General features: G+C 68.1%; 55 protein-coding genes (1 of these 55 running past the window's edge). 19 read left to right on the forward strand and 36 right to left on the reverse strand.

Annotated elements, in window-relative coordinates:
* Positions 1-1,155, reverse strand: a 1,155-nt coding sequence (wecC, locus tag ACWPMZ_RS11515) for a UDP-N-acetyl-D-mannosamine dehydrogenase (protein ID WP_455704205.1), incomplete at its 3' end; no start/stop codon positions are given.
* Between the two features lie 90 nt (positions 1,156-1,245).
* On the opposite strand from wecC, the gene ACWPMZ_RS11520 reads away from it, so the two are divergent.
* On the forward strand, positions 1,246-2,247 hold the full coding sequence (locus tag ACWPMZ_RS11520; RefSeq protein ID WP_455704206.1) for an NAD-dependent epimerase/dehydratase family protein: 1,002 nt from the start codon (positions 1,246-1,248) through the stop codon (positions 2,245-2,247).
* Positions 2,248-2,250: 3 nt separating this feature from the next.
* Here the strand turns inward: ACWPMZ_RS11520 and wecB are convergent, their stop codons facing one another.
* The 12 genes from wecB to ACWPMZ_RS11580 all read right to left on the reverse strand — a co-directional run bounded on the left by wecB (position 2,251) and on the right by ACWPMZ_RS11580 (position 12,811).
* Positions 2,251-3,372 (reverse strand): non-hydrolyzing UDP-N-acetylglucosamine 2-epimerase, encoded by a 1,122-nt coding sequence (wecB, locus tag ACWPMZ_RS11525; protein WP_455704207.1) that lies wholly within the window; start codon positions 3,370-3,372, stop codon positions 2,251-2,253.
* A gap of 45 nt (positions 3,373-3,417) precedes the next feature.
* On the reverse strand, positions 3,418-3,960 hold the full coding sequence (locus tag ACWPMZ_RS11530; protein WP_455704208.1) for a hypothetical protein: 543 nt from the start codon (positions 3,958-3,960) through the stop codon (positions 3,418-3,420).
* A 106-nt stretch (positions 3,961-4,066) separates the two neighbouring features.
* Positions 4,067-4,582, reverse strand: coding sequence for a demethoxyubiquinone hydroxylase family protein (locus ACWPMZ_RS11535; protein WP_455704209.1), 516 nt, complete (start codon positions 4,580-4,582; stop codon positions 4,067-4,069).
* Entirely contained in the window at positions 4,579-5,046 is a 468-nt protein-coding gene (locus ACWPMZ_RS11540; protein ID WP_455704210.1) for a disulfide bond formation protein B, read from the reverse strand. The genes ACWPMZ_RS11535 and ACWPMZ_RS11540 overlap by 4 nt, the downstream gene beginning before the upstream one ends.
* Positions 5,047-5,066: 20 nt before the next feature.
* Positions 5,067-6,401 (reverse strand): S41 family peptidase, encoded by a 1,335-nt coding sequence (locus ACWPMZ_RS11545; RefSeq protein WP_455704211.1) that lies wholly within the window; start codon positions 6,399-6,401, stop codon positions 5,067-5,069.
* Between the two features lie 93 nt (positions 6,402-6,494).
* Positions 6,495-7,721 carry a murein hydrolase activator EnvC family protein gene (locus ACWPMZ_RS11550; RefSeq protein WP_455704212.1) on the reverse strand — a complete coding sequence of 409 codons (1,227 nt, stop codon included), beginning with the start codon at positions 7,719-7,721 and terminating at the stop codon, positions 6,495-6,497.
* Between the two features lie 4 nt (positions 7,722-7,725).
* Positions 7,726-8,148 (reverse strand): 23S rRNA (pseudouridine(1915)-N(3))-methyltransferase RlmH, encoded by a 423-nt coding sequence (locus ACWPMZ_RS11555; RefSeq protein WP_455704213.1) that lies wholly within the window; start codon positions 8,146-8,148, stop codon positions 7,726-7,728.
* 91 nt (positions 8,149-8,239) lie between these two features.
* The gene (gene rsfS / locus ACWPMZ_RS11560) at positions 8,240-8,671 is read right to left on the reverse strand and encodes a ribosome silencing factor (RefSeq protein WP_455704214.1); all 432 of its coding nucleotides are present in this window, start codon (positions 8,669-8,671) and stop codon (positions 8,240-8,242) included.
* 54 nt (positions 8,672-8,725) lie between these two features.
* Positions 8,726-9,391 (reverse strand): nicotinate-nucleotide adenylyltransferase, encoded by a 666-nt coding sequence (locus ACWPMZ_RS11565; RefSeq protein ID WP_455704215.1) that lies wholly within the window; start codon positions 9,389-9,391, stop codon positions 8,726-8,728.
* Complete coding sequence (locus ACWPMZ_RS11570) at positions 9,388-10,428, reverse strand: aldo/keto reductase (protein WP_455704216.1); 1,041 nt, start codon at positions 10,426-10,428, stop codon at positions 9,388-9,390. Before ACWPMZ_RS11570 ends, ACWPMZ_RS11565 begins: the two co-directional genes overlap by 4 nt.
* Before the next feature lie 8 nt (positions 10,429-10,436).
* Positions 10,437-11,489: an aldo/keto reductase gene (locus ACWPMZ_RS11575; protein WP_455704217.1), complete on the reverse strand. Its 1,053-nt coding sequence runs from the start codon at positions 11,487-11,489 to the stop codon at positions 10,437-10,439.
* Positions 11,490-11,536: 47 nt separating this feature from the next.
* A complete protein-coding gene (locus ACWPMZ_RS11580; RefSeq protein ID WP_455704218.1) occupies positions 11,537-12,811 on the reverse strand; it encodes a glutamate-5-semialdehyde dehydrogenase in 1,275 nt (424 codons plus the stop codon).
* A gap of 217 nt (positions 12,812-13,028) precedes the next feature.
* Here ACWPMZ_RS11580 and ACWPMZ_RS11585 point away from each other — a divergent pair, with 217 nt between their 5' ends.
* Both ACWPMZ_RS11585 and ACWPMZ_RS11590 read left to right on the forward strand, forming a co-directional pair.
* On the forward strand, positions 13,029-14,189 hold the full coding sequence (locus ACWPMZ_RS11585; RefSeq protein WP_455704219.1) for a M23 family metallopeptidase: 1,161 nt from the start codon (positions 13,029-13,031) through the stop codon (positions 14,187-14,189).
* On the forward strand, positions 14,182-14,583 hold the full coding sequence (locus ACWPMZ_RS11590; RefSeq protein WP_455704220.1) for a bactofilin family protein: 402 nt from the start codon (positions 14,182-14,184) through the stop codon (positions 14,581-14,583). The genes ACWPMZ_RS11585 and ACWPMZ_RS11590 overlap by 8 nt, the downstream gene beginning before the upstream one ends.
* Before the next feature lie 99 nt (positions 14,584-14,682).
* On the opposite strand, the gene ACWPMZ_RS11595 is transcribed toward ACWPMZ_RS11590, so the two are convergent.
* From ACWPMZ_RS11595 to ACWPMZ_RS11620, 6 genes are all read right to left on the reverse strand, one after another.
* Positions 14,683-15,387: a cell cycle transcriptional regulator TrcR gene (locus tag ACWPMZ_RS11595; RefSeq protein WP_455704221.1), complete on the reverse strand. Its 705-nt coding sequence runs from the start codon at positions 15,385-15,387 to the stop codon at positions 14,683-14,685.
* Between the two features lie 68 nt (positions 15,388-15,455).
* On the reverse strand, positions 15,456-16,499 hold the full coding sequence (locus tag ACWPMZ_RS11600; RefSeq protein ID WP_455704222.1) for a glycosyltransferase family 4 protein: 1,044 nt from the start codon (positions 16,497-16,499) through the stop codon (positions 15,456-15,458).
* Positions 16,499-17,407, reverse strand: a complete 909-nt coding sequence (locus tag ACWPMZ_RS11605; RefSeq protein ID WP_455704223.1) for a UDP-2,3-diacylglucosamine diphosphatase — start codon at positions 17,405-17,407, stop codon at positions 16,499-16,501. The genes ACWPMZ_RS11600 and ACWPMZ_RS11605 overlap by 1 nt, the downstream gene beginning before the upstream one ends.
* 116 nt (positions 17,408-17,523) lie before the next feature.
* Positions 17,524-18,555: an LLM class flavin-dependent oxidoreductase gene (locus ACWPMZ_RS11610; protein ID WP_455704224.1), complete on the reverse strand. Its 1,032-nt coding sequence runs from the start codon at positions 18,553-18,555 to the stop codon at positions 17,524-17,526.
* On the reverse strand, positions 18,552-19,463 hold the full coding sequence (locus tag ACWPMZ_RS11615) for a hypothetical protein (protein ID WP_455704225.1): 912 nt from the start codon (positions 19,461-19,463) through the stop codon (positions 18,552-18,554). The genes ACWPMZ_RS11610 and ACWPMZ_RS11615 overlap by 4 nt, the downstream gene beginning before the upstream one ends.
* Before the next feature lie 2 nt (positions 19,464-19,465).
* Positions 19,466-20,467: an NAD(P)H-quinone oxidoreductase gene (locus tag ACWPMZ_RS11620; RefSeq protein WP_455705139.1), complete on the reverse strand. Its 1,002-nt coding sequence runs from the start codon at positions 20,465-20,467 to the stop codon at positions 19,466-19,468.
* A 119-nt stretch (positions 20,468-20,586) separates the two neighbouring features.
* Between ACWPMZ_RS11620 and ACWPMZ_RS11625 the strand changes: the two genes are divergently transcribed.
* The 5 genes from ACWPMZ_RS11625 to ACWPMZ_RS11645 all read left to right on the forward strand — a co-directional run bounded on the left by ACWPMZ_RS11625 (position 20,587) and on the right by ACWPMZ_RS11645 (position 27,716).
* On the forward strand, positions 20,587-20,793 hold the full coding sequence (locus ACWPMZ_RS11625; protein ID WP_455704226.1) for a DUF1192 family protein: 207 nt from the start codon (positions 20,587-20,589) through the stop codon (positions 20,791-20,793).
* Between the two features lie 137 nt (positions 20,794-20,930).
* A complete protein-coding gene (gene clpA / locus ACWPMZ_RS11630; protein ID WP_455704227.1) occupies positions 20,931-23,300 on the forward strand; it encodes an ATP-dependent Clp protease ATP-binding subunit ClpA in 2,370 nt (789 codons plus the stop codon).
* 18 nt (positions 23,301-23,318) lie between these two features.
* The gene (locus ACWPMZ_RS11635) at positions 23,319-25,037 is read left to right on the forward strand and encodes a M1 family metallopeptidase (RefSeq protein WP_455704228.1); all 1,719 of its coding nucleotides are present in this window, start codon (positions 23,319-23,321) and stop codon (positions 25,035-25,037) included.
* A 41-nt stretch (positions 25,038-25,078) separates the two neighbouring features.
* Complete coding sequence (locus ACWPMZ_RS11640) at positions 25,079-26,083, forward strand: ligase-associated DNA damage response exonuclease (protein WP_455704229.1); 1,005 nt, start codon at positions 25,079-25,081, stop codon at positions 26,081-26,083.
* A 16-nt stretch (positions 26,084-26,099) separates the two neighbouring features.
* Complete coding sequence (locus ACWPMZ_RS11645) at positions 26,100-27,716, forward strand: cisplatin damage response ATP-dependent DNA ligase (RefSeq protein WP_455704230.1); 1,617 nt, start codon at positions 26,100-26,102, stop codon at positions 27,714-27,716.
* 5 nt (positions 27,717-27,721) lie between these two features.
* Here the strand turns inward: ACWPMZ_RS11645 and ACWPMZ_RS11650 are convergent, their stop codons facing one another.
* From ACWPMZ_RS11650 to ACWPMZ_RS11675, 6 genes are all read right to left on the reverse strand, one after another.
* A complete protein-coding gene (locus ACWPMZ_RS11650; RefSeq protein ID WP_455704231.1) occupies positions 27,722-28,522 on the reverse strand; it encodes a phytanoyl-CoA dioxygenase family protein in 801 nt (266 codons plus the stop codon).
* Positions 28,523-28,714: 192 nt separating this feature from the next.
* Positions 28,715-29,302 carry a gamma carbonic anhydrase family protein gene (locus tag ACWPMZ_RS11655; protein ID WP_455704232.1) on the reverse strand — a complete coding sequence of 196 codons (588 nt, stop codon included), beginning with the start codon at positions 29,300-29,302 and terminating at the stop codon, positions 28,715-28,717.
* A complete protein-coding gene (locus tag ACWPMZ_RS11660) occupies positions 29,299-29,835 on the reverse strand; it encodes a GNAT family N-acetyltransferase (RefSeq protein ID WP_455704233.1) in 537 nt (178 codons plus the stop codon). The genes ACWPMZ_RS11655 and ACWPMZ_RS11660 overlap by 4 nt, the downstream gene beginning before the upstream one ends.
* Positions 29,832-30,983: a GNAT family N-acetyltransferase gene (locus ACWPMZ_RS11665; RefSeq protein WP_455704234.1), complete on the reverse strand. Its 1,152-nt coding sequence runs from the start codon at positions 30,981-30,983 to the stop codon at positions 29,832-29,834. Before ACWPMZ_RS11665 ends, ACWPMZ_RS11660 begins: the two co-directional genes overlap by 4 nt.
* The gene (gene hemB, locus ACWPMZ_RS11670; protein WP_455704235.1) at positions 30,976-31,971 is read right to left on the reverse strand and encodes a porphobilinogen synthase; all 996 of its coding nucleotides are present in this window, start codon (positions 31,969-31,971) and stop codon (positions 30,976-30,978) included. The genes ACWPMZ_RS11665 and hemB overlap by 8 nt, the downstream gene beginning before the upstream one ends.
* A gap of 59 nt (positions 31,972-32,030) precedes the next feature.
* Positions 32,031-33,629 carry a M23 family metallopeptidase gene (locus ACWPMZ_RS11675; RefSeq protein WP_455704236.1) on the reverse strand — a complete coding sequence of 533 codons (1,599 nt, stop codon included), beginning with the start codon at positions 33,627-33,629 and terminating at the stop codon, positions 32,031-32,033.
* Positions 33,630-33,796: 167 nt separating this feature from the next.
* Here ACWPMZ_RS11675 and ACWPMZ_RS11680 point away from each other — a divergent pair, with 167 nt between their 5' ends.
* The 8 genes from ACWPMZ_RS11680 to ACWPMZ_RS11715 all read left to right on the forward strand — a co-directional run bounded on the left by ACWPMZ_RS11680 (position 33,797) and on the right by ACWPMZ_RS11715 (position 40,757).
* Positions 33,797-36,367 (forward strand): helicase-related protein, encoded by a 2,571-nt coding sequence (locus ACWPMZ_RS11680; RefSeq protein WP_455705140.1) that lies wholly within the window; start codon positions 33,797-33,799, stop codon positions 36,365-36,367.
* Positions 36,368-36,676: a S4 domain-containing protein gene (locus ACWPMZ_RS11685; protein WP_455704237.1), complete on the forward strand. Its 309-nt coding sequence runs from the start codon at positions 36,368-36,370 to the stop codon at positions 36,674-36,676.
* A complete protein-coding gene (gene fdxA / locus ACWPMZ_RS11690) occupies positions 36,673-37,011 on the forward strand; it encodes a ferredoxin FdxA (RefSeq protein WP_455704238.1) in 339 nt (112 codons plus the stop codon). Before ACWPMZ_RS11685 ends, fdxA begins: the two co-directional genes overlap by 4 nt.
* Before the next feature lie 255 nt (positions 37,012-37,266).
* Complete coding sequence (locus tag ACWPMZ_RS11695; RefSeq protein WP_455704239.1) at positions 37,267-37,800, forward strand: CarD family transcriptional regulator; 534 nt, start codon at positions 37,267-37,269, stop codon at positions 37,798-37,800.
* Between the two features lie 129 nt (positions 37,801-37,929).
* On the forward strand, positions 37,930-38,643 hold the full coding sequence (locus tag ACWPMZ_RS11700) for a head GIN domain-containing protein (protein ID WP_455704240.1): 714 nt from the start codon (positions 37,930-37,932) through the stop codon (positions 38,641-38,643).
* Between the two features lie 96 nt (positions 38,644-38,739).
* Complete coding sequence (locus ACWPMZ_RS11705) at positions 38,740-39,489, forward strand: head GIN domain-containing protein (protein WP_455704241.1); 750 nt, start codon at positions 38,740-38,742, stop codon at positions 39,487-39,489.
* A gap of 57 nt (positions 39,490-39,546) precedes the next feature.
* Positions 39,547-40,344 (forward strand): head GIN domain-containing protein, encoded by a 798-nt coding sequence (locus tag ACWPMZ_RS11710; protein WP_455704242.1) that lies wholly within the window; start codon positions 39,547-39,549, stop codon positions 40,342-40,344.
* A gap of 80 nt (positions 40,345-40,424) precedes the next feature.
* The gene (locus ACWPMZ_RS11715) at positions 40,425-40,757 is read left to right on the forward strand and encodes a hypothetical protein (RefSeq protein ID WP_455704243.1); all 333 of its coding nucleotides are present in this window, start codon (positions 40,425-40,427) and stop codon (positions 40,755-40,757) included.
* A gap of 2 nt (positions 40,758-40,759) precedes the next feature.
* Here the strand turns inward: ACWPMZ_RS11715 and ACWPMZ_RS11720 are convergent, their stop codons facing one another.
* Entirely contained in the window at positions 40,760-41,701 is a 942-nt protein-coding gene (locus tag ACWPMZ_RS11720) for an L-threonylcarbamoyladenylate synthase (protein WP_455704244.1), read from the reverse strand.
* A gap of 127 nt (positions 41,702-41,828) precedes the next feature.
* Between ACWPMZ_RS11720 and ACWPMZ_RS11725 the strand changes: the two genes are divergently transcribed.
* Complete coding sequence (locus ACWPMZ_RS11725) at positions 41,829-42,647, forward strand: ATP-binding protein (RefSeq protein ID WP_455705141.1); 819 nt, start codon at positions 41,829-41,831, stop codon at positions 42,645-42,647.
* 9 nt (positions 42,648-42,656) lie between these two features.
* Here the strand turns inward: ACWPMZ_RS11725 and ACWPMZ_RS11730 are convergent, their stop codons facing one another.
* A complete protein-coding gene (locus ACWPMZ_RS11730; protein ID WP_455704245.1) occupies positions 42,657-44,093 on the reverse strand; it encodes a PQQ-dependent sugar dehydrogenase in 1,437 nt (478 codons plus the stop codon).
* A gap of 63 nt (positions 44,094-44,156) precedes the next feature.
* Here ACWPMZ_RS11730 and ACWPMZ_RS11735 point away from each other — a divergent pair, with 63 nt between their 5' ends.
* A complete protein-coding gene (locus ACWPMZ_RS11735) occupies positions 44,157-44,639 on the forward strand; it encodes a GAF domain-containing protein (protein WP_455704246.1) in 483 nt (160 codons plus the stop codon).
* 112 nt (positions 44,640-44,751) lie between these two features.
* Entirely contained in the window at positions 44,752-45,654 is a 903-nt protein-coding gene (locus ACWPMZ_RS11740; protein WP_455704247.1) for a hypothetical protein, read from the forward strand.
* A gap of 55 nt (positions 45,655-45,709) precedes the next feature.
* On the opposite strand, the gene ACWPMZ_RS11745 is transcribed toward ACWPMZ_RS11740, so the two are convergent.
* The 9 genes from ACWPMZ_RS11745 to mnmE all read right to left on the reverse strand — a co-directional run.
* Complete coding sequence (locus ACWPMZ_RS11745) at positions 45,710-48,139, reverse strand: hypothetical protein (RefSeq protein WP_455704248.1); 2,430 nt, start codon at positions 48,137-48,139, stop codon at positions 45,710-45,712.
* Entirely contained in the window at positions 48,111-48,881 is a 771-nt protein-coding gene (locus ACWPMZ_RS11750) for a fimbrial biogenesis chaperone (RefSeq protein WP_455704249.1), read from the reverse strand. The genes ACWPMZ_RS11745 and ACWPMZ_RS11750 overlap by 29 nt, the downstream gene beginning before the upstream one ends.
* Before the next feature lie 16 nt (positions 48,882-48,897).
* Positions 48,898-49,389, reverse strand: coding sequence for a Csu type fimbrial protein (locus ACWPMZ_RS11755; protein WP_455704250.1), 492 nt, complete (start codon positions 49,387-49,389; stop codon positions 48,898-48,900).
* Between the two features lie 199 nt (positions 49,390-49,588).
* Positions 49,589-50,083, reverse strand: a complete 495-nt coding sequence (locus ACWPMZ_RS11760) for a Csu type fimbrial protein (RefSeq protein WP_455704251.1) — start codon at positions 50,081-50,083, stop codon at positions 49,589-49,591.
* A 101-nt stretch (positions 50,084-50,184) separates the two neighbouring features.
* Positions 50,185-51,171, reverse strand: coding sequence for a ParB/RepB/Spo0J family partition protein (locus ACWPMZ_RS11765; protein ID WP_455704252.1), 987 nt, complete (start codon positions 51,169-51,171; stop codon positions 50,185-50,187).
* Positions 51,168-51,944 carry a ParA family protein gene (locus tag ACWPMZ_RS11770; protein ID WP_455704253.1) on the reverse strand — a complete coding sequence of 259 codons (777 nt, stop codon included), beginning with the start codon at positions 51,942-51,944 and terminating at the stop codon, positions 51,168-51,170. Before ACWPMZ_RS11770 ends, ACWPMZ_RS11765 begins: the two co-directional genes overlap by 4 nt.
* Positions 51,941-52,570, reverse strand: coding sequence for a 16S rRNA (guanine(527)-N(7))-methyltransferase RsmG (gene rsmG, locus ACWPMZ_RS11775; protein WP_455704254.1), 630 nt, complete (start codon positions 52,568-52,570; stop codon positions 51,941-51,943). Before rsmG ends, ACWPMZ_RS11770 begins: the two co-directional genes overlap by 4 nt.
* On the reverse strand, positions 52,567-54,399 hold the full coding sequence (mnmG, locus tag ACWPMZ_RS11780) for a tRNA uridine-5-carboxymethylaminomethyl(34) synthesis enzyme MnmG (protein WP_455704255.1): 1,833 nt from the start codon (positions 54,397-54,399) through the stop codon (positions 52,567-52,569). The genes rsmG and mnmG overlap by 4 nt, the downstream gene beginning before the upstream one ends.
* 67 nt (positions 54,400-54,466) lie before the next feature.
* A protein-coding gene (gene mnmE / locus ACWPMZ_RS11785; protein ID WP_455704256.1) for a tRNA uridine-5-carboxymethylaminomethyl(34) synthesis GTPase MnmE crosses the window boundary here: on the reverse strand, positions 54,467-55,121 show its 3' portion. It continues 620 nt past the right edge of the window; only the last 655 of its 1,275 coding nucleotides appear in the window; the start codon falls outside the window, past its right edge; it ends in the stop codon at positions 54,467-54,469.

Raw genomic sequence — 55,121 nt, forward strand, 5'->3', positions numbered from 1 at the left:
GCACTCTTCGAGCGCGGTATCGATGTCCACCTGCTCGGCGCCGGTACCCTCGAACTCGCGCGGCAGCTCCAGCGCATAGGGCTCCACCACCCGGACGCGGCTGCCGAAGCGGCGCGCGAGCGTGGCGGCCACGAGCCGGGCCGGGCTTTCGCGGAAGTCATCGATGTTGGCCTTGAAGGCGAGGCCGAGGCAGGCGACCTTCGCGGCCGGATTGGCCTCGACCAGCGCGGCGGCGCGGGCGATCACGTGGTGGATCTTCCCGTCGTTCACGCCCCTGGCGGTACGGATCAACGGCGTCTCGTTCGGCGCGCCATGGACGATGAACCAGGGGTCGACCGCGATGCAGTGCCCGCCCACGCCCGGGCCCGGTGAAAGGATGTTCACCCGCGGGTGGCGGTTGGCCAGGCGTATCACCTCCCACACGTCGAGCCCCATCGCATCGGAGACGACCGACAGCTCGTTGGCGAAGGCGATGTTGACGTCGCGATAAGCGTTCTCGACCAGCTTGGTCATCTCGGCGCTGCGGGCATCGGTCGTCACGCAGGTGCCGCGCACGAAGCGCTTGTAGAACGACAGCGCCTTGCGCGCGCAGCGCGGGGTGATCCCGCCGATCGAGCGATCGTTCTCGATCAGCTCCTTGAGGATATGGCCCGGCAGCACCCGCTCGGGGCAGTAGGCGATGGCGATGTCGGGCGTGCCCTGGCACAGGCCGGGCACGGCTAAGTCGGGCCGTTCGGCGGCAATCATGTCGCGCATGGCCTCGGTCGTGCCGACCGGCGAGGTGGATTCGAGGATCACCGTGTCGCCCGCCTTGATGACCCGCGCGACGTTGGCCGCCGCGGCAAGGACGTAGGTCAGGTCAGGCGTGTGCGCGCCGTCCTTGTGGAACGGCGTGGGCACGGCGATCACGAACACGTCGGCCGGGCGCACCTGGGTATCCGCGCGCAGCAGGCCGCGCTGGACCACGCCCTGCACCAGCCCGTCGAGATCGACCTCCTCGATATGGATTTCGCCGCGGTTGATCGTGTCGACCACCGCCTGGCTCACGTCCATCCCGTTGACCTGCATTCCCGCACGGGCGATGACCGCGGCGGTGGGCAGGCCGATGTAGCCGAGGCCGATAACGGAAACCTGTGGCTGGGATTCGCCGCGCATCGTTGTCTTTCCGGTGGATTGCTCTTCGCGCTGTCCCTAACCACCCGACGGTAAAGATACCGGTAACGCTGTGGCGCTAGGGGCGTGGGCATGAAGGTACTCATCACCGGGGCCGCGGGCTTCATCGGTTCCGCCGTTGCCGAGCGGCTGCTGGCGCGCGGCGACACGGTCGTCGGGATCGACAGCCTCAATGCCTATTACGACGTGGCGCTGAAGAAGGCGCGGATAGCGCGGGTGCGGGCGACCGATGGCGGCGAGCAGTTCGATTTCCGCCAGCTCGATTTCGCCGAAATGGCTGCGCTGAATGCGACGCTTTCCGGTGATGAATTCGACGCTGTCATCCATCTCGGCGCCCAGCCGGGTGTGCGCTACTCGCTGGAAAACCCGCATGCCTACGTCCAGTCGAACCTGGTCGGCCATCTGAACTTGCTCGAATTCGCGCGGCACCGGGCCATCGGGCACATGGTCTACGCCAGTTCGAGCTCGGTCTACGGCGGAAACGAGAAGGTGCCGTTCTCGGTCGAGGACCGGGTCGATCACCCTTACTCGCTCTACGCCGCGACCAAGAAGGCCGACGAGCTGATAAGCGAGACCTACGCCCATCTTTATCGCCTGCCGCTGACGGGCCTGCGGTTCTTCACCGTCTACGGACCGTGGGGGCGGCCCGACATGATGCCGTGGATCTTCACCTCCAAGATCCTGGCAGGCGAGCCGATCCCGGTGTTCAACAACGGCGACATGCGGCGCGATTTCACCTTCATCGACGATATCGTCAGCGGGGTCGTCGCCTGCCTCGACCGTCCGCCGGCCGACGACGGCACGGCCAAGCCGGGCGGCAGCAGGGCGCCGCACGCGCTGTACAACATCGGCAACAACCGGCCCGAGCAATTGATGAAGGTCATCCGCGTGATCGAGGAGGCCTGCGGCCGCGAGGCGCGGGTCGAATACCAGCCGATGCAGGCCGGCGACGTGCCGCAGACCTATGCCGATATCTCGGCGATCGCGCGCGATGTCGGCTATGCGCCCACGACGCCGGTGGAAGTCGGCTTTCCCGCGTTCGTGCACTGGTACAAGGCCTACCACGGCCTCTAGCTTTCAGCGGGCCAGCAGCTCCACGATCCGCGCCGCGCTGCCGCCGTCGCCGAACGGGTTGTGCGCCCGCGACATGGCGGCATAGGCCTCGGCATCGTCGAGCAGGCGCTCGGCCTCGGCCACGATGCGGTTGGCATCGGTCCCGACCAGCTTCGCGGTGCCGCCCGCCACGCCTTCGGGCCGCTCGGTCGTCTCGCGCATGACGAGGACCGGCTTGCCCAACGCGGGCGCTTCTTCCTGTACCCCGCCGCTGTCGGTCAGCATCAGGTCGGCGATCGCCAGCAGGCGGGCGAAATGGGGGTAATCCAGCGGTTCGATCAGCGCCACGTTGTCGAGCCCGCCGAGCCGTTCGTTCATCACCTTGCGGACGTTGGGATTGAGATGGACCGGGAAGATCAGCGCCACGTCGGGCCGCGCGGCGAGGCGCCGGATCGCCTCGGCGATGGCCTCCATCCCGTCGCCGAAATTCTCCCGCCGGTGGCTGGTCACCCCGACGATCCGCTTGCCGGCGAAGCGCGCCTCCAGATCCGCCAGGCCCGACGCAAGCGCAGGCTCGGCTTCGATCCGGGCCACGATCCACTTGAGCGCGTCGATCACCGTGTTGCCGGTGACGTGAATCGCCGCCGGGTCGACGTTCTCGCGCCGCAATGCCTCGGCCGAGGTTTCCGTCGGCGCGCAGTGCAACGCGGCCATCGTGCTCACCACGCGCCGGTTCACCTCTTCGGGGAAGGGATGGAAGATATTGCCGCTGCGCAGCCCGGCCTCGACATGGCAGACCGGGATCTTGCGGTAATAGGCGGCGAGCGCGCCGGCCATGACGGTGGCGGTATCGCCCTGCACCACGACCCAGTCGGGCCGTTCCTCGTCCATCACCTTACCGAGGCCCGTGATCAGCGCCGCGGTCAGCGCGTCGAGCGACTGGTCGGGACGCATGAGGTCGAGGTCGTGATGCGGCACGATCCCGGCGATGGCCAGGACCTGGTCGAGCATTTCGCGGTGCTGGGCGGACACGCAGACCCGGCTCTCGAACCGCGGATCGGCCTCGAGAGCGTGGATCAGCGGGAACAGCTTGATCGCCTCGGGCCGGGTGCCGAAGACGGACAGGATACGCTTGGGGCCGCTCATAAGGGGGCGCCCTAGCGCAAACGGGTTAATCCCGCGCTTACGCCGTCACTCGCCGTCGGGGGTCGGCTCGGACTGTCCGGCCGCCTGTTCGCGGGCGATGCGGGCGTCGTATTCGGCTTCGATGGCCTCGACCCGGCGCTGGGTGTCGGCGGCTTCCTCGTCGATCCCCGAAAGGCGTTCCTCGCGCGCCTTGGCGACCAGCTCGGTGAAACGCACCGTGCTGGAATTGGCTTTTTCCTCGTAGGCTTGCTGGATCATCGCCGCGGTGCAGCCGAGCTCGCCGCCCAAGCCAACGGCGCTGCACGAGAGGGGGCCGAAGTTGCCCACCGCCTCGAAACTGCGGACCCGTTCGGCCCAGGGCTTGTTGGCCGGGCTGTCGCTGCCGCGCAGCGCCTCGGGGATACGGAAACGCTCGTTCTCGTCCATCCGGGCGCAGACCGTGATCTCGCTGTCGGACGAGGCTGGGCATTCGTCATCCCCGTAGATTATCAGGGTGTTGACCCGGTCGCCGCCGGCATCCTGCGCCGCGGCGGGAGTAGCCAGCGCGGCCATCGCGGCGGCGGTCGAAAGGGCGAGAAGGCGGTGCATCGTTGGGTTTCCTGCTGTCTGCCCGCGACTAGGCGCGGGTGCGCGTGAACTGTCAATGAAGGGCTTGATTGGCCAGTTCCAAGCGCTCGAACCGCGCCTGCAGTTCCTAGATTCGTTCGGAGAGCCGGATCGCCGCCCGGCAGCCGAAGCGAATCGCCGCCGAGAGCAGCGGGTAGGCCGGCGCCCGCTCCGCCCCGGCGGCCAAGGCGGCAGCGTGGTGCTCGCGCTCGTCGGCGCGGAACTCGTCGATCATCGCGGCAAGCTCGGGATCGTCGCCGTCGCGTTCGAGCGCAGAGAGCTGGTGCGAATAATGCCGGTCGATCTCTTCCTCGATCGCGGCGGTGCAGGCCATCGCCGCTTCCGGACCGATCAGCGCGGTCGCCGCGCCCAGGGCATAGCCGGCGGCCGACCAGACCGGCTGCAGGGCCGTGGGCCGGGTGCCGCGCCGTGCCATCAGGGCGTTGAAGCGGGCAAGGTGGGCTGCCTCCTGGTCGGCCATGGCGCGGATTTCGGCCGAATGGGGCGCGCGGTCGCCCATCACGGCGAGCTGCCCTTCGTAGATCCGGGTCGCGCCGTATTCGCCCGCCTGGTCGACGCGGATCATCTGCGAACGGTCGGTCATCCCTTTTTCCTCAGCAATGCGAAGATCCACAGGGCCGACGCGGTCGAGACAAGGAAGTTCCAGCCCGCGAGCGAAATGCCGAGGAGCGACCACTGCACCTCGTCGCAGCGCACGAGCGGCGCGTTCATGATGGCGTCGAGCGGGTTGCCGCCTTCGGGCGTCACGGCGAAGTTGCTGCAGGCGGTGAAGCCTTCCCACCAGCCGTATTCGACGCCTGCATGAAAGGCGCCGGTCAGCCCGGCGACGAGGATCGCAAGCCCGGCCAGCCCGACGAGCACCCGCCTGGGCGCCACGACCGTGGAGAGCAGGGCCAGCGCGAGCGCTGCGAAATGGGCATAGCGCTGCCACCAGCACATCTCGCAGGGCCAGAGCCCGAAGGCATATTCGCCCACGTAGGCCCCGCCCAGCAGGAGCGCGGGAACGGCGAGCGCGAGCCGCTGCGCGAGGCGATCGGACGCCGTCATGCGGGTCGCCAACGCCAAGGTCAGCGGCGCGCGGTCTGCACGCCGGCGGTGCGCTTGAGCGTCTTGACCGCGTAGTCGAGCTGGAAGTCCTCGATGCCCTTGGCCTTGAGCTCGTCCACCGTCGCGGTGAACCGCGGATCCTGCCGCACGTCCGCCTCGAGCGCCTCGTCCTCCATGTCGACCTCGTTCACCAGGTGGCGGCGCAGGTCGCTCTCGCGATAGGCGTATTTTGCCTTCGCCGCGGCGTCCGGGTCCGAGAGCTGCGGGACGCGGATGTCGGGTTCGATCCCGCCTTCCTGCACCGAGCGGCCCGACGGGGTGTAGTAGCGCGCGGTCGTCAGCTTGAGCGCCGAATTGCGGGTCAGCGGCAGCAGCGACTGGACGCTGCCCTTGCCGAAGCTGCGCTCGCCCATCACCAGCGCGCGGTGCTGGTCCTGCAGTGCGCCCGCGACGATCTCGCTGGCCGAAGCGCTGCCCGCGTTGATCAGCACGATCATCGGCAGGCCCTGTGCGGCATCGCCGCGATAGACGCTCTCGGCGTCGTAATAGACGGTGTCGCGCCGGCCGCGCCCGCGCTGCGAGACGATCTGCCCCTCGGCAAGGAACAGGTCCGACAGGGCGACCGCCTCGTCGAGCGAGCCGCCCGGATTGCTGCGCAGGTCGAGCACGACGCCGCCCAGCCGCCCGCCGGCCGCGGTGCGCAGCGACTTCAGCGCGTTCGAAACGTCGGCGCCGACATCGCGGCTGAACTCGTTGACGCTGATGTAGCCGATGTTGCCCGCCTTGAGCTCGGAGGTCACCGGTTCGAGCTCGATCACGCCGCGGGTCACGGTCACGTCGAACGGGCCTTCACGCCCGGCGCGCAGGATCGAAAGGCGCACCGGGGTGCCGGCCACGCCGCGCATCTTCTCGACCGCTTCGTCGAGCTCGAGACCGTAGATCAGCTTGCCCTCGATGTGCGAGATGTAGTCGCCGGCCTTGAGCCCCGCCTTGTCGGCCGGGCTGCCCTTGAACGGGCTGACCACCTTCACCATCCCGTCTTCCATCTGCACCGAGATGCCCAGACCCTGGTAGTTGCCGTCGATCATCGTCGTCAGCCGTTCGAAGCTGGCGCCTTCGAGATAGGCCGAGTGCGGATCGAGCGAGGCGAGCATCCCGTCGATCGCGCCGCGGATCAGCGTCTCGTCGTCGACCTGCTCGACGTAGCTGGTCTTGATCCGCTGGTAGGTGGCGAAGAACTTGGCGAACTCGGGCGAGATCGCGCTGTCCACCTGGGCATAGCCGGCAGTGGCCGCGGGCAGCACGGCGACGGCCGTCAGCAGGGCGGCGGCGCGCAGGTGCGAAGCGAATTTCATGGTCCAGTCCTCGGATCGTGTCGTTGGCAGATGTATCGCGCCTGCCGGGTTAATGCCAGATGATGCACGCTGCCCCTCTGCCGATGGCACCGCTCAGCCGACGAACTGCAACGGATTGACCGGCTCCCCGCCGCGCCTCAATTCGAGCGACACGGTCGGGCGGCCCTGCCCCGCGACGCCGAGCGGCGCCCCGCCGACAAGCGCTTCGCCCACTTCGACGTCGGCCCGCGCGAGCCCGGTGACCAGGCTGGCCCAGCCGCCTTCGTGCTCGATGATGACGATGCGGCCATAGCCGCGGAACGGCCCGGCGAAGGCGACGCGCCCCGCCGCCGGGGCGACGACCTGGGCGCCCGCGCGCGGCGCCAGCGTGAGGCCACCTGACAGCCCGCTGCCGGTCGGGGTGCCGAAACCGATCACCGTACGGCCGGTGACCGGCAGGATGTACGGCGACGGCGGGGGCCCGCCGGCGGCGGCGGCGCGCGCGGCCGCCTGCTCGGATGCCGGTTCGGGGGCGCGGTCGGCCAGTTCGGGTTGCGGCGGGCGCAGGACCGGGCCGGGCAGCGCCGCCAGGCGCCGGCGCAGGCCGCCCGCGCGATCGAGCCGGCCGACCAGCGAATCGAGGTCGCGGGCCTCTTCGGCCAGCGCCAGCGCGCGCTCCGCCTCGCGCGCGGCGCTGCCGCTGGCTTCGCGCGAGGCGAGCCGCTGGCGGGTTTCGAGCGCGGCGAGCTGCTTGCTGCGGGTGCCGAAATTGGCCTGCTCCTCGCGCAGGACGCGCGCGGCGGCGATCGCCTGGCCGCGCAGCGCCCGGCCGCGGGCGAGCTGCCCGCGAACGCCCGCGGTGCGCGACTGGACGGCGGGGACGGCGGACGACAGCAGCGCGCGGGTGTAGACCACGTCGCGCACCGATCCGGGCCTCAGCACGGAGAGCGCCACCGGGCGGCGGGAGAACTGTTGCAGCGCGGCGGTAAGGCGCACGAGCGGGCCCTGCTCGCGGCCCAGTGCTTCGCGCAGCTTGGCCCGTTCGCGGTCGACCAGCGCGATGCGCGCCTCGGCCGCGGCGATCCCCGCCTCCGCCTGCTGGACCCGCGCGGCGAGCGCGGCGGCTTCGCGCCGGGTCCGTTCGGCCGCTTCGGTGGCGCGGGCCGCCTCGGCGTCGAGCCGCCGGCTGCGCGCCTCGGCGGCGGTGCGTTCGGCCAGCGCGGAGCGCAGCGCCTCGCGGGTCGCCGCCGGGTCGTCGAAGGCGGGCGCCACGGCGGCGCTGCCGGTCGCGCCGACGAGCAGCAGGGGCAGGAGGGCCAGGAGTGCAGGGGCGCGCTTCACCGCGCTACCCTGCCCGATGATAGGGATGCCCGGCAAGGATCGAGGTGGCGCGAAACAGTTGTTCGAGCAGCATCGCCCGGGCGAGCAGGTGGGGCCAGGTCGCCTTGCCGAAAGCCAGCAGCAGGTCGGCCGAGGCTCGCTCCTCGTCCGAGTGCCCGTCCGCCGCGCCGAGGACGAAGCGGCATTCGCGAATGCCCCCGTCGCGCCAGCTTTCGAGCTGGGCGGCGAGCTGTTCGGAGGAGAGGTCGCGGCCCTTCTCGTCGAGCAGGACGGTGCGGCAGGGGGTCAGCGGATCGGCCACCTTGCCGCCGGTCTCGGGCAGCTCGGTCAGCCTGACGGGCCAGGTCAGCCGCTTCTCGTAGCGCGCGACGAGCTCCGCCTCGGGCGAGCGGGCGATCTTTCCGCGGGCGATGACGTGAAGCAGCACGATGCCTCGTTACCGTGCAAAGGCGTCGGCGGCCAGCCGAGGGCTAAACGGCGCCGGAAATGTCCGCGCACAGGCGCGGACCTGAGTCAGGTTACGCCGTGCCGGCGGCGATCGGGGAGCCGTCTTCGCCGAAGCCCCACATCCGCTCGAGGTTGTAGAAGCTCCTGACCTCGGGGCGGAACAGGTGGACGACCACGTCGCCGGCGTCGATCAGCACCCAGTCGGCGGCAGGCAGGCCCTCGATGCGCGGGCTGCCCTGGCCTGCGTGCTTGAGCCGCTCGGCGAGCTTGGTGGCGATGGCCGCGACTTGCCGCGTCGAGCGCCCGGAGGCGACGATCATATGGTCGGCGATCGACGACTTTCCTTCGAGCGGAATGACCGCGATGTCCTGCGCCTGGTCGTCCTCGAGGCTGTCGAGGACCAGCTTGAGAAGGGTGCCGTCCGCCGGTGCGGATGTCGCGTCAGCCATGCGGACATGCTTGACGGTGCCGGCGGCTGCCGGCTGGGCCTGTGCAGGTGTCATCTGAGGAATATGGGCTCCTTGCCCGGAATGAAAAGCGCCTGAGGTCCGCCGGGCTCATGAAGCCGGAGGTTCCGCAAGGTCGGTGATGAGCGAGTGCGTGACCGCATCCCTCGGCGGTGGGCCGGCGTGCCGGCCTGCCCAGTCGGGATCCGCCTGGCGAAGCTGGGTCGCCGAACGCGGATCGGGATCGAAACGCAATGTGATCAGCGCCGGGGCGCTCCATTCCGTCCGGCTTTTCAAGCTGCTTGCGGCCAGCCGGTAACGCCGCAACCAGGCCATCGCGGGGCTCGCGAGTGCGGCATCGTCATAACCCGGACGGGCGATAACCGCAATCGGCATGGTGCGGGCGATGCCGCGCCAGTCCTTCCAGCGGTGGAACTGGGCCAGGTTGTCGGCCCCCATCAGCCAGACGAATCGCCGCCCGGGATAGCGCCTGGCGAGAGCGCGCAGCGTGTCGACGGTGTAGCGCGTGCCCAGCTCGCGCTCGATCGCGGTGACGCGGATCGGCGCCCGCCGCGCCTGCGCCCGGGCCGAGCGGACCCGCGTCGCGAGCGGGGCCATGCCCGCCCTGGGCTTCAGCGGGTTGCCGGGCGAGACCAGCCACCAGACCTCGTCCAGACCCAGCGCCCCGGCGGCGAACAGGCTGATTCGCCGGTGCCCGCCGTGGGCCGGGTTGAAGCTGCCCCCGAGCAGGCCGGTGACGGGCCCTGTTCGACTCACGATTTGGGCGGATCGCCGGCGCGCGCGCCTTCGCGATAGGAGGATTGCCGCTCGATCATCCAGCCGGGGTATTCGGGCCTGAGCGCGCTGGCGGCGTCGAGTCGCTCGATCTGCGCGGCGCTGAGCGAAACGTCGACCGCGCCAAGGTTGTCGGCCAGCTGGTCGGGCCGCTTGGCGCCGAAGATGACGGTCGAGACCGCCGGCTTGGCGAGCAGCCAGGCCAGCGCCACCTGCGCCACCGTGCAGCCCGCCTCGGCCGCGACGGCGCGCATGACATCGATCGTGTCGTAGGCGCTGTCCTTGTCGACAGGTGGGAAGTCGAAGCTGGCCCGCCGGCCCGCTTCGTCGCCGTCGCGGGTGTACTTGCCCGACAGGAACCCGCCGGCGAGCGGGCTCCAGACCATCAGGCCGACCCCCTCGGAGCGCAGCAGCGGCACGATCTCGCGCTCGATGTCGCGCCCCGCCAGCGAATAGTAGGCCTGCAGCGAAACCGGCCTGTCCAGCCCGAGCCGCTCGGCCACGCCCAGCGCCTTCATGATCTGCCACGCCGCCCAGTTGCTCACGCCGACGTAGCGCGCGCGGCCCGAGGCGACGATCGTGTCCAGCGCGCGCAGCGTGTGCTCGACCGGCGTCGCCGGATCCCAGCCGTGGATCTGGTAGAGATCGACATGGTCGAGTCCGAGACGGTCCAAGCTGGCGTCGATCTGGTGCAGCAGGTGATGCCGCGAGGCGCCGCGATCGTTGACGCCGTCGCCCATCGGCCCGAGCGCCTTGGTCGCCACGATGACGTCGGAGCGATTGACGCCGAGATCCTTCAGCGCCTGCCCGGTCATCCGTTCGGACAGGCCGTTCGAATAGACGTTGGCGGTGTCGATGAAGTTCACCCCGGCATCGAGCGCCGCCTTGACCAGCGCGGTCGCGCCGTCCTGCTCGACATCGGCGATCGCGGTCCACATGCCTTCCCCGCCGAAGGTCATCGTGCCCAGGCAGAGCTCCGAGACATAAAGCCCGGTGTTGCCGAAGTTGTTGTATTTCATATCGTTTCCTATTGCGCGAGGCGCCGCGGGGAGACGCGGAAACCGTGGCGCTGGTTCTGCGCGGCGATGGCCCAGCCGGGGTATTCCGGCTCCAGCGCTCCAATCGGTTCGAGCTGGGCGAGTTCCTCGGCAGTCAGCTCGATCTCGCTCGCGGCGAGGTTCTGCGCCAGCTGGTCGGCCCGCTTGGCGCCGACAATTACGGTCGAGACGACCGGCCGGTGGAGCAGCCAAGCGAGCGCGACGGCCGCGACCGACACCCCCCGTGCTTCCGCCATCGGGCGCATCGCATCGACCGCGGCGAAGCTGATATCCTTGTCGACGCGCGGGAAATCGAGCGTCTTGCGCCGCCCCTCCCCGCTCTGGTTGCCGGTATCGTCGCGCGCGTACTTGCCCGACAGCAGTCCGCCGGCGAGCGGGCTCCAGACCATCAGGCCGAGCCCTTCGCTTTCCAGGAGCGGCACCAGTTCGCGCTCCAGGTCGCGGCCGGAGACGGCGTAGAACGCCTGCAGCGATACGAAGCGGTCCCACCCGCGCTGCGCCTGGATGCCGAGCCCCTTGGCGATCTGCCACGCCGCCCAGTTCGACACCCCGACATAGCGCGCCCGGCCGGACCGGACGATGTCTTCCAGCGCGCGCAGGCCTTCCTCCATCGGCGCATGGGGGTCCCAGCCGTGAATCTGGTAAAGGTCGACGTGGTCGAGCTGCAGCCGTTCGAGGCTGGCATCGACCTGATGCAACAGGTGGTAGCGTGAATAACCCGAATCGTTCGGGCCGGAGCCCATCGGACCCATGCCCTTCGTCGCCACGATCACCCGGTCGCGCGCGATTCCGAGGTCCTTCAGCGCCCGGCCGGTGAATTCCTCCGATTGCCCTTCCGAATAGACGTTCGCGGTGTCGATGAAGTTGATCCCGCCGTCGAGCGCTTGCTTGACGAGCGCGGTCGAACCGGCCTGGTCGAGATCGTGCTGGAAGAAACCGCCCGACTTGTTGCCGAAGGTCATCGCCCCCAGGCACAGCTCCGATACGACGAGCCCCGTGCTGCCCAGCCGGTTGTAACGCATCGCTCTCTCTCCTTCCGCGTCAGCCTACGCAGGCGGGAGAGCGGATATCAAGGCCGCGTCTGCCCGGTGCCGCGCACCTGCCACTTGTAGGTCGTCAGCCCTTCGAGCGCGACCGGGCCGCGCGCGTGCAGCCGGCCGGTGGCAATGCCGATCTCGGCCCCCAGGCCGAACTCGCCGCCGTCGGCGAACTGGGTGCTGGCGTTGACCATCACGATGGCGCTGTCGACTTCCGCCAGGAAGCGCTCCGCGGCCGCTTCGTCCGACGTCACGATGGCATCGGTGTGGCCCGAGGAATGGCGCGCCACGTGATCGAGCGCGGCGTCCAGCCCGTCGACCACCGCGACCGAAAGGATCGCGTCGAGATACTCGCAGTCCCAGTCGTTGGCGCTGGCCGGCTTGATACGGCTGTCGATCGCTTGGGCGCGGGCGTCGCCGCGCAGTTCGCAGCCCGCGTCGAGCAGGGCCGCCACGACCTCGCCCGCAGCCGGGAAGCCGGTGTCGAGCAGCAGGGTTTCCATCGCCCCGCAGATTCCGGTGCGCCGCATCTTGGCATTGAGGGCGACCGACCGGGCCATCGCCGGGTCGGCGGCGGAATGGATGTAGGTGTGACAGATCCCGTCGAGGTGGGCGAGCACGGGCACGCGGGCATCGTTCTGCACCCGCTCGACCAGACTCTTGCCGCCGCGCGGCACGATCATGTCGATCAGCCCGGCGGCGCGCAGCATGGCGCCGACCGCCTCGCGGTCCTGCGTCGGCATCAGTTGCACCGCGTCGGCCGGGGCGCCCGCCTCGGCCAGCCCTTCGGCCAGCGCCGCGTGGATCGCGCGGTTGGAATGGATCGCTTCCGATCCACCGCGCAGCAGCGCCGCATTGCCCGAGCGGAAACACAGCGCCGCGGCATCGGCGGTCACGTTCGGGCGGCTTTCGTAGACGATGCCGATCAGGCCGATCGGGATGCGCACGCGCGACAGGTCGAGCCCGCTGGGGACCGTAGCGTGCGAGATGATCTCGCCCACCGGGTCGGGCAGCGCGGCCACCGCCTCGACTGCGGCAGCTATACCTTCGAGCCGCTGCTCGTCGAGCAGCAGGCGGTCGAGCAGCGCCTTCGACAGGCCGCGCGCCTCGCCCGCGGCGATGTCGCGGGCATTGGCGGCGAGGATCGTGGCGGCGTTGCGGCGCAGGGCGGTTGCCGCGGAGCGCAAGGCGGTTGCCTTCTCCGTATCGTTCATGCGGGCCAGCGCACGTTGCGCCCGGCGCCCCGAGCGCGCCAGATCGGCGACCAGCGAATCGCAGTCTGCGGCAGGTTCCGGTCTGGTCGACATGGCACTCTCCATCGGCTTTCGGCGACCCCTAGCGGCACGGGGATCGATTCGCCCGTTTTTCTTCTGTTCCGGGCCAAATCTGCATGGTTCCCGAGGTTTTGTTCGACTCGTCCCGATTCCCTTTCGACTCGCCCAAGAGTCGTGGGCATCGATTCGCCGCACATAACATTTCTTGATAGGCGCGCCGCGATCCAAAAAAACGGGACGTGGGGTCGACTTGAAAGATAATCGCGCCGGCGGGGTACGGGCCCGCCTGCGAAGCTGGTTTCCCGATCGCGAGTTCTTCATGCGATCGCGGGGGCAGGTCCGCTTCGTAACTCTTACTTCGAAAGTGCAGATGCTCGCCGCCGGCGGGGCCCTGGCGGCCGTGGTCGCCTGGGGCGGCTCGATGGCGGTCATGGGCGTGCTGCAGTACCAGGCCCAGTCCGCGCGCAATTCGCTGCTCACCCGCGAGGCGCAAGTCGCCACCGCGGCGAGCCGGGTCGATGCCTATCGCGCGGATCTCGACGAAGTGGCCGACGACCTGACCAAGCGGCAGGATTTCATCGAAAGCGTGATGCCGATGCTGCCCGACGACGTGCAGCCCGACGAAACGGTTTCGGACAGCAGCGACGAAGCGGCCAAGACGGTCGCCAAGGTCAGCGCATCGATCCCCGAGGCCGGCGCGCTGGCCCGGCTCGAGGCGCGCCAGCTGGCCTTCGTCGAGAACCTGACGCGCTATGCCGACCGCCGCGCCGCGGTGGCCGAAAAGGCCATTCGCCAGCTCGGGCTCGATCCGCGCACGATGGTCAATGCGGCCCGCTCCGCGATGGGCGGCCCCTTGCAGAGGCTTTCCACCAACCGCGACGGCACGACCGATCCGCGCTTCGCCCGCCTGGGCGCGAGCATGGAGCGGATGGACGCGCTCGAGCGTGGGCTCAAGGGCATCCCCCAGGTCATGCCGGCCGACATGCGCATGATCTCGTCCGGCTTCGGCTATCGCAGCGATCCCTTCACGGGCGGCGCGGCGATGCACTCCGGCCTCGACTTCCGCGGTCCGGTCGGCGCGCCGATCCATGCCGCGGCGGCCGGGCGGGTCTGTTTCGTCGGCCAGAAATCGGGTTACGGCAACGTGGTCGAAGTCTGCCACGGCAACGGCCTGACCACCCGCTATGCCCATATGTCGCGTTTCCGGTCCAAGGTCGGCCAGACTGTCGCCGCGGGCGACGTCATCGGCGCCATCGGCAACACCGGCCGATCGACCGGCCCGCACCTCCACTTCGAGGTGCGTGTCAACGACCGCGCGGTCAATCCGCGCCCCTTCCTGGAGTCAGCCCCCCATGTTCTCGAAGAAGCCCGAGGAACGCTCGCCGACGGGAGCGCCGCGGACAATGGCTAGCGGCTCGACCTTTTCCGTGTTCGGCACCGATGTCGTCGTCCGGGGCGATGTCGCCGCCAGCGCCGACCTGCACGTCGACGGCACCGTCGTGGGCGACATCACCTGCGCTTCGCTGGTGCAGGGCGAGAAGAGCGTGGTCGAAGGATCGATCACTGCCGAGACCGCGCGCCTGGCCGGGACGGTCAAGGGCACGATCACCGCGCGCGAGCTTGTCATCCTGAAGTCGGCGAAGATCGAGGGCGACGTGCATTACGACGCGCTGACGATCGAGCATGGCGCCACGGTGGACGGCCGCTTTGCGCACGACGCCGGCCGCCCGGCCGCTCCCGCCGCCAGCCCGCCGCGCGGCGAGAAGACCGACGATGGCGAACCCCGTTTGACGCTGGCCGGCTGAACTCCCCGGCCAGACCAAAGGAAAGGGCCGCTCCCGGCGAGGAAGCGGCCCTTTTCGTTGTCCGCCCCGTGCGTGGGGGCGTGGGGCGTGCGGCCGGGTTCAGGCCTGGGCCTCGCCCGCCTCCGCCGCGCGCTTGGCTTCGAGCCAGGCTTCGGCCTCGGCTTCCTGCGCGGCTTCGACCGCGACCTTGGCGGCGGCATCGCGTTCGGCGACCAGTTCCTCGATCAGCCTCGCACGATCGTCACGCGCTTCGACGACGGCCACCTCGGGCGCCTCGGTGCCGGCCTTCTTGGCCGCACGGGCGACCGCCGCGTCGAGCTCGCGCTGCGAGCACAGGCCGAGGGTGACCGGATCCTTCGCCTGGATGTTCTGGATGTTCCAGTGGCTGCGTTCGCGGATCGCGTTGATCGTGTTGCGCGTGGTGCCGATCAGCTTGCCGATCTGCGCATCGGAGATTTCCGGATGGTTGCGAATGATCCAGGCGATGCCGTCGGGCTTGTCCTGCCGCTTGGACACCGGCGTATAGCGCGGGCCCTTGGTGCGGCTGACGTCGACCGGGGCGCGCTGCATCTGCAGGCGATAGGCGGGATCCGCCTGCCCCTTCTCGATTTCGTCGTGCGAAAGCTCGCCCGAATGGACCGGATCGCGCCCGGTGTACTTCGAGCTGGCGAGGTCGTCGGCCATGGCCTGCACCTCGAGGATGTGGAGCCCGCAGAACTCGGCGATCTGTTCGAAGCTGAGCGCGGTATTGTCGACCAGCCAGGAGGCGGTCGCATGGGGCATGAGCGGGGTGGGCTGGGCCACTGGTTCTCTCCGATAAAATAGAAGGGCCGCCCCTCTCGGGACGGCCGCTTGCCCAAGGATGTAGGCCATCACGCAGCGCGCGGCAAGGATTCTCCGTCGTCGCGTGCCGAACCGCCGGGCTGGAGCGCGGCTAGAAACTGGTCGGTGCTCGCCTGCCAGGTGAATTGCGCTGCGTTTCGCAGGCAGTCGGCGCGGTCCAGGGCCAGCGCGGCGGCGATCGCGTCGTCGATTCGATCGGCCATGGCGCCCGAGCGGGCGTCGAGCACGTCGCACGGCCCGGTCACCGGATAGGCCGCGACCGGCGTGCCGCAGGCCATGGCCTCGAGCATGACCAGGCCGAAGGTATCGGTGCGGCTCGGGAAGACGAAGACGTCGGCGCCCGCATAGCACGAGGCCAGCGCCGCGCCCGACTTGCGGCCGAGGAAATGGGCGTCGGGAAATTCGCCGCGCAGCCGGGCGAGCGACGGGCCGTCGCCGACCAGGACCTTGGAGCCGGGATGGGTGCTGCGCAGGAACGCCTCGACGTTCTTTTCCGGCGCGATGCGACCGACGTAGAGCTGAATCGGGCGGGGCAGGCCGAGGAACAGGCCGGGCGGCGGCACGTCGGGCCGGAAGGTGGCCCTGTCGACGCCGCGGGTCCACGGGCGCAGATTGGTCAATCCCTGCCGTACCAGCTCCTCGCGCATGCTTCGCGTGGCCACCATGATGCCGGCCGACTGGCGGTGAAAGCGGCGGAACAGCGGCCAGAACAGCGACGCCGGCAGGTGGGTGCGGCGGGCGATGTAATCGGGAAACTGGGTGTGGAACGCGGTGGTGAAGACCCGGCCGACGCTCAGGCAATGGCGCCGCGCCGCATGCCCGAGCGGCCCCTCGGTGGCGATGTGCACCGCATCGGCCGAAAAGCCCTCGATCCGCTCGCCCAGCTCGCGCGCGCCGGCAAGCGCAAGCCGGATTTCGGGATAGGTCGGGCACGGGACCGTGCGAAACTGATCGGGGGCGAGAACGGCGACGGTATGCCCGCGTCGGGTGAGCTCGCCCACCGTTGCCGTCAGCGTGCGGACCACGCCGTTGACCTGCGGCAGCCATGCATCGGTGACGATCGCGATGCGCATCAGGCCGCCGCCGGAAGACGGACGATCGCGGCTTCGGCTGCCGCCTCCTCGCGCCGGGCCACTTCGGCGGGCCAGTGGAGCAGTTCCATCCGCCCGTCGAAATGCTCGACCAGCGCCGTGCACCCTTCGACCCAGTCGCCATCGTTGTAGTACTCGATGGAGCGGCCATCGTGCAGGAACTCGCGCATCTCCGCGGTGTGGATATGCCCGCAGACCACTCCGTCCACGCCGCGCGTTCCCGCCGCCCGCGCCACGACTTCCTCGAACTGGGAAATGAACGAGACCGCGTTCTTGACCTTGTGCTTGGCCGTCTTGCTGAGCGACCAGTAGGGCAGGCCGAGCGCGGCGCGCCCGGCGGCGACCCAGCGGTTAAGGCCCATCAGCAGCGTGTATGCCGCGTCCCCCACGAACGCGAGCCAGCGGTGGGCGAGCATGACCGCGTCGAATTCGTCGCCGTGGAGGACCAACAGCTTGCGGCCGTCCGCCGTTTCATGGATCGCGGCGCGCTGGATCTCGACGCCGCCGAAGTTCATGCCGGAGAACTGGCGGAACATCTCGTCGTGATTGCCCGGGACGTAGACGATCCGCGTGCCGCGCCTGGCCCGCTTGAGCACGCGCCAGACGATGTCGTTGTGCGCGGCCGGCCAATAAACCCGCTTCCGGAGCCTCCAGCCGTCGATGATGTCGCCCACCAGGTACATCGTCTCGCTGTCGGTATGGTCGAGGAAATCGATCAGCAGGTCGGCGTTGCACCCCTTGGTGCCCAGGTGGACGTCGCTGATCCAGATCGTGCGGAAGCGCCGCCGCCCCTCGATCTCCGGCTCGGGCGTGCCGGGCGCCGAACGGCCCGGAAAGGCGAAGATCCCGCGATTGTTGCCGACGTATCCGTCTTCGTAACTCTGCAGCATGGCCGCCGAACCCTTTGCGGTTGTCCGGAACCTGCCAATGCGCGGAAAATGTTACATGCGAATCACGGAACGGCGACGGTTCCGCGACACTGTGACAGGCCCATGACCCGCAACGGCTAGGCGAATGGGGGCATGACCTCTTCGGCAAACAGCGTGGCGGTCTGGGCGATTTCCTCTTCGGCAAGATCGCCGAAGCCGATTTCCAGCGCCATGTAGTCGATCCCCGCCACGTCGCGCGACCGGGCGATCCAGTCGCGCACCAAAGCGGGAGAGCCGGCGAAGGCCATGCCCGCCTTCATCGCCGCATCGAAGGTCGGCGCCAGCGGGAACGGCGGCATCCCCAGCCGCAGCGGCAGCCAGTTGAACGAATCGGCAAAGCGCTTCCATGCCCGTTCGCCCAGCGCCAGCGCCTCTGCATCGGTCGGCGCCACGACGAGTTGGCGGGCGAGCCCCAGGAACGGCGCGGCATCGCCGGTCCGCCCGGAGGCCGCCAGCTTCTCGCGGTAATCGTCGAAGATCGGCCGGGTCCGTTCGTCGGGGATCAGGCACAGCAGGTTGACGCCGTAGCGCGCGGCCCACTCGTTGCGGTGGCTCGATGCAGTGCCGTACCACAGCGGGGGATGCGGGCGCTGGATGGGGCGTACGCGCAGTTCCACCTCGGGCAACTGATAGTGCGGGCCGTCATGCGCGGCGATCCTGCCGGTGCCCAGCCCTTCGAGGATCAGGCCCAGTGCTTCCTCGAACATCGGCGCAAGATCGTCGACAGCCAGCCCGAAGCGGGTGTGTTCGGCCGGTTGCCCGCCCCGCCCGATGCCGACCTGGAAACGGCCGCCCGAAAGCTGGTCGAGCACGGCGATCTCCTCGAGCAGGCGCACCGGGTGGTGCAGCGGCAGGAGATAGACCAGCGAGCCCAGCCGGATCATGCGCGTGCGCGCCGCGACCGCCGCCAGGAACACCGAGGGCGAGGGCGCCATGCCCAGCTCGGTCGCATGGTGTTCGGCCATGTGGTAACAGTAGAAGCCGAGCTTCTCGTAGAGCTCGACCAGCCGCAGCCGCGCGGCCAGCTCGTCGGCCACGGCCTGCCCGTTGGCGTCGACATGGTCGAACACCCCGAACCGCATCCCGCGCTGCTGACCCCCGCCGCTCATCGGACGACGTAGCCCTGGGGTGCGACCCACGGGCTGACCATGTTGTACGGGACGGTGATGAACACCGCTTCGACCCCGGCGATCTTGCCGTCGTCGATCTTGAACAGTTCGAGCAGCGCGAAACTGTGCGGGAAGTGGAACACCGACTTGGTGCGCGTCATGCCGTCGGTCCAGGTGACATCCACCACCTTGCCCGAATGATCGATGAAGCCTGCTGCCAGCACGATGCCCTTCTCCTCGTCGACCAGCGGGAAACGCCGGTCGCGCAGGCGGTCGTCGTAAATGTATTGGCCGAGCCGGAACTGGTCGGCGGTGCCCATCGCGGCGACGGGATAGTCGGGGACTTCGGTGCGGGTCGTCTGCAGCCCGTTCTCGATCCGGTCGCAGTCGTCGGTGAACTCGGTGAAAAGCGTACCGTCGTTGAGCTGGAGAGTGTCGAAGTATCCGTCGGCGATGGAGACCATCCTGGCGCGCGGCACGCGGCGCTCCTGCGGTACGTCGGCCAGCATGACCGGGCGCGGCCGGCGGTCGGGTTCGATCACGGGGAACGGTCCGAACTCGAACTGGCGGCAAACGATCGTCTCGACCTCGGCGATGGCGCCGTCCGTGACGGCGATCCGCAAGCCCATGATCGCCGGGTCGCCGCGTTCCTCGATCACGCCGAACCAGGCAACCTGTCCGGTCTGCGGATCGGCGACCTTGAGATCGTAGTCGGGACGTACCGCGGTGACCGTGTTCCACGCCCCGTCACCGAGCGACAGTTGCACGTTGTTTTCGGTGAACACCACATGCTCGGCCCAGGGCAGGCGGGACCAGTCGCGCGCCGCCAGCGCGGCGAGATAGCGGTCGGCCAGCGCGTATAGCCCTGCCCGGTCGAGCCCTTCGCTGGCCCGCGAATTCACCGTCATCCTCACCCCTCTCCAAAGGCTTCGAGCACTATCTTGCCGACATGCTCGCCGTTTTCCATCCTTTCGTGCGCCGCGGCCGCCTGGGCCAACGGAAATGTCATGTCCATGGCCGGGCGCAGTTCGCCTGCGGCCACCGCGGGCCAGACGTTGGCGCGGATGTCCTGTGCCAGCAAGGCCTTGAAGGCGTCGGATCGCGGCCGCAGCGTCGATCCGGTCAGCGTCTGGCGCTTGACCATCATCGGCCCGACCTTGATCGTCGCTTCGCGCCCGCCGAGCGTGGCGATGGTGACCAGCCGCCCCTCGACCGCGAGGCAATCGAGATTGCGCTGCATGTAAGGCCCGGAGACCATGTCGAGGATGATATTCGCCCCCTTCCCGGACGTCGAATTCATCACTTCGGCCGTAAAATCGACTGTCTTGTAGTTGATCGCCCGATCGGCCCCCAGTTCGCGGGCTGCATCGCACTTCTCATCGTCGCCGCAGGTCACGATCACGGTCAGCCCGAACAGCTTGCCCAGCTTGATCGCCATGCTGCCGATGCCGCTCGTCCCGCCATGCACGAGCAGCGTTTCCCCGTCGCGCGCCATCCCGCGCTGGAACACGTTGTGCCACACGGTGAACAGCGTTTCGGGCAGCGCCGCGGCTTCGGCCAGCGGCAGGCCTTCGGGCACCGGCAGGCAGGCGCCCCATTCGGCCAGGCAGTATTCGGCATAGCCGCCGCCGTTGGTCAGCGCGCAGACCGCGGTGCCCGGTTCCATCCAGGGCGCGACCTGCTGCACGTCGGATCCGAGGGCCACGACATGGCCCGAAATCTCCAGGCCCGGCAGCGGCGAGGCATTGGCCGGCGGGGGATAGGCGCCCATCCGCTGCAGCACGTCGGGCCGGTTCACCCCGGCAAAGGCGACGCGCACCAGCACCTGCCCCGGCCCGGGGGTGGGAACCGCCATCTGCGCCGGAACCAGCACCTCGGGCCCGCCGGGCGCCGATATGGCGACCCCGGTCATCGTCTCGGGAAAGTCAATCACGGCCCAGTCTGCCCCCTGTAGCCCAAATGCCACGCTCCACATCCGTAGTGGCCCCTCCCATTGACAGCAAGCCATGCGGGTTGCGATGCAGTGCAGCAATGGACGAGGACGACCTCCCTCGCCCGCGGGGCGATGCCGCCAGCTTGCTGGCGAAGGAAAGCCTCGACACCTATTCCCAGGACGAGCTGATGACCCGCGTGGCCCTGCTGCGCGCGGAGATCGAGCGGGTGGAGGCGCACCACGCGAAAGCCGCCGCCCATCGCAGCGCTGCCGACGCGCTGTTCGGCAAGAGGCCCGGCGAGTGATCGCGCCGCCCCTCGCATTCTGCCAGGGGCGTCCCATATTGCGCTGGTCGAAGACACCCATTCGCCTGCCGTTCACCCGGCCCTTGCGACTTTGTTCACCTTCGGATCGTACCTTCACCCAAAGAGACGGATAAGACATGCCCAGTTTCGCCCAAAGCCTTGAAAAGACCCTCCACGGCGCGCTGCAGAACGCGACCGACCGGGCGCACGAATATGCGACGCTGGAGCATCTTCTGCTGGCCCTGGTGGAAGACCAGGACGCTGCCGAGGTGATGGTCGCCTGCGGCGTCGATCTCGACGAACTGGCGGGCGTGGTCCGGCAGTATCTCGACCAGGAATACCAGTCGCTCAAGACCGAGGACGAAAGCGATCCGCAGCCCACCGCCGGGTTCCAGCGGGTGATCCAGCGCGCGATCCTGCACGTCCAGTCGAGCGGCAAGGACACCGTGACCGGCGCCAACGTGCTGGTCGCCCTGTTCTCCGAACGCGACAGCTACGCGGTCTATTTCCTGCAGCAGCAGGACATGAGCCGGCTCGACGCGGTCAGCTTCATCAGCCACGGCATCGGCAAGGGCGGCAAGCAGCTCGAGAGCCGCGGCCCGCAGGGCGCTGAGCAGCCGGCCGACAAGACCGAGGAGAAGGGCGAGAAGGGGAAGAAGGATTCCGCGCTCGACCAGTTCACCGTCAACCTCAACGCCAAGGCGCTCGACGGCAAGGTCGATCCGCTGATCGGACGCGGGCCGGAGGTCGACCGGACCATCCAGATCCTCTGCCGCCGCTCGAAGAACAACCCGCTCTATGTGGGCGAACCCGGCGTGGGCAAGACCGCCATCGCCGAGGGCCTGGCGCGCAAGATCGTCGAGGGCGACGTGCCCGAAGTCCTGGCCGACGCGGTGATCTTCAGCCTCGACATGGGCGCGCTGCTGGCCGGCACCCGCTATCGCGGCGATTTCGAGGAACGCCTGAAGCAGGTCGTCAACGAGCTCGAGAAGATGCCCGAAGCCGTCCTGTTCATCGACGAGATCCACACGGTGATCGGCGCCGGCGCGACCAGCGGCGGGGCGATGGACGCCTCCAACCTGCTCAAGCCGGCCCTGTCGAGCGGCGCGATCCGCTGCATCGGATCGACCACCTACAAGGAATTCCGCAATCACTTCGAGAAGGATCGCGCGCTGCTGCGCCGGTTCCAGAAGATCGACGTGAACGAGCCCACGATCGAGGACACGATCAAGATCCTCAAGGGCCTGCGCTCGGCGTTCGAGGAGCACCACAAGGTCAGCTACACGCCCGACGCGATCAAGACCGCGGTCGAGCTGTCGAGCCGCTACATCAACGACCGCAAGCTGCCCGACAAGGCGATCGACGTGATCGACGAGGTCGGCGCGATGCAGATGCTCGTGCCGCCCAGCCGGCGGAAGAAGAAGATCACCAGCCGCGAGATCGAGGCGGTGATCGCCACGATGGCGCGGATCCCGCCCAAGACCGTCAGCACCGACGACAAGAAGGCGCTCGAAAGCCTCGAGAAGGACCTCAAGCGCGTGGTCTTCGGGCAGGACGATGCGATCAAGCGGCTGTCGACGGCGATGAAGCTGTCGCGCGCCGGACTGCGCGAACCGGAAAAGCCGATCGGCAGCTTCCTGTTCACCGGCCCGACCGGCGTCGGCAAGACCGAGGTCGCCCGCCAGCTCGCCAGCATCATGGGCATCGAGCTCAAGCGGTTCGACATGTCGGAATACATGGAACGACACAGCGTCAGCCGCCTGATCGGCGCGCCTCCGGGCTATGTCGGCTACGACCAGGGCGGCCTGCTGACCGATGCGATCGACCAGCACCCGCACTGCGTGCTGCTGCTCGACGAGATCGAGAAGGCGCACCCCGACCTGTTCAACATCCTGCTGCAGGTGATGGATAACGGCCGCCTGACCGACCACCACGGCAAGACGGTCGACTTCCGCAACGTCGTGCTGATCATGACGACCAATGCCGGCGCATCCGACATGGCGCAGCAGGGGATCGGCTTCGGCGCGACCAACAAGGTCGAGGCGCAGGAAGAGGCGGTGAAGAAGATGTTCACACCCGAATTCCGCAACCGCCTCGATGCCATCGTGCCGTTCGGCTATCTCGGCACCGAGACGGTCAGCCGCGTGGTCGACAAGTTCATCCTCCAGCTCGAGCTTCAGCTGGCCGACCAGAACGTCCACATCCAGTTCGATTCGGATGCGCGCTCCTGGCTGGCCAAGAAGGGCTACGACAAGCTCTACGGCGCCCGCCCGATGAGCCGGCTGCTGCAGGACGAGATCAAGCAGCCGCTGGCCGAGGAACTGCTGTTCGGCAAGCTCGCCCAGGGCGGCGAGGTCCATGTGGGCATGAAGGACGACAAGCCGCACTTCGAACTCACCCCGGCCCCGCCGCGCGCCAAGCCCAAGCCCAAGGCGAAGGCAAAGGCCGCCGGCAAGGCGAAGCCCGCGGCCAAGGCCGAAGAAGGCGGAGCCGACGGCGCCGACTGACCGGGGTCCGGCACAGGTATGAAGCAGGCGCTGCTCCTCGCCGCGGGCGTGGCCCTGCTTCTCCCCTGTTCGGCCCTGGGCGCACAGGACCAAGCCCCGCTCGCGACGCGTACCGCCCAGAGCGGCATGGCGCTCAGCCCGAGCCAGCAGGCGATGGACCTGCCGCACCTGGCGCTCGCGATCGCGGTCGATCCCGCAAGCAGGACGATCTCCGGCCGCGCCGACTACACCGTGCGCGCTTCCGCCCCGCTCGAAAGCGTCGAGTTCGACCTCGACCCGCGGCTGCGCATCTCGCAGGTGCTGGTCGACGGCGCGGCGCTGCCAAGAAACGGATGGAGCGACGGGGGCGGCCTGCTGGCGATCCCGCTCGGCCGCAGGCTCGCGGTGGGCGAGGAGGCGCGGGTGGCGATCGTCTATGGCGGCACGCCCTTCGTGGCGCCCAACCCACCGTGGGTCGGCGGGTTCATGTGGGACAAGACCGGGGATGGCCGCCCGTGGATCGCCACCGCCGTGCAGGGCGAAGGCTGCGACCTGCTGTGGCCCTGCATCGATCATTCGGCGAAGCGCGTCGCGCTGCTCGATTTCGCGATCACCGTGCCCAAGGGCCTCGTCGCCGCGGCCAACGGCAGGCTGCTAGAGACCGACGAAGGACCTGACACCACGACCTTCCGCTGGCGGGCGCGCGAGCCCAATTCTTACGCCGTCTCGCTGCAGATCGCGCCTTACGAGGTGGTCGAGGCCGACTACGCCAGCCGGTTCGGCCCGACGATTCCGATCCGCTTCTGGCACCTGCCGGGAAATGGCGATGGCGCGCGCCGGCTGGTCGGCGAACTGCGCGACTATCTCGATTTCTTCGAGAGCCGGATCGGCCCCTACCCCTTCGCCGACGAGAAGGTCGGCGTGGCGGAGACCCCGCACCTGGGGATGGAGCACCAGACCATCAACGCCTACGGCGCCGAGTACAAGCCGGCGCCGGAAGGGTACGACTGGCTGCTGCACCACGAATTCAGCCACGAATGGTTCGCCAACCAGCTGACCATGGCCGCGACCGCCGACATGTGGTTGCACGAAGGGCTCGGCACCTACATGCAGGCGCTCTATCTCGAGTGGCGCGGCGGCGCGCTGCCGTTCCACGACAAGATGTGGGAGCTGCGCAAGGCGGTGCTCAGCCGCGTGCCGCTGGCACCGCGCGGCTTCGTCCCCTCGGGCTACTACAACGACCGGCAGATCGGCTGGGGCGACGATATCTACTACAAGGGCGCCTGGGTGGCGCACACCCTGCGCGGGCTGATCGGCGACGAGGCATTCTTCGCCACGCTGACCCGCACGGTCTATGGCCGCGCCGATCCCGCGCCGGGCAACTTCGCGGTGCAGGTTGCCGACACCGACGATTTCATCCGCATTGCCGAAGATGTCTCGGGCCGGAAGCTCGACTGGTTCGCCGAGGCCTATTTCCGCGTGGCCGACCTGCCCCGGCTCGACACCCGGCGCGAGGGGACGCGGCTCATGCTTTCCTGGCAGACGCCTGCCGCCCTGCCATTCGAGATGCCGCTCGAAGTGGCCGTGGATGGCGAGATCGTCACCGTGCCGATGAGCGGTGGCAGGGGCGAGCTGCCCCTGCCCGCGCCCGGCGCGCACGTGGTGATCGATCCGGCGGCGAAAATCCTGCGCCACGACCCCGCGGTCGAGGCCTGGCGCCGCTCGATCAGCCCGCCCGCTCCGGCCCCGGCCAGCTAGCGCCGGAACGAATCGCCGCGCGGGGGGCTTTGACTCCCCGGATGGCTGCCCCCCTTTCCTGGATCCGCGCCGAGCCGCACGGCATTCACGTCAGGCCCGCCGACTGCTGGATCGACCCCAGCAAGCCGGTGGCGCGTGCGCTCGTCACGCACGGCCATGCCGACCACGCGCGCGGCGGGCACGGGCAGACCGTCGCCACGCCCGAGACATTGGCGATCATGGAGTTGCGCTACGCAACTCGCGACGGCGCGACGCCAGTCGCTTACGGCGAGACGCTGGCGCTGCCCGGCGGCGTTTCGGCCACCTACATCCCCGCCGGGCACGTGCTGGGCAGCGCGCAGATCCTGCTCAAACATGCCGGCGAGCGCGTCGTCGTCACCGGCGACTACAAGCGCCGGGCGGATCCGACTTGTCCGCCGTTCGAGGTGACGCCGTGCGACGTGTTCATCACCGAGGCCACATTCGGCCTGCCGGTCTTCACCCACCCGCCGATCGCCGAGGAGATGGCCAAGCTGACCGGGGCGCTGGCAGCCCATCCCGACCGCTGCGTGCTGGTCGGCGCCTACGCGCTGGGCAAGGCGCAGCGGGTGATCGCCGAGCTGCGCGCGATCGGCCATCACGACCCGATCTACCTGCACGGCGCGCTCGAGAAGATGTGCCGGCTGTACCAGGAGTTCGGCGTCGACCTGGGCGAACTGCGGCTGGTGTCCGATCATTCGAAGGACGACATGCGCGGCGCGGTGGTGATGTGCCCGCCGAGCGCGCTCAACGACCGCTGGAGCCGCCGCCTGCCCGATCCGATCACCGCGATGGCATCGGGCTGGATGCGCGTGCGCCAGCGCGCCCGCCAGCGCAACGTCGAGCTGCCGCTGGTCATCTCCGACCATGCCGACTGGGGCGAGCTGACCCGCACGATCGAGGAGGTGAACCCGGCCGAGACCTGGATCACCCACGGCCGCGAGGAAGCGCTGCTGCGCTGGTGCCAGCTGCACCAGCGCCGGGCGCGCGCGCTCGCGCTGGTCGGCTACGAGGACGAAGATGACTGAGGGGGGCGACTGAAGCGTGGAGGAGTTCGCCGACCTCGTCGATGCCCTGGTCTACACCCGCAGCCGCAACGAGAAGTTGCGCCTGATCGCCGCCTATCTCGTCGCCACGCCCGATCCCGACCGCGGCTGGGCGCTCGCCGCGCTGACCGACGGGCTCGACTTCCCGGCGGTCAAATCGAGCACGATCCGCAACCTGCTGATGGAGCGGGTCGATCCGGTGCTGTGGACCCTGTCGCGCGACTTCGTCGGCGATACGGCGGAAACCGCCAGCTTCCTCTGGCCCGACCCGCTGCCCGGGCGGGGTGAGGCCATGCCGCCACCCACGGTGGCCGAGGCGGTCGGCACCCTCGCGGCGATGACCCGCGCCAGCGTGATGGCCGACCTTCCGCGCCTGCTCGACCGGCTCGATTCGGCGGGCCGCTATGCGCTGTTCAAGCTCGCCACCGGGGGTATGCGGATCGGCGTATCGGCGCGCCTCGCCAAGGTCGCCTTCGCCCAGGCGTTCGGCGTCTCGGTCGAGGACGTCGAGGAATACTGGCACGGCCTCGCCCCGCCCTATGGCGAGCTGTTCGACTGGGCGGCACACGGCAAGCCCCCGCCCGACACCGAGAACATGGCGCTGTTCCGCCCCTTCATGCTCGCCCACCCGCTCGAAGAGACCGTGGTCGACCTGACGGACTACGTGGCCGAGTGGAAATGGGACGGCATCCGCATCCAGCTCGTCCGCGCGGGCCAGGGCGACGAGGCCGAGACCAAGCTGTTCTCGCGCGGGGGCGACGACATCACCGCAACCTTCCCCGAATTGGCCGAGGCGCTGCCCTTCCCCGCGGTGCTCGACGGCGAGCTGCTGGTGCGCGGCAGCCATCAGGGCGGTGAGGAAGGCGGGGCGGCGAGCTTCAACGCCTTGCAACAGCGGCTCGGGCGCAAGCAGGTCAGCAAGAAGATGCTGGCCGAATACCCCGCCTTCGTCCGGCTCTACGACGTGCTGATCCTCGACGGCGAGGACCTGCGCGAACGCCCGTGGACCGAACGCCGCGCGCGGCTGGAGGCGCTCATGGCGCGCCTGCCGGGCGACCGCTTCGACCTGTCCGCCGTGGTCGAGGCCGACCATTTCGAGCACCTGGCCGAAATCCGCGGCGGCACGCGCGACGAGGCGATCGAAGGGCTGATGCTCAAGCGCAAGGACAGCCCCTACGTCGCCGGGCGCAAGACCGGGCTGTGGTACAAGTGGAAGCGTGACCCGCTGCTGATCGACTGCGTGCTGATGTATGCCCAGCGCGGCAGCGGCAAGCGCAGCAGCTTTTATTCCGACTACACCTTCGGCTGCTGGGACGGCGACCCGGACCAGGGCGCCGAACTGCTCCCCGTGGGTAAGGCGTACTCCGGCTTCACCGACGAGGAGCTGAAGAAGCTCGACCGCCACGTGCGGCAGAACACCGTCAACCGCTTCGGCCCGGTGCGCGAAACCGATCGCAGCCTGGTGTTCGAGGTCGCCTTCGATTCGGTGCATGAGAGCAAGCGGCACAAGTCCGGCCTCGCCATGCGCTTCCCGCGCATCCACCGCATCCGCTGGGACAAACCGCCCCACGAGGCGGATAGGATCGAAAGCCTGCGGGCGCTGATCCGCGATTGATCGGCTCAGCCGGGCGGCGCGAGCGCCCGGCGAATGGCTTCCTCGACCGGCGAATAGGCGCCGTCCGCGCGCTGCAGCGCGATCGGCTCGCGCGGCAGCAGGGGCGGCTGCGCCATGAAGCGCGGCTGGGTGCCGCGATGGCGCTGGGCGGCATGAACCAGGAAGGGGTGGCACAGGTAGACCGTTCCCGCCGGCCCGGTGGCAAGCTGCTCTTCCCGGTGTGCCGACCCGGCGAACCCGTCGGCGGCAAGCTCGCGCAAGGTCAGCCCGGCCTCGCCCGCCGGGGCCAGCTGGCGGGCGATATCGCGGTGCGAGCCGACCCGCAGGCGCGTCGGCGCGTCGAGCGGCCCGACATCGGAAAACAGGAACAGCATCAGCAGCGCCCGGCCCTTGCTGTGAATGTTCGCGCGCCACTCCATGAAATCGGGATTGTCGTGGCCGAAGCTCACGTCGATGTGCCAGCCTTCGTCGCCAGCGGGTTCGTCGGAGGGAAAGCGCAGCGGGAAGGTGCCCAGGCGGTCGCGCGGATACCACCGCCCCGGCCCGACCAGCCGGTCGAAGGCGCGGTGCAGGACCGGCGTGTTGGCCGCCGCGCGGAACGGCTCCTGCGCAAACTGGTCGAGGCGAATGACCGGCTGAGTCCAGGTCGAACGGTCGTCGGGATCGAGCCCGGCGGCCTGCCAGAGGATCGCCCGCGCCCGGGCTGCGGTCTCAGCATCGAACGCGCGATCGACGCGTACGAAGCCGTCGCGGATGAAGGCATCGACCTCGGCGGCACCAGAGCCGGTGGGAATGGTGGTGGTCATGGAAGTTCTCTCGATACGCGTGGGAATGGGCGGCCCGAGCCGCCTGGCATGCCCGCTTCGCTCCGCCTGGAGCAGCGGGGGAGCGCTACGCGCGTATCGTGAACGTCGTCGTCATCGAAAGGAAGGCTAGCGCAGCGCGCCTGCCGCGCCAAGCCCGCTCGGTTGCGCCGCGCGACTTGCGCCGCCGTGGCGTCAGGCGCGCCAGTTGGCTTGCAGTTCCGCCATGTGGCGTTCGGCCAGCCGGCAATAGCGTTCGGTCTGGAAGCGGATCTTTTCGACCTGCGCCTCGGACTGTTCCTTGAGGAACTTTGCCGGACGGCCGACCCAGATCTGGCGCGCGGGGATCTGCTTGCCCGGGCTGAGCAGGGCGCCCGCGCCCAGCATCGCGCCCTCGCCGATCCGGCAATCGTCCATCGCCACGGCGCCCATGCCCACGAAACCGCGATCTCCCACGGTGCAGCCGTGGACCACGGCCATGTGGCCGATCACGCAATCTTCGCCGACGATCGTGGGCAGGCCGTCGGTATCCGGCCGCGGGCCCTCGACGTGAAAGACGCTGCCGTCCTGCACGTTGCTGCGCGCGCCGACGACGATGCGGTGGATGTCGCCGCGCAGCACGCAGTTGTACCAGACGCTGGAGTGCGCCCCCAACGTCACGTCGCCGATCACCCGCGCGCCGGGCGCGACGAAGGCGGTTTCGTGGATGGCGGGCCATGTGCCTTCGAACGGCAGGATGGTGGCCCAGGGGAAGCGGGCGGCCACGGCGGATTGGGCCATCATGCGTGCTCCAGCCAGTAGGTGACGTGGGGTTTGAGGGGCGAACCGTCCTCGACCCGCGGGTGCGCGAAGTCCAGCGTGGGGCGGTAGGTCATGCCGAGCCGTTTCATCAGCCCCTGGCTGCGCGTGTTGCGGCGGGCCGTGATCGCCCAGATTTCCTCGTCCGGGTGATGCTTGGCGAGATAGCCGAGCGTCGCCTGCGCCGCTTCGCGCGCATAGCCCTGCCCCCAGCAGTCGGCCATCATGCGCCAGCCGATCTCGAGCTTGCCCTCGAGCTGCGGGACCGATCCGGGCAGCGCCCCGCAAAAGCCGATCACCCTGCCATCGGCCTTGCGCTCCATCGCCCACAGCGTGAAGCCGTTGTCGGCGGCAATGGCCTGGAAGCGGCCGAGCAGGGCGCGGGTCCGCTCCTCATCGTGCAGCGGGCCGATGGTCGCCATGACCTGGGGGCAGGTACACAGCGCGTGGAGCGCGGCGAAATCCTCGTCGCGCCAGTTGCGCAGTATCAGCCGCTCGGTCTCGATGCCGGCGCTCATTCCGCGGGTTCCGCTCGCTGCCTCGCCTCCCAGGCGGCGCGGTCGATCGAGTAGACGATGGTCTCCTCGTCGGGCAGGAAATCGGGGCAGCGGAAATCCAGTTCCGGCCGGCGGTGCATCCCCAGCCGCTCCATCAGGCCCCAGCTCGCCGTGTTCTGCTGGATCGTCAGGGCGATGATCTCGGGCGCGGCGAACTGCTCGAACCCGGCGCGCAGCGAAGCGAGCGCGGCCTCCTTGGCGTAACCCTTGCCCCAGGCATCCTCGCGCAGCCGCCAGCCGATCTCGAAATCGCCCTGCGGACCGCCCGCCATGTTGGCCCTTTTCAGCCCGCAGAAGCCCAGGACCTCGCCCGCCAGGTGGCCGCCGTCGTCCTTGCGCTCGACGATCCAGAAGGCATGCCCGTGTTCCAGTCCGAACTGCGGCACGCGGGCGCGGAACGCCGCCTGGGCCGCCGCGTCGGCCTCTCCGCCCAGCCAGCGCATCACTGCGGGCGTATTGGTATGGCGCACGAACGGGTCCCAGTCCTCCTGGCGCCAGTCGCGCAGCACCAGCCGGTCGGTCTCGAACCGGAAGCGCGCCGCGTCGCGCCAGGCTGCGCGATCGAGGCGATAGACCTTGGTCGGGTTCTCCTCGGGCGGATAGGCCGGGTCGTCGTAATCGAGCTCCACCGCGCGCTCCATGCCGAGCCGCTCCATGACCCGCCACGATCCGCGATTGGCTTCGGAGGTCTGCGACACGACCGCCCGGTGGCCGAATTTCTCGAACGCCTGCACCAGCATGGCGCGCGCAGCTTCGGTGGCGAAGCCTTGCCCCCAGGCGTCGGCCCGCAGGGTCCAGCCGATTTCGGGCAGGCCGCGCAGGCCTTCGGGCGCTGCCTCGGTGGTGATCGCCCCGAACCCCACGTAGCCGAGAAATGCGCCGTCTTCCCGGCGCTCGACCGCCAGCCAGCCGCCCTGCTCGTCGTTCCAGCTGTCGCGCTGGCGGGCGAACCTTTCGGCCATCTCTTCGCGGCTCACCTCGCCGCCGAGATGGACGCGCACTTCCGGCGTGTTGAGATGTTCCTGCCAGGGGGCGAGGTCGGCATCCCGGAACCGGCGGATCAGCAGCCGCGGCGTCCGGACGACGATATCGTCGGCGTCGTCAGCCACCGAGCAGCCGTGCCGCCAGCGGAGCGTGATAGGTCAGCACACCGGCACACCCGGCGCGCTTGAAGGCCATCAGCGTTTCCATCACCAGCGCGTCGCGCTCGCCCGCGCCCGCAGCCGCGGCAGCCTCGATCATCGCGTACTCGCCGCTCACCTGGTAGGCGAAGACCGGCACCTCGAAGCGCTGCTTCACGCGGGCGACGATGTCGAGATAGGGCAACCCGGGCTTGACCATGACGCTGTCGGCACCCTCGGCGATGTCGAACCCGACCTCGCGCAGTGCCTCCTCGGCGTTGGCCGGGTCCATCTGGTAGCTTTTCTTGTCGCCCTTCAGCACCCCGCTCGACCCAACGGCGTCACGAAACGGTCCGTAGAACGCGCTGGCGTACTTGGCAGCATAGGCCATGATCTGGACGTTGTGGTGGCCGCCCATTTCGAGCGCCATGCGGATCGAGCGCACGCGGCCGTCCATCATGTCGCTCGGCGCCACGATATCGGCCCCCGAAGCCGCCTGATTGAGCGCCTGATCGACGAGCACCGCGACGGTGTCGTCGTTCACGACGTAGCCCTTCGCATCGACCAGCCCGTCCTGCCCGTGGCTGGTATAGGGGTCGAGCGCCACGTCGGTCAGCACGCCCAGATCCTCGCCGCAGGCATCCTTGATCGCCTTGATCGCGCGGCACATCAGGTTGTCGGGATTGATCGCCTCGGCCCCGCTCTCGCTGCGCAAGTGGCCGGGCGTGTTGGGAAAAAGCGCGACGCACGGGATGTCCAGGGCAACCGCTTCGCGCGCCCGGGCAACGATCCCGTCGAGCGACCAGCGCGACACGCCGGAAAGCGATCCGATCGGTTCCTCGATGCCCGACCCTTCGGTCACGAACAGCGGCCAGATCAGGTCCGCCGGCGTCAGCACCGTTTCGCGGAACAGCGCCCTGCTCCAGCCCGAAACACGTGTTCGGCGCAGGCGGGTGTGGGGATAGGAGCCGGTCATGGCCGCGGCAGATGCCGCAATTCCGCGCGCGCCGCAATCGGCCGCGCGCGGCCCGTGGTTCAGCCGACCTTCTGCTTGCGCTCGATCCGGTCGATCTCGCGCACCGGCTCCGCAGCCGAGGCCGGATCCGGCGCCAGGCTGACGAGCGCGGCGCCCGGCTCGACCTTCTGCAGGCCGGCGAGCGAGGCGCGGAAGGCGGCGAGCTCGCTGCCCGAAAGCTGCGCGCGGGTCACGAAGCGCACGCTCGACGGGTTCACCGCCGCTCCGTTGCGATACATCTCGTAATGCAGGTGCGGGCCGGTGGAGAGCCCGGTCGAACCGACGTAGCCGATGACCTGTCCGCGCCGGACACGCTGGCCGTTGTCCACCGCGATCCGGCTCATGTGCGCATAGCCGGTCGACAGGCCGCCGCCGTGCCGGATGCGCACGAAATTGCCGTGCCCGCCGTGGCGGCCGGCATAATCGATCGTCCCGTCGGTCACCGCGTAGATCGGCGTGCCGTAGGACGCCTTGAAATCGATTCCCCGGTGCATCCGGCCATAGCCCAGGATCGGGTGGCGGCGCATGCCGTAGCTGGAGGTCTGGCGGCCGGGCACCGGGGCCAGCAGCCCCTGGCGCATCTCGCCCACGCCGGATGCCTCGTAAAAGCGCCCGTCGCTGCCCCAGCGCATCAGCTGCTTGCGCGGCTTCCCGTCGCGCAGCAGGCCGGCATAGAGCAACTTGCCTTCCTCGACCTCGCCAGTCGCGGCCCGCTTGTAATCCACGATCAGGTCGAACGTGTCGCCTGCGCCGATCGCGTCGATCTCCATTTCCTGGCTCAGCGTGCGCAGGTAATCCTGCACCGCCTTGGCGGGTGCCCCGGCGTTGCGCGCGGCGCGGTAGAGGCTCGAGCCGACGGTGCCGCGAATGCGCAGCGGGGTCGCGTCAACCTTGATCGGCCGCGGATCGAGCGTCAGGCGTCCGTCGCGCCGTTCGACGCCGAGCTGCAAATCGAACCGCGCACGAAACGACAGTGCGTCGAGCGGGCGCGGCGTTTCGGCCGACACCCTGCGGCCGAGCGTGATGTCGACCTGGGTGCCCGCCTCGATGTCCGACAGATCCATCGCTCCCGCGACCATCTGGGTAACGCGCCCGGCTTCGGCCGCGCCGACACCGGCGCGCAGCAGCATGCGCTCGAAGCTGTCGCCGCGCGTCAACGTCGCCACCATGTCCAGCCGTGGCCGTTCAGGCGCGCTTCGAAGCGCCACGACTTCGCGTGTGGCGCCCATCCGGCGGCCCGAATCGGCGCCCAAAGCGAGCGGCATGATCATCTGGCTGCGGAATTCGTCGCGCACGGCGTCGTCCGCCGCCATCGGCTTGGCCTCGAGCGGAGCGAAATCGGGCCATGCTACCAGAGCGAGCCCGGCGAGGCCGATGAAGGTCGCGGCGCCCCTGAGCCAGCGGCGCGAACCGATGTCCTGCGCCAGGTCGGGTGCGAAATCGAGTTGCGAGAGGCTGAGCGAGACGCGCTGGCGCCATTGTTCGTAGCGCTCGGCAAAGCTGGTGAAGCGGACGAGGCGAACGGCGGTGGCGGGCTGCACGATCTGGCCGTGCGACAACGCGGCAGGGCCCCAGTAGCCCGCGCCGTACGCCGCCTCGTTACTCCGATCCTTGAACAAAACGCGCCCTCCTGCGCAGCCGTCGACACGCACCGCGGTCGCAGCCCGATCCCGGCCGGCCTTCTGCTGCAAGGGCATGGGCCGATAAAGTAAATTTGATCTTAAGGGCGGCGAAGCGGGCACCTGATGCGCCGAACGGATGGAACCTTTTCAACGGCGGAAACATGATGCGATTGGCCTTGTCCGCCGCTCGCGTGCGGGCCACATTCGATCTCGTAGTGTCCGCAAATCATTCCGACAGCCGCGTTCGCGCCGTGCTGGGTCCGACCAACACCGGCAAGACCCACCTCGCCATCGAAAGGCTGTGCGGCCATTCGAGCGGCGCCATCGGCTTTCCGTTGCGGCTGCTGGCACGCGAAGTTTACGAAAAGGTCCGGGCCATCAAGGGCGACAAGCAGGTCGCGCTGCTGACCGGCGAGGAGCGGATCGAGCCGCCGGATGCCCGCTATCTCCTGTGCACCGCGGAAGCGATGCCGCGCGACGGGGGCGGCCGGGCCTTCGTCGCGCTCGACGAGGCGCAACTGGCGGCCGATCCGGAACGGGGCCATATCTTCACCGATCGCCTGCTCAACGCGCGCGGCCGCGAAGAGACGATGCTGCTGGGCTCGGCCACGCTCGAACCGATGGTCAAGGCGCTGATTCCCGGCGTAACGGTGGAAGAGCGCCCGCGCTTCTCGACCCTCAAGCACGCTGGCAGCACCAAGCTGAGCCGCCTGCCGCCGCGCTCCGCGCTCGTCGCGTTCAGTGCCGAACAGGTCTACGCCATGGCCGAGATGCTGCGCCGCTTCCGGGGCGGTGCGGCGGTGGTGATGGGCGCGCTGAGCCCGGAGACCCGCAACCGCCAGGTCGAACTGTTCCAGTCGGGCGAGGTCGACTACATCGTCGCCACCGACGCGATCGGCATGGGGCTCAACCTCGATGTGACCCATGTCGCGTTCGCCTCGCTGAGCAAATACGACGGACGGCGCCAGCGCCGGCTGACCCCCGCCGAAATGGCGCAGATCGCCGGGCGCGCCGGGCGGCACCACCAGGACGGGACATTCGGCACCCTGTCGGGCGGCCGCGACGCGCGCGGCAAGGAAGGCGGGGCTGAATTCACCGACGACGAGGTCTACGCGATCGAGGAGCACCGCTTCGCTCCGCTGACCCAGCTGTTCTGGCGCGAGTCGCAACCGCGGTTCGACAGCCTGGCTGTCCTGATCGGCGATCTCGAGGCCAAGCCCTACGAGCCACAACTCGCCCCCGCGCCCGAGGCCATCGATCTGGCGGTGTTGCGCCGGCTGGCCGAGGATTCCGCGATCACCGATGGCGTCACGACGCCCGGGCAGGTCCGCCGGTTCTGGGAGCTGTGCCAGCTGCCCGATTTCCGCCAGCAGGGCGCCGACATGCACGCACGATTCGTCGCCCGGCTGTGGCAGGACCTGCGCAGCGGACATCTGGGGCCGGACTTCGTCGCCGCGCGGATCGGCGAACTCGATCGCCCGCAGGGTGACATCGACACGTTGCAGGGGCGCATCGCCTCGATCCGGTCGTGGGCTTATATCTGCCAGCGCCCGGACTGGGTGCTGGCGCGCGACGAAATGGCGGCGCGGGCGCGTGCGGCCGAAGCGCGGCTGAGCGACGCGCTGCACCAGCGCCTGACCGAGCGTTTCGTGAACCGGCGCACATCGGTGCTGATGAAATCCGTCGGCAAGGATCCGGGGCTGCTCAAGGTCGAGCTGGACGAGGCGGGGCGGGTGATCGTGGAGGACCACGCCATCGGGCATCTCGAGGGGTTCCGCTTCGTCGTCGACGGCAAGGCGAGCGGCGAAGAGCGCAAGCTGATGCTCGCTGCGGCCGAACGGCACTTGCCGGCACTGCTGGCGGAAAAGGCGCGGCGGCTCGTGGCCGAAGAACTGGGCGACCTGCGGATCGAGCGCGGCTCCGTGCTGCGCGGCGGCCAGGTGATCGCGACAATCGAGCGCGCGAAGGCGCGAGCGCGGCCCCGGCTGGTGCTGGCCAGGGAACTCGGTGCGCTCGACCCGGCCCAGCGCTCCCGTCTGGCCGAGGCGCTCGACCTGTGGTTCGCCTCGATGCTTCGCCCGCTCGCCCCGCTGGCCGCCATCGAGGCGGCGGCGCAGGATCTCGCCTTGGGCAGCGAGGCGCGCGCGCTGCTCCTCACGCTGGTCGATCGTGCCGGCACCGTGCCGCGCGAGAGTGCCGGACTGGCCGTGATACCCAAGGACAAGCGGCCGCTGCTGCGGCGCCTCGGCGTCACGATCGGCGCGCTCGACGTCTTCGTCCCCGCGCTGCTCAGGCCGCAGGCCCGTGTCCTGCTGGCGGAACTCGGCCTGGACCGGCGGCCGCTGCACGCGGCGATGGAGCCGGTCATCGAGAGCCAGGCGCTTCCCGCAGGCTATCGCCGGGCCGGCCGCCAGGCGGTGCGGGTGGACATGGCCGAGAAGCTGTTTCGCGCCGCGCACGAGGCGCGGATGCGGGCCGGCGGGCGCGGCTTCGCGTTCGACGACGGCCTCGCCCGCTCGATGGGCCTCAAGCCGGACAATCTCGCCCGCCTGATGCGCGATGCCGGCTTCCGCGCCAACGCGCCGCGCAAGCTGGCCGAAGGGGCCCACGGCCCGCCCGCTCCCCCCGCATGGTCGTGGCGCCCGCCGCGCAAGGACCAGGCGGGCCAGCGGGTTCCGGATGCAAAGGCAGCGCCGGGCGGCGTGTTCGCGGCGCTGGCGGAGCTTGTGCGCTGAATGCGGCTCGACAAGCTGCTCTACTGTCTGCGGTTCGCCAAGACGCGGGGCATCGCACAACGCTGGATCGCCGAGGGCCACATCCGCCGCAACGGCGAGCGCGTCGTGCGCCAGGACCAGCGGGTGGCCCCCGGCGACATTCTCGTCCTGCCGTTGAAGAGCAAGGTTCTGCCGATCGAGATTACCGCCTTGCCGCTGCGGCGGGGGCCGCTGCAGGAAGCGCAGGCCTGCTACCGCGCGCTTGACGCTGGCCGCGCATTCGCCATAGGCGGAAACCAGTCGACCCCTGAAGGACCCACCGAGCAATGACCTATGTCGTCACCGATGCCTGCATCAAGTGCAAGTACACCGATTGCGTCGAAGTCTGCCCGGTGGACTGCTTCTACGAAGGCGAGACGATGCTGGTGATCAACCCCAGCGAATGCATCGACTGCGGCGTGTGCGAACCGGAATGCCCGGCCGAGGCCATCCTGCCCGACACCGAGGGCGGGCTCGAGCAGTGGCTTGAGCTGAACGCCAAGTACTCGGCCGAATGGCCCAACATCACCGAGAAGAAGGACCCGCCCGAAGACGCCGACGAGCACAAGGGCGAAGACGGCAAGTTCGACAAGTTCTTCACGCCCGATCCCGGCCAGGGCGACTGAGCCCCCCGCCCTGGGGCGGCCAACTTCTGCGAAAATCCGGGCATATTCGCTGGCTCTTATACGAGGGCTGGCAATTTTGTTGCGAATCTGCTACATAATGGGGCAACTGCCGCGCGCCCGCGTGGTCCGGCAGCCGATAGGACAAGCAGGAGCCTGATCCCCAACGTCAATTCGCTAGCTGTCTGCCGTGCATCGGGCGCGGCCGTCCAGGCTTTGACATTGCGGCCCAGCCCCCTGCCGACGAAAGGAACATTCATGGCTGCGATTGCGCCCGCCTTCGATGTCGGCGATTATGTTGTTTACCCCAAGCACGGCGTGGGCCGTGTCATCGAGCTGCAGAGCGAGGAAATCGCCGGAATGCAGCTCGAACTTTACGTTCTTCGCTTCGAGAAGGAACGGATGACGCTCCGCGTTCCGGTCAACAAGGTCGAAGCGATCGGCATGCGCAAGCTTTCGAGCGACAAGACGCTCAAGGAAGCCATGGAGACGCTGAAGGGCAAGCCCAAGGTCAAGCGGACCATGTGGAGCCGGCGCGCGCAGGAATACGAAGCCAAGATCAACTCGGGCGACCTGGTGTCGATCGCCGAAGTGACGCGCGACCTGTTCCGTCCGGAAGACCAGCCGGAGCAGTCCTATTCGGAACGCCAGATCTTCGAAGCTGCCTCGAGCCGTCTCGCGCGCGAGCTTGCCGCGATGGAGAAGACCGACGAGCCGACCGCGCTGGAGAAGATCCTCTCCGTGCTGCGCAAGTACGCTCCGCAGTACTACGAGAACGCCGAAGAGGCCTGATCGCGAGTGCGAACTATCAAGCAAAGGGCCGTCCGGGCGACCGGGCGGCCCTTTTGCGTGTGGCGCCCGATTTACCCTTGCTACATTTGTAGCGTGGCGCTACAAATGTAGCGTCATAGGGAGATCGTCATGAGGAACACGTTGGTCATCGCCGGTGCGAGCATCGCTCTTGCCCTGACGGCATTTCAGGCGAGTGCCGCGCCCGAAAGTGTCCGTAGCTACAGCTTAAGCGGCTTCGACAAGATTGCCGCGGCCGGCCACAACACCATCGTCGTCTCGGTCGGCGGGGCGCCTGGCGTTCGCGCCAGCGGCGATCCTGCCGTGCTCGACAAGATGGAAGTCGTCGTCCGCCGCGGCGCGCTGCATATCCGCCCCAAGGAACAGTACCGGCAGAATTTCTCGTGGCGCCTCCTTCCGCGTGCGACCTACCGCGTGACTATGCCGAAGCTGGTCGACGCGGCACTGGCCGGTTCGGGCGGCATGACCATCGACCGCGTCGGCGGCAGCGACTTCTCGGCCGCCGTCGCGGGATCCGGCGAGATGCGCATTGCCAACCTGGCGGTCGACGACGCGGCCATGAGCGTTGCCGGTTCGGGCAACCTCATCGTCGCCGGCCGCGCCAGGTCCGCCGACCTGTCCGTCGCGGGCTCCGGCAAGCTTTCGGGCCGGGACCTGAGCGTGGGGACAGCCTCGGTATCGATGGCGGGGTCCGGGATTGCCGAGGTCGAGGCCCGGCAGACGGCCGACGTCTCGGTAGTGGGCAGCGGCCGCGTCGATGTGTCCGGATCGCCCAGGTGCTCCGTTTCGCGCATCGGCCCCGGCAAGGTCCGCTGCGGCGCGTGACCCGCTGAACGCACCACTTGCATCGACCAAAGCCCGTTGCGACGCCTCCTGTCATCGTGTATTGCTGCAGTAATACACAATGACAGGAGGTTTGCCGTGGGCTTCAAGAAAGTGCTGCAGGGCCTCGGCCCGGTGATCGCGATTGCCGTGGCCGCCGGCATCGCCGGATGCGACAAGGCGAAATTCACCGTCAACGGCAGAGAGGGTGTGCCGCTGGCGGACCTCGACCTGACCGGCATGACCCCGACAGAAGTGGTCCTCCTCGGCCCCGACAATCTCGAAATTCGTACCGGCGAAGCGCTGTCGATCGAGGTCGATGGCGATCCCGCCGTCGTCGAGCGGCTGCGATTCGCCCTGGACGGAGAGACGCTGGCAGTCATGCGCGGCCGGGGCGAAGGCAGCGGCACGGCGACGATCATCGTGACGTTACCGAGCCCCCGCAAACTCACCGTCGGCGGGTCGGGTTCGATAACGGCAGCCGAACTTATCGGTAAGTCGGAGGTCAACGTGCTCGGTTCCGGGTCGCTCTCCATCGCGGGCATTTCCGCCGACCGTCTCTCGGTGACGATCGCCGGCTCGGGCTCCTTGCGCGGCGGCGGCAAGGCTGAACGGCTCGACCTGGACGTGCTCGGAAGCGGCAGCGCCCACCTCGACGAACTGACCGTCGACCGGGCGGACGTAACCATCGCGGGGTCGGGCGGCGCCGCCTTTCGCTCCGACGGCGAAGTCGAGGCCGAGATCCTGGGTTCGGGCAGCGTGACCGTGCGCGGCGACGCGCGGTGCAAGGTCCACTCCGTGGGATCGGGCACGCTCGTGTGCGAGCGCAACACCGAACCGGCTGTCTGATTGAAGATGGCTGACGGGGCCTTCAACAAAGACGACCCGCCCGCTAGTGCAGTGGGCATGCCGACGAAGAAGCCAAGCAAGCTACGCAAGCGTGAAATCCTCCTCGCGCTCGCTCTGGGTGGGGTGGGGACATTCGGAGCGGCGCTCACGCTGTCCGAAATGCGCCACAGCGAAAGCGAGCCCGCACCGGTCGTGCGCGTGGAGCAACAAAATCCACAAGGCTACGTGGTGGGCGATTTCGACGAGGTCGCGATCGTCGGCCCGCAGAACGTCATCATCTCCACCGGGAAGGAACCGTCGGTCCGCGCCGAAGGGTCGCCCGATGCCGTTGCCCAGTTCGACGTGGTGGTCGAGGACGGCCGCCTCGAGATCCGTCCGAAGGAAGGGTTCGACGACGACTGGTCGGGCCTTGAGGGCGCGACATTCTACGTGACGGTGCAGACGGTGCGCGAGATCGTGCTCGCAGGGTCGGGCGACGTCAGGATCGACAACCTGGAGGGCGACGAATTCGAGGGAACCGTGGCCGGCTCGGGCGAACTGGCGGTGGGCAAAATCTACGTGCAGGACGTGGACCTGTCGATCGCCGGCCCCGGGGACATCGTGATCTCGGGCGATGCGAGCGACGTGAACGTGGCCATCGGCGGACCCGGGAACGTTCGTGCGGGCGGCCTCGACACCTCGACGGCGAGTGTTACGGTTGCGGGTCCCGGCAACGTCGAGCTTTCGGTGCAGGAGCAGGCGAAGATGTCGATCTTCGGCAGCGGCGACGTGTCGATCGCGGGTCCGGCCAGTTGTTCGGTATCGAAGATGGGCGGCGGCAACGTGACCTGCAACGGGCGCATCGTTCAGGACTAAGCCTGTACTTTCGTCGCATTGCCGGTTCACGGCGGCGCAATTTCGCGTCAATTAAGGCCCCTCGCCTGAGGAGCCGACGCATGAAGACCACCGCGAGAATGCTGGCCCTGGTGGCCGCCGGGCTGTCCCTTCAGGGGTGCCTTGCCAAGACCGCTTTCGACGTCGCGACGGCGCCCGTGCGCATCGCCGGCAAGGCGGTCGATCTGGCGACGACCAGCCAATCCGAGGCGGACGAGAAGCGCGGCCGCGAGATTCGCCGCCGCGAGGAAGAGCTCGGCAAGCTCGAGCGCAAATACGAGAAGCTGATGAAGCAGTGCTCCGACGGCGATCGCCGCGCCTGCTCCGATGCGCAGACCGCCTACGCCCAGATCCAGGTGCTGCTGCCCACCGTACCGGTCGAAAACCGCGACTAGGTTCAGGCTGCCGCGCGGCGCAGGCGGTCGTTGATCGCCGCGCCCATTCCGGCTTCGGGGATTGGGGCAATGGCGATCCGCGGCATCGCGGCCGCCGCCGCCAGATGCAGGCTGGCATAAAGCCGCGCCGCCGCCTCGGCCAGATCGCCCGAGGTCGAGAGCGAGCAATCCCCTTCGACCTCGCCGAACCCGATCAGGAACTCGTCCTCGTCCGCCCGCTCTGCATTCAGCCGCACCGGCTTGCCGGGCGAGTAATGCCGCGCGAGCTGGCCGGGCGCCTCGATCTTCCCGCCTTGGACAGGCAGGCCCGGACCCAGGCGGGCTTCGATGCCAGCCAGATCGATCGGCCCCGGGCGCAGGAGCTGCCAGCCGTGCTCGCGCAAGGCGACGATGGTCGATTCAAGTCCGCGGGGGCATGCGCCTCCGTCGAGCACTGCATCCACTCTGTCGCCCAGCGAAGCGACCACGTGGCCCGGCTCGGTCGGGCTGACCGATCCGCTGGCGTTGGCCGAAGGCGCAGCGAGCGGCAGATCGACGGCGTCGAGCAGGGCGCGGGTCGCGGGGTGATCGGGCATCCGCAGGGCGACGGTCGGCAATCCGGCGGTCACGGCAGGCGCGAGACTTGAATCGGCCCGCAAGGGCAGCACGAGCGTCAGCGGGCCGGGCCAGAACTCGGCGGCAAGATCCTGCGCCCGTTGGTCAAGCACTGCCAGCCGCCGGGCCATGTCCATGCTGGCGACGTGAACGATCAGCGGGTTGAAGTCGGGCCGGCCCTTGGCGCGGTAGATTGCCGCCACGGCCTCGGCCCGGTCGGCGCGCGCGGCAAGGCCGTAGACCGTCTCGGTCGGCACGGCGACCAGCCCCCCACCGCGCAGCAGCGCGGCGGCCCGGGCGATGCCCGCGTCATCGGGTTGCAGAATCTCGGGCTTGCTCGCGCCGTTCATGGCTCGCGCGCTACAACCCCCGGCTGCCTGGCGCCAGCCCGGCATCCCACGCCGCGGACCGCCCCGATCGATCCCGCCGGGCGAACGGACCTTGACGTGCCGCCGCGCGATGCCCGAACTGCGCGGCATGGACGATCCCGGCGAAACCCTGCGTGCCCTGCTGGCGGGTCTGAGCGAAAACAGGCCCGCGCCGGCCGACTGGTCGTCGGCCCCTGCCTACGTGTGGGACGGACGCGCCGCGCGGGCGGTCGCCCGGATCGACGCGCCCGCGCTTTCGCTTCTGCGGGGCATCGACGCACAGAAGGAGGCGGTGCGGACCAACGTTGCGCGGCTCGCCGCCGGCCAGGCGGCCCACGACATGCTGCTGTGGGGGGCGCGCGGCATGGGCAAGTCGGCCCTCGTGCGCGCGGCGACCGTCGCGGCGCAGGGTGACGCGCCCGAGCGGCTGGCGCTGGTGCAGGTCGGGACCGATGCGCTGGACGGCCTGCCGCGCCTCTTCACGCAGTTGGAGGGCGGCACGCGCAAATACCTGGTGTTCATCGACGATCTGGGTTTTGCCGAGGGCGATTCGGTGGGGCCCCGGCACTTGCGCTCGTGGCTCGAGGGCGGGGTCGAATCGCGCCCGGCCAACGTGCGCCTGGCCGTCACCTCGAACCGCCGGGCCATCGTGGCGCGAACGATGGCGGAGCAGGACGACCCCATCAACCAGCGCGACGCGGTCGACGATCGGCTGGCGCTGGCCGACAGGTTCGGCCTCTCGCTGGGCTTCCACGCCTGTTCGCAGGACGATTACCTGGCAATCGTCGAAGGGTACGCAGCCGAATACGGCCTGGCCTGGACGCCGGCCGAGGCGCTGGAATGGGCCAAACGCCGCGGCGCCCGGTCGGGCCGGATCGCCTGGCATTACGTCACCGAACTGGCCGGGCGGGCCGGCCGGCGGATATAGCGGCGGGTCCTAGGGCTCGTCGAAGGCCCGGCGCGGATCGCCGGTCAGGCCTTCGCGCGGGGGCAGCGGCTTGCCGGTAATGCGCACCTGCGCGCCTGTCGGCGCCGCACCGGGCGAGGTGACGCGCCAGATGATCCCGGCCGTATCGTCGCTGACCAGCAAGGCGCCGGTCCGGTCCCAGCCGACCCAGGTCGGGCGTCCGAAGGTCTGGTCGTCGTTCTTGAGGAACGACTTGAGCACCGGGACGGGCTTGCCCACCGGATTGCCGCGCTCGTCGAACGCCACGTACACAACGTCGTAGCCCGAGGCGGGCTTGCGGTTCCAGGACCCGTGCCGTGCCACGAAGGCGCCGTGATCGAACCCGGCGCCCATCGTGCTGCCTTCCTGCGTGAACGCGAGGCCGAGCGCCGCGACGTGCGGGCCGAGGGCGAATTCGGGACGGCGGGTGTACTCGGTCAGGAAGCGCGGCATCGGCGCCTCGACGCGCGTGTCGACGGTGTCGCCCCAGTAAAGCCAGGGCCAGCCGTACTGCGCGCCGACCGGGACATTGGTCATGTAGTCGGGCACCAGGTCGCTGCCGAGCTGGTCGCGCTCGTTGACCGTGGTCCACAATTCCCCGCTCCAGGGGTTCCAGGCGAGACCGTTGGGATTGCGCAGGCCCGCGCCGTAGAGGCGGCTCGTACCCTTGGCGATGTCGTATTCGTGGATCGCCGCGCGGCCCTCCTCCACTTCCATCCCGCCTTCGCCGATGTTCGACGCCGAACCGACGGTTATGTAGATCCTGCCCCCATCGGGGCTGATCACGATGTTGCGCATCCAGTGGTTGCCCGCGCCGGGCAGGTCCATCAGCTTTTCGGGCGTGCCAGTGAGAGTGGTCGCGCCCGGCTCGTAGTCGAAGCGCAGCAAGGCATTGTGATTGGCGACGTAGAGCTTGCCGTCGGCCCAGGCGATGCCGCCGGGCGAATCGAGGCCCGAGCGCAGGACGGACTTGCTCTCGGCCTTACCGTCGCCGTCGGCATCGCGCAGCAGCACGATCCGGTTGGGCGACGGCACCGAGGCGCCCGCCTTGCTGAACAGGAACCCGGCGACGACGTTCGTCAACCAGCCACCCGAAATCTCGCGCGGCGGCGCGTTGGTCTCGGCGACGAGGATATCGCCGTTCGGCATGGCGTAGAAGATGCGCGGATGCTCGAGACCCTCGGCGAAGCGGGTTACTGCCAGGCCCTCGGCCGCACCCGGCGCGGCGCCGTCGGGCCACCCGGCCGGTTCGAACACCTTGACCGTCGGGATGGTTTGGGGGTCGGGTTCGTGCAGCTGCGGGTCGTCGCCCGTCACCGCTTCGACCGAGTATTCCGCCGGATCGCCGCGCAGGACCCACCAGCCGGCGACGGCAAGGACGACGAGCAGCACGACAACGGCGATGCCGATTTTCTTGAGGATTCCCATGCCCGCTGGATAGGACAGCGCCGGGCTTGCGGCAATGGCGCAGCGCGCCTAGCGGCAGCGGCGATGTACGACTTCGCGCTCGATCCCGCCCAGCCCAAGCCCGAATTCTACCGCGATCTCGTATCGGCGGCAGACGGCCTGACCGCGGGCGAGCCCGACGCGGTTGCCAACATGGCCAATGTCGCGGCGCTGATCTGGCAGCTCGTGCCCGATCTCAACTGGGCGGGCTTCTATCGCGCGATCGACCGCGAACTGGTGCTCGGGCCGTTCTGCGGCAAGCCCGCATGCATCCGGATTCCTTTCGGTAGCGGCGTGTGCGGGGCGGCGGCCGCCACCGGGCAATCGCAACTGGTGGCCGACGTCCACGCCTTTCCCGGGCATATCGCCTGCGATGCTGCCAGCCAGTCCGAGCTGGTCGTGCCCGTGCTGCGCGAAGGCCGCGTCATCGCCGTGATCGACTGCGATTCGCCGGTTCTTGCCCGCTTCGATGCGCAGGACCGAGCGGGCTTTGAAGACCTGGCCGCGCTGCTCTCCTCGCGCATGTGAAACGCCCCGATCCGGGACAGGGCCCGACAACGCCCTGTCGAGCCTGCCGTGCGATGGTAACTTTCGGGTTAACTCGCGGGTGAAGGGCCCGAATCGACAGGGGAAGAACCAGATGAAACGCGCTGCATCCGCCCTCCTGGCTGCCACCGCAGCCCTCGGCATGACCGGCCAGGCCGTGGCGCAGGACGCCTATGTCCTGCCGGCCCCGCCCCCGCCCGTAGTGTCCCACCCCGGCGGTTCATACGCCGGCGGATACTCGGTCCAGACGCCGATGGCCCAACCGGTCCCCATGCCCATGCACGGCGTCGGTCCGGCACCCTACCCCGTTCCGCTGCCTGGCCCCGCTTATGGCGCCCATGGTTATGGCGGCCCGGCCCCCTATCCCGCCCAAGGCGAGCACTGGGACCATTACGGCCAACGCGGCCTCCCGCCGTCCTACTCCATCGGCTACACGCGCGAAGAGCGCGACGGCTGGCTGAAGAACTGCCGCCTTGCCTACGAAGGCGCCATCAAGAAGGACACGGCGATCCTGGGCGGCATCGCCATGGGCATCGGTGGCGGTTTCCTGGGCTATGAAGCCACCAAGGGCAGCGACCTGCGGCGGATCGGCGGCACGCTGGTCGGCGCCGGCGTGGGCGGACTCGTCGGCCTGGCGCTCGGCGCGCTGATCGGCGGTGCGTTCGAGAAGAAGAAGAAGCACGAGTGCGATCGCTATCTGGAACGTTACGAAGGCGCCGGCCGCCTGCCCGGCCCGCCCGCCGGCTTCGACTATGGATGGCGGCAGAACGGCGGCTTCAGCTACGGCTACGGCGCCTACGGTTATCACACGATCATGGTCCCCGTGCAGGTCGGCGGAGGCTACACCTACAGCGCCCCGATCAGGACCGAGCACAAGTACGTGACCGAAGAGGTGATCGAGGAAGTCGTCACCCGGCCTGCTCGCCGCGTGGTGCACAAGGCCCCGGCGACCAAGACGAAGTACGTGCCGGAGAAGCGCGTCCGTTACACCAAGTAAATCAATGAGTTGAACGAAAACCCGAAGTCGCGCCGCGCGACTTCGGGCTTTGTCGTCAGGGGAGGCCGGGAACGGCGTCTGCCCGTGCGAGCCCGGCGATCGCTCCGCCGACGCACTGCAGCGGGGGCCCTTCCACGTCGTCGGTCACCGGGTTGGTCACCAGGTCCACCACGCATCTGTCGGCCCCCTTGCCCACCAGCAGCCTGCCGTCGGCCCCGGCGGCATTGATCTCGACGTAGCCGTCGAACCCGATCATCGTCTTCTCGCCCGAGGGTTCGGCCGCCACCGGCATTCCGGCCGGAAGAGGGTTGCCGCCAGCGTCGAGGACCCGGCGGATGACGGGGCGATAGCGGACGATGTCGAGGTCCACCACGCCGACCGAGCCGCGCGGCACGTAGATGAGCTTGGAAGTGGCGCGCGCCAGCGAATCGAGCGGAAGCTTGAGACCGTCGACGTCGATCGCGGTGGGCCCGGTGTTGGGCAGGCCCTCGACCAACAGTACGCCGCCGCGCGAGGTGACCCCCGCCGGCCGGTTCTCGCGCATGACGGTCACGCCGTCGACGTTGCCAGTCGTGCGCACCAGCGCCAAGCTGGACGTCGTCTGGTTGCGGGCGAAGACCTTGTTATCGACGAAAATCAGGGTCCCGCGGGCGTTGGCCCGGCCGCTGAACTGTCCGTTGACCTGTTCGGCCTGGACCTCGAGCCGGCCGAAGTCGCGCCTGACGGAGGCGGAGCCCGAGATGCGCTGGATGTCGCCGTCCAGATTGCCCTCGATCGCATAGCCGATATCGCCAGGCTCGGCGTCGAACTTGCGGAAACCGCCGCTGTAGCCTTGCCGACCGTTGGTCACCGTGCCGCTGGCGTAACCGCTCCTGCCCTTGCCGAGCTGGACCGACAGTCCTGCAAACAGGGCATAGGACGTGCCACGCTCGGACCGGCGGAGCGATCCGTTGGTGTAGAGGTCGATCCCATCCCGCACGCGCGTGCGCAGCGACAGGTTGAGCGCGTCGATCCGCCGCTCGAGGCGCGGGAAACGCGGGTCTTCGCGGTTTTCCAGCCGTGTGGCCGACACGTTCGCGCGTATCGTATCGCGCAGATCGAATGATACCTGACCGAAAAACCGCTTTGGGACCGCGAAATCGCCGAGTCTTGACGCCACATCGCGGTATTTGCGGCTCGGAAGCGTCGCCCCGGCACCGAAAGACAGCCCGCGACCGGCCGATTCCACCGCCAGATCGAACAGCGTGCCGGTGCCGGCCCGCGTATCGCGACTGGCGCGGGCCTCGACCGAGGCGTGGACCAGGGCGGCGATGATGACGTCCGTCCGCCCGCCGATGTTGCCGGTCCCGCGGGTCCATTCGCCCGATCCTTCGAGCGTCAGATACGGCGAAAGCCCGCGCCGATAGAAGGCGCTGGCTGCAAGCGGACCGTAATCTGCGGATTTCTCACCGTATCGTCGTCGAACGAAGCCCAGATTCGCGCCGAATTGGGAGATATCCTTCGCCAGCATCGCGCGCGAAACGTAGAAGCGCGTCGACTGGATGATCTCGCGGCCGATCGAGTCTCGCAAGACGACCGATACCTCCCCCCGCCCCTCGGTACCGGGCAGGTTTCTGACGGTAAATTCCCCGGGCTCAATCTCGCCCAGGCTGGTTCGTCGGTCGTTACTGATGATGTCTATACCTGTCGGGACGGCAACTTGCCCGCTGAACGATGGGAGCGGGACGGTAACGAGATCCGGGCGGAGGGAAAAATCGGACGCAATCTTGAGGCCGCCCAGGCGCAGGGCCCGTTGCGACTGTCCGCCGGCACTGATGAGATCGCCCGCCGTTACGGCGAGCCCCTTGTCGGGAATGTACAGGTTGGCACTGGTATCGAGACGCTTGAGGCCGGGACGGCCCCGGCCATTGTCGGAAGAAATCTGCAGGCCCGATTGAAGGTGGGCATTTCCCCGCACGAGAACGGGGTCGAGATAGCCGCCGACGACCGATTTTCCGGCGCCGGCAGAGGCAGTCAGGTCGTAATTGAGACGTAGTGCAGTAATCGGATGACTTTCGCCGATCTCGGTGGAGCGGCGGGCCAGATCGATCAGGTTCTTGCCGTCGCTCTTGCGGAACAAAGATATTTCAAGGCGTTGGCGGAAGGTATCGAATTGCCACTTGGCGATTTCAAGCGAGCCGAGCGGTATGTTGCCGTGCAGATCGTCGGGCACGGGCAGGCCGGCGGCGCGCGCGCCGTCGGCATCGATCAACAGCTCCTTACCGCGCCAGGTCAGTTCGACCATGCGGCTGCGGGCGGATCCATCGACGACGATTTCGGATAGGCCGGGACCGCCGGCTGCGGCGACGCTGCGGGCGTCGATCGCGGGGTCGCGGGCGAACGGATCTTCCTGCGCTCGGGCGGGCTGGTGGCCGGCCAGTGCGACGATCAGCGCCGCAAGGAGCGTGAAGAATCGGCTAGCTGCAGAGCGATTCGGGCTCGACATCGACCATCTGGCCGTCGAGCTGGGCGGAAATCTTGATCCGTCCCAACGCGCAGCCCCCGTTCAAGGGCCAGGTGATCGTCGAGTTGCCCTGCACATAGCGCAGCGAATTGCGCTCCACTTCCACTTCCCGGCCATCGAGGGTCGTCACCGTCATGGAAACGATCCGGCTGGTCTGGCCCCCGTTGTTGGCGAGCTCGAGCCGGTCGGACGCGATACGCCAGGCGAGGCGTGCCGGTTCGGCCGTTTCGCGATCGGTAAAGACCGGGAGGGTGAAGCGGATAAGAGCCGAAGCGCCGCCCTGGGCGTCGACTTCGGGATCGGGCAACTGGTCGACCGCCAGGCGAAACCTCTTCTCGCCCTGGCTGGCCGCCGACCGGCGCACGACGCGCACGATCTGGGTCTGGCCCGGGGGAATCGAGGTAATCGAGGGAGAAACGGCAAGGTCGGAACTCAAGGCGTACTGGTCTTCGCCATTCGACTGGGTCCAGGCGAAGATACGCGTCTGAACCGGCATCGTCCGGCTGGAAGTATTGGTGAGGCGCATCGTCGCGGTCGTCTCGCCGGCGTCGAATTCGAAGCGTAGCGGAGTGATGTTGAGCGCTGCGGCCGTATTGGCGCCGGCCGACCCCAGGTCGAGCTGGCCGGTGGACTGGGCCTGCGTGGCGGACGCCACCAGGAACGCGAACGACCCGCCTGCCACAGTCAGCACAGTCTTGAGCATGATGGCGGCAGCGCGGGTCATTCGTCGGTCCAGTCTGTTAGAAGGTGACCGTGACGGTCACGATGTCGTTGTAGCTGTCGGCGCGGACGGCAGCCGCCGTCGACGGAATGCGGCCGTAAGCGGTGATCACCTTGGGCAGCGCATCGGCGGCCACGAAGCTGAAAGCACTGGCACCGGTCGACCAGGCGACCGAACGTGCAGTGTCCTGGAAGATGCTGTAGGGCACCTTCTCACCGAACGAGGTACCATTCATGTTGCGCTGCAGGGTCGGGCCCGAACCGCTGGCATGCTGGCCCCAGTTCATCTCGACCTGGTAGTCAGTCTGAGCGGTGCAGGTGACGGTGACGTTGGACGTGGCATCGATATCCGCGCCGCCGATCTTGTTGGCGACGAAGGTCATGCCGGTCGCACCAACCGAACACGAATCGAGGATGTTCACGGTGACCGGCATCTGGGCGCTCGATTGAGCGAAAGCCGGCGTGGCAAAAGTAGCGGCGGCAGCAGCCGCCACGATGATGAACTTACGCATGTAGTGATCCCCTTAGTAGTAACGGCATGTTTCAGCCGCAGCACTCCATGCACCGGAATAATTGAAATTCTCTAAAACGCTGAAATTATGCTTGCCTATTCTCCAGTATCACTACCTAGGCCCGTATGGTTAATACGGGGTAAACGATGATGGAGTTGCTTTGCGCTTACGTCGCTGACCAATGCATGGCAAAGGACGCTTAGAAGTTGACGGTGATCGTCAACGTGTCGCGATAGCCGCCGGCGGCCAGCTTGTTGGCGGTCTCGGTGCGGCCATAGACGGTATGCACGAAAAGGCCGGTCGGCCCCGAATTGCCCGGAACGTTCTGCAGCTTGCCGACACCCCAGACGTGGCTGCGCGGCGGGTCGCGGTAGACGTCGTACCCGAAGTAGGCGCCGTTCACCGGGTTGCGCATCCGGCGGTTGATCCCCTGGGCGTGAAGGCCCCGGTTGATGTCGATCGTATAGGGCAGGTTCGGGGTGCAGATCAGGGTAATCGTGGCCGTCGCATCCGCCTTCACGTTCGTGAAGGGCGGCAAAATGATGAAGATCATCGGCGTCGCGACGATCTGACACCCTTCCTTCTGCACGAAGGAAACCGGCATGACGGTGGTCGACTTGAGCTGGGCGTGAGCCGGGGTACCCGCGCCAAGCGCGAGGGCCGTAGCGCAGAGCGCTCCCGCCAATTTCCCCATTGAATTCATCCCCGACCTCCAAGTCGCGGGATGGCCAATAGTGGAAATGGCTTAGGCGAAGGTAAACGGCGCGGAAACGCTGTGTTTACCGGTGATCGGCGTCAGATGTCGCCACCGGTCAACCGCTGGCAGATGAGATCGAGCTGATCGAGGGTGCGATAACGAATCGTCACCGCACCGGAGCGCGGATCGGGATCGGTCGCGATCTTGACCGCCAAGCCGAGATATTCCTCCAGATGGCTTTGCACCGCGGCGATATCGGCATTCTTTGCCGGATCGGCCGCAGGGCGAGCCTGGCGCTTGGTGGTACCCCCCTTCTCGCCCCGGGCCAGCTTTTCGACCTCGCGCACCGACAGTTTCTCGCGCACCGCGCGCTCGGCCAGTTCTTCGGCCGTATCGATGCCGACCAGCGCGCGGGCATGGCCCATGTCCAACCGGCCGCATTCGACATGGTCGAGCACCTTCTCGGGCAGGGCCAGCAGGCGCTGCAGGTTGGCGACGTGGCTGCGGGACTTTTCGACCAGCTTGGCGATGTCGGCCTGGGTCATGTCCTGCTGATCGGCCAATCGCTGATAAGCGCGCGCTTCCTCGATAGGGTTCAAATCCTCGCGCTGGATATTCTCGATGAGCGCCAGAGCCATGACATCGTGCTCATCAAGATCGCGAATTAATGCCGGTATTTCATGGACTTGCGCCTTTTGCGCGGCACGCCAGCGGCGCTCGCCGGCGACCAGCTGGTACCGCCCGCCAGCCAGTGGCCGGACGATCACCGGCTGGATCACCCCGCGCGTGGCGATCGACTGGGCAAGCTCCGCCAGCGCATCCTCGTCGAATCGCCTGCGCGGCTGCTCGGGATGCGGCTCGATCGCGCCGACCGGAAGGTTTGCGAGGCCATCGACCGCCTTGGCCGCCGTCTTCACGCGCGGCACGGGGTTGCCGTCGGCATCTACGTTGGGATTCAAGCGGATCAGCGGCTCTTCGCGGCGCGCCTCGCCAAGAAGGGCACCCAGCCCCCGCCCCAGCTTGCGCCGCTGCGCCGCCTTGTCGGGAGCGGTGTTGTCCTGCGCGGTATCGTCCTGCTGGCTCATGCTGCTTTCCTTTCCCGGGGCAGACGTCCGATCAGTTCGCGCGCAAGCGCCATGTAGGCCCTGCTGCCGGCGCATGCCTGGTCGTAGATCAGCGCGGGCAAACCGTGGCTCGGCGCTTCCGAGAGGCGGACGTTGCGTGGAATGACCGATTCGAACACCAGGTTACCCAGGCATTCGCGCACGTCGTCGGCCACCTGATCGGTCAGGCGGTTGCGGCGATCGAACATCGTCAGCACGACGCCGACGATACCCAGGTCCGCATTAAAGCCTTCCTGGACACGCTCGACAGTGCGGAGAAGTTGGCTGAGACCCTCCAGCGCGAAGAATTCGCATTGCAATGGGACCAGCAGAGTGTCGGCGGCGGTTAACGCATTGAGCGTGAGGAGCCCGAGCGAGGGCGGACAGTCGATGAAACACACATCGTGTCCACGGTGGTCGCGCAAGGCTCCGCGCAAGCGAGTCGCCCGTCCTTCTTCCGTAACAAGCTCGAGTTCGGCCCCGCTGAGATCGACGGTGGCCGGGACGACATCGAGGCGGGGAATGTTCGACGGCACCATGCAGGCGTTCACCGACATATTCTCGATCAACAGGTCGTAGCTGGTCTGCACTCGGTGGCTGGCGGGGATTCCCAGACCGGTCGAGGCGTTTCCCTGCGGGTCGAGATCGACCAGTAGCGTGCGCCATCCGGTCGCAGCCATCGCTGTGGCGATGTTGATTGCCGTGGTTGTCTTGCCGACTCCCCCCTTCTGATTGGCGATCGCGACCGTGATCATGGTTGTTCCAATCTGCCTTTCCCGACAAGGATGCCGGCCTCACCGTCTGTAACCGAATGTTCCAGGTGGAACTTGGAACGAAGCTTTGGAGGAAGTGAACTCAGTTCTTGCCCTGCGGAGCGCCCCTTCGGCAACAACCAGACGGTGTCGCGTGTGGAAAACCGGGCGGCCAAGTCGAGCAGCTTTTGCAGCGGGGCAAAGGCACGGGCGGAAATCACACTGGCGTCCAGTGCTGACACTGTCTCCAAACGCTCGCCACGAACTTCACAATTGGTCAGTTCCAACGCCGAAGCTGCCAACGTCAGAAACTCCGCGCGCTTCTTGCGCGATTCGACAAGGACGTAGTGGCGCTCGGGCTGCATGGCCGCAACAACCAATCCCGGGAATCCCGCGCCGGTACCCAGATCAAGCCAGCTCTGTGTTCCACGTGGAACATAACTAAGCAGTTGCGCACTGTCGGCAAAATGGCGCGTCCAAACCGACGCTTCACTGGTTTTCGCAATCAGGTTCTGCTGTTCATTCTCCTTGAGGAGCAAAGATGCGAAGTTTTCGAGGCGCTCCATCCCAGCCTGATCGGTCAGACCGGCACAAAAGGCGCGCGCTTCATCCTCATTGCTTAGTATCACGCTGCTTGCTTCCACTTGCGCGCATGGACCAGGATTGCTGCAATCGCCGCGGGGGTGATGCCGCGCACGCGCTGGGCGTCAGCAAGAGTAGCCGGGGTTGCCGCTGCGAGTCGCTCGATCATCTCGTTAGACAGCCCGGGAACGGTTTCGTAAGGGAAGCTCAGCCCCAATTGTACAGCACCGCTGGATCGCAAATCGGCGAGCTCGGATTCCTGCCGCGCGAGGTACGGCGCATAGCGCGCATCCTCGACGACCTCTTCCAGCAGGCTATCATCTTGAGCAAGCTCGGAATTCAGCCAGGGATGGAGGGCATCAATGGAGACGTCGGCCCTGAGCCACTCGGCGAGTGTGCGCCGTTCTGCCGAAGATCGGCCGATTGCGCTGCCCTGGACGACTTGGTCGAAGGAGGCGGCCAGTTCGTCCTTACGCGCTTCGTGGCGTTCGAACCAGGTCCGGCGCTGTGGACCTACACACCCGGCGTCGATCGCCAAAGGGGTGAGCCTGGTTGAAGCATTGTTGGCTCGGAGACGCAGGCGGTATTCCGCGCGTGAGGTGAGCATGCGGTACGGCTCGCTGACACCATGGAGCGTCAAGTCGTCGACCATGACGGTCAGATAGCTGTTGGCCCTGTCGAGCGGCACGGTTGTGCAGCCCAAGATAGAAGCGGCAGCGCTCATCCCCGCAATCAGCCCCTGCGCGGCGGCCTCCTCATAGCCCGTGGTGCCGTTGATCTGGCCGGCGCAATAGAGTCCGGGAATGACACGGACCTCCAGGCCCGGCGACAGAGCGCGGGGATCGATGTGGTCGTACTCCACTGCATAGCCAGGCACCGCCATTTCAACACGGTGGAGGCCCTCGATCGTGCGAAGCATCGCAAGCTGGACATCGGTCGGCAGTGAAGTGCTGATCCCGTTGGGATATACGAGGTGCGTTGACAGCCCCTCCGGCTCCAGGAAGATCTGGTGGCCATCCCTGTCGGCGAAGCGGTGAATCTTGTCCTCGATCGACGGGCAATAGCGGGGACCGCTTGCCTCGATCGCACCGGTAAACAAGGGCGAGCGTGCGAGGTTGGCGCGGATGATATCGTGACTGCGTTCATTCGTCCGCGTCACCGAACAGAACACCTGCGGATTGCACCGTGCGGGTGTCATGGGCGACATGGTCCACGGTTCGCGATCGGAAGGCTGTTCGGCGAGCACGGCCCAGTCGATCGTCCGGCCATCAAGTCGCGGGGGCGTACCCGTCTTGAGCCGGGCCATCGGCAGGCTCGCGTCGCGCAGGCGCGCTGCAAGACGATGGGCCGAGGATTCACCGATCCGGCCGCCGTCGAGCCGTTCCTCGCCGCGGAACAGCTTGCCGCCGAGAAACGTCCCTGTGCAGAGGATAACCGCCGGGGCATGCAGCGCCCCACCGTCGCCTAGTCGCAAGCCCGCGACTTTGCCCCCCTCCACCATGAGGTCGGCCGCCTCGCCTTCTACCAAGGTGAGATTGTCCTGCGCGGCGAGCATCGCCTGGATTGCCGCCTTGAACAGGACGCGGTCGGCCTGGATCCGCGGGCCCCAGACGGCCGAACCCTTCGAGCGGTTGAGCATCCGGTAGTGAATCGCCGCGGCATCGGCCGCGCGGCCGATCAGGCCATCGAATGCGTCCACCTCGCGCACAAGATGACCCTTGCCGAGACCGCCGATGGCCGGGTTGCAGCTCATCGCGCCGATCGTCGCCAGGTCGAAACTCACAAGCGCCGTTCGCGCGCCCATACGCGCGGCAACGGCCGCCGCTTCGCAACCCGCGTGGCCCCCACCAACGACGATGACATCGAATGCAGTCATAACGAGCGCGCGATAGAGATTGGCGAGGGTAAGGTCAAAGTGCGCCACTGTTCCACGTGGAACATTTCTATTTTCCGATACAGAAGCGACCGAACAAGGCGTCGAGCATATCCTCGGTCGACGCTCGTCCAGTCAGCCGATCGAACGCGAGCCGCGCGCCGCGAAGCATCTCGGCAACGACCAGCGGATCGCGGGCCAGCGCCGCCTGGCGCAAATTTGCCGCTGCCCCGCCTATGAGGTCGCGCTGGCGGCGGCCGAGTGCCGTCTGCCCCCGGACGGGTAATGATTGGCGAGCGTGTTCGACGAGAAGCTGGCGCAAGTCTCCCATACCTTCGCCGGTCACCGCGGATACCTGTGCGATGGCCGTCCGCTTGACGTTGGCGTCACTCGCATCGACGCGCGCGGCGATCTCCCACGCGCCGTCCGGGCCCTCGCCCTCAGGTCCCAGCCAAAGCACGCAATCCGCGCGGGCCAACTCGCCATGTGCCCTGCCGATCCCCTCCCGCTCAATCGGGTCCGCGCCGTCAGCCCGCAGGCCAGCGGTATCGACGAAGGTGAAGGGGATGCCCGCCATGGCCACATTGCGCACGATCACGTCTCGCGTTGTTCCGGCCACAGGGGAAACGATCGCCGCTTCCTCTTCAAGCAACTTGTTGAATAGGGTCGACTTTCCGGAGTTTGGCGGTCCTGCCAACACCACTCGGTAGCCTTCGCGCAGGGTC

Source organism: Tsuneonella sp. HG222 (assembly GCF_053819185.1).

Excerpts from the sequence above, each read along its gene's own strand:
- ACWPMZ_RS11520 (WP_455704206.1), top strand. The coding sequence starts at position 1,246 with ATGAAGGTACTCATCACCGGGGCCGCGGGCTTCATCGGTTCCGCCGTT.
- wecB (WP_455704207.1), bottom strand. The coding sequence starts at position 3,372 with ATGAGCGGCCCCAAGCGTATCCTGTCCGTCTTCGGCACCCGGCCCGAG.
- ACWPMZ_RS11530 (WP_455704208.1), bottom strand. The coding sequence starts at position 3,960 with ATGCACCGCCTTCTCGCCCTTTCGACCGCCGCCGCGATGGCCGCGCTG.
- ACWPMZ_RS11535 (WP_455704209.1), bottom strand. The coding sequence starts at position 4,582 with ATGACCGACCGTTCGCAGATGATCCGCGTCGACCAGGCGGGCGAATAC.
- ACWPMZ_RS11540 (WP_455704210.1), bottom strand. The coding sequence starts at position 5,046 with ATGACGGCGTCCGATCGCCTCGCGCAGCGGCTCGCGCTCGCCGTTCCC.
- ACWPMZ_RS11545 (WP_455704211.1), bottom strand. The coding sequence starts at position 6,401 with ATGAAATTCGCTTCGCACCTGCGCGCCGCCGCCCTGCTGACGGCCGTC.
- rsfS (WP_455704214.1), bottom strand. The coding sequence starts at position 8,671 with ATGACACCTGCACAGGCCCAGCCGGCAGCCGCCGGCACCGTCAAGCAT.
- ACWPMZ_RS11570 (WP_455704216.1), bottom strand. The coding sequence starts at position 10,428 with ATGAAATACAACAACTTCGGCAACACCGGGCTTTATGTCTCGGAGCTC.
- ACWPMZ_RS11575 (WP_455704217.1), bottom strand. The coding sequence starts at position 11,489 with ATGCGTTACAACCGGCTGGGCAGCACGGGGCTCGTCGTATCGGAGCTG.
- ACWPMZ_RS11580 (WP_455704218.1), bottom strand. The coding sequence starts at position 12,811 with ATGTCGACCAGACCGGAACCTGCCGCAGACTGCGATTCGCTGGTCGCC.
- ACWPMZ_RS11590 (WP_455704220.1), top strand. The coding sequence starts at position 14,182 with ATGGCTAGCGGCTCGACCTTTTCCGTGTTCGGCACCGATGTCGTCGTC.
- ACWPMZ_RS11600 (WP_455704222.1), bottom strand. The coding sequence starts at position 16,499 with ATGCGCATCGCGATCGTCACCGATGCATGGCTGCCGCAGGTCAACGGC.
- ACWPMZ_RS11605 (WP_455704223.1), bottom strand. The coding sequence starts at position 17,407 with ATGCTGCAGAGTTACGAAGACGGATACGTCGGCAACAATCGCGGGATC.
- ACWPMZ_RS11610 (WP_455704224.1), bottom strand. The coding sequence starts at position 18,555 with ATGAGCGGCGGGGGTCAGCAGCGCGGGATGCGGTTCGGGGTGTTCGAC.
- ACWPMZ_RS11615 (WP_455704225.1), bottom strand. The coding sequence starts at position 19,463 with ATGACGGTGAATTCGCGGGCCAGCGAAGGGCTCGACCGGGCAGGGCTA.
- ACWPMZ_RS11620 (WP_455705139.1), bottom strand. The coding sequence starts at position 20,467 with ATGACCGGGGTCGCCATATCGGCGCCCGGCGGGCCCGAGGTGCTGGTT.
- ACWPMZ_RS11625 (WP_455704226.1), top strand. The coding sequence starts at position 20,587 with ATGGACGAGGACGACCTCCCTCGCCCGCGGGGCGATGCCGCCAGCTTG.
- clpA (WP_455704227.1), top strand. The coding sequence starts at position 20,931 with ATGCCCAGTTTCGCCCAAAGCCTTGAAAAGACCCTCCACGGCGCGCTG.
- ACWPMZ_RS11635 (WP_455704228.1), top strand. The coding sequence starts at position 23,319 with ATGAAGCAGGCGCTGCTCCTCGCCGCGGGCGTGGCCCTGCTTCTCCCC.
- ACWPMZ_RS11640 (WP_455704229.1), top strand. The coding sequence starts at position 25,079 with ATGGCTGCCCCCCTTTCCTGGATCCGCGCCGAGCCGCACGGCATTCAC.
- ACWPMZ_RS11650 (WP_455704231.1), bottom strand. The coding sequence starts at position 28,522 with ATGACCACCACCATTCCCACCGGCTCTGGTGCCGCCGAGGTCGATGCC.
- ACWPMZ_RS11655 (WP_455704232.1), bottom strand. The coding sequence starts at position 29,302 with ATGATGGCCCAATCCGCCGTGGCCGCCCGCTTCCCCTGGGCCACCATC.
- ACWPMZ_RS11660 (WP_455704233.1), bottom strand. The coding sequence starts at position 29,835 with ATGAGCGCCGGCATCGAGACCGAGCGGCTGATACTGCGCAACTGGCGC.
- hemB (WP_455704235.1), bottom strand. The coding sequence starts at position 31,971 with ATGACCGGCTCCTATCCCCACACCCGCCTGCGCCGAACACGTGTTTCG.
- ACWPMZ_RS11680 (WP_455705140.1), top strand. The coding sequence starts at position 33,797 with ATGCGATTGGCCTTGTCCGCCGCTCGCGTGCGGGCCACATTCGATCTC.
- ACWPMZ_RS11685 (WP_455704237.1), top strand. The coding sequence starts at position 36,368 with ATGCGGCTCGACAAGCTGCTCTACTGTCTGCGGTTCGCCAAGACGCGG.
- fdxA (WP_455704238.1), top strand. The coding sequence starts at position 36,673 with ATGACCTATGTCGTCACCGATGCCTGCATCAAGTGCAAGTACACCGAT.
- ACWPMZ_RS11695 (WP_455704239.1), top strand. The coding sequence starts at position 37,267 with ATGGCTGCGATTGCGCCCGCCTTCGATGTCGGCGATTATGTTGTTTAC.
- ACWPMZ_RS11700 (WP_455704240.1), top strand. The coding sequence starts at position 37,930 with ATGAGGAACACGTTGGTCATCGCCGGTGCGAGCATCGCTCTTGCCCTG.
- ACWPMZ_RS11710 (WP_455704242.1), top strand. The coding sequence starts at position 39,547 with ATGCCGACGAAGAAGCCAAGCAAGCTACGCAAGCGTGAAATCCTCCTC.
- ACWPMZ_RS11715 (WP_455704243.1), top strand. The coding sequence starts at position 40,425 with ATGAAGACCACCGCGAGAATGCTGGCCCTGGTGGCCGCCGGGCTGTCC.
- ACWPMZ_RS11720 (WP_455704244.1), bottom strand. The coding sequence starts at position 41,701 with ATGAACGGCGCGAGCAAGCCCGAGATTCTGCAACCCGATGACGCGGGC.
- ACWPMZ_RS11725 (WP_455705141.1), top strand. The coding sequence starts at position 41,829 with ATGGACGATCCCGGCGAAACCCTGCGTGCCCTGCTGGCGGGTCTGAGC.
- ACWPMZ_RS11730 (WP_455704245.1), bottom strand. The coding sequence starts at position 44,093 with ATGGGAATCCTCAAGAAAATCGGCATCGCCGTTGTCGTGCTGCTCGTC.
- ACWPMZ_RS11735 (WP_455704246.1), top strand. The coding sequence starts at position 44,157 with ATGTACGACTTCGCGCTCGATCCCGCCCAGCCCAAGCCCGAATTCTAC.
- ACWPMZ_RS11740 (WP_455704247.1), top strand. The coding sequence starts at position 44,752 with ATGAAACGCGCTGCATCCGCCCTCCTGGCTGCCACCGCAGCCCTCGGC.
- ACWPMZ_RS11745 (WP_455704248.1), bottom strand. The coding sequence starts at position 48,139 with ATGTCGAGCCCGAATCGCTCTGCAGCTAGCCGATTCTTCACGCTCCTT.
- ACWPMZ_RS11750 (WP_455704249.1), bottom strand. The coding sequence starts at position 48,881 with ATGACCCGCGCTGCCGCCATCATGCTCAAGACTGTGCTGACTGTGGCA.
- ACWPMZ_RS11755 (WP_455704250.1), bottom strand. The coding sequence starts at position 49,389 with ATGCGTAAGTTCATCATCGTGGCGGCTGCTGCCGCCGCTACTTTTGCC.
- ACWPMZ_RS11760 (WP_455704251.1), bottom strand. The coding sequence starts at position 50,083 with ATGGGGAAATTGGCGGGAGCGCTCTGCGCTACGGCCCTCGCGCTTGGC.
- ACWPMZ_RS11765 (WP_455704252.1), bottom strand. The coding sequence starts at position 51,171 with ATGAGCCAGCAGGACGATACCGCGCAGGACAACACCGCTCCCGACAAG.
- ACWPMZ_RS11770 (WP_455704253.1), bottom strand. The coding sequence starts at position 51,944 with ATGATCACGGTCGCGATCGCCAATCAGAAGGGGGGAGTCGGCAAGACA.
- mnmG (WP_455704255.1), bottom strand. The coding sequence starts at position 54,399 with ATGACTGCATTCGATGTCATCGTCGTTGGTGGGGGCCACGCGGGTTGC.